This window comes from Archangium sp., assembly GCF_045802675.1.
In the GTDB taxonomy this organism is placed as follows: Bacteria; Myxococcota; Myxococcia; order Myxococcales; family Myxococcaceae; genus Archangium.
On record NZ_JBJMQO010000148.1, the window covers coordinates 109714 to 163670 of the forward strand.

The 53957-nt window shown below is 70.6% G+C and carries 54 protein-coding genes (1 of these 54 running past the window's edge); 27 read left to right on the forward strand and 27 right to left on the reverse strand.

Features of this window, described 5'->3' with window-relative positions:
* Positions 1 to 19: 19 nt before the first annotated feature.
* The gene (locus ACJ8AN_RS40880; protein ID WP_407761056.1) at positions 20 to 823 is read right to left on the reverse strand and encodes a ribonuclease E inhibitor RraB; all 804 of its coding nucleotides are present in this window, start codon (positions 821 to 823) and stop codon (positions 20 to 22) included.
* A gap of 102 nt (positions 824 to 925) precedes the next feature.
* Positions 926 to 1480, reverse strand: a complete 555-nt coding sequence (locus ACJ8AN_RS40885) for a hypothetical protein (RefSeq protein ID WP_407761057.1) — start codon at positions 1478 to 1480, stop codon at positions 926 to 928.
* On the opposite strand from ACJ8AN_RS40885, the gene ACJ8AN_RS40890 reads away from it, so the two are divergent.
* Together ACJ8AN_RS40890 and ACJ8AN_RS40895 are read left to right on the forward strand one after the other, a co-directional pair.
* The gene (locus ACJ8AN_RS40890; protein ID WP_407761058.1) at positions 1479 to 1622 is read left to right on the forward strand and encodes a hypothetical protein; all 144 of its coding nucleotides are present in this window, start codon (positions 1479 to 1481) and stop codon (positions 1620 to 1622) included. The genes ACJ8AN_RS40885 and ACJ8AN_RS40890 overlap by 2 nt on opposite strands.
* 51 nt (positions 1623 to 1673) lie before the next feature.
* Entirely contained in the window at positions 1674 to 3287 is a 1614-nt protein-coding gene (locus tag ACJ8AN_RS40895) for an FAD-binding oxidoreductase (RefSeq protein ID WP_407761059.1), read from the forward strand.
* Between the two features lie 26 nt (positions 3288 to 3313).
* On the opposite strand, the gene ACJ8AN_RS40900 is transcribed toward ACJ8AN_RS40895, so the two are convergent.
* Positions 3314 to 3691: a DUF4288 domain-containing protein gene (locus ACJ8AN_RS40900; RefSeq protein ID WP_407761060.1), complete on the reverse strand. Its 378-nt coding sequence runs from the start codon at positions 3689 to 3691 to the stop codon at positions 3314 to 3316.
* 20 nt (positions 3692 to 3711) lie between these two features.
* Positions 3712 to 4248, reverse strand: a complete 537-nt coding sequence (locus ACJ8AN_RS40905; RefSeq protein ID WP_407761061.1) for a hypothetical protein — start codon at positions 4246 to 4248, stop codon at positions 3712 to 3714.
* A 326-nt stretch (positions 4249 to 4574) separates the two neighbouring features.
* Here ACJ8AN_RS40905 and ACJ8AN_RS40910 point away from each other — a divergent pair, with 326 nt between their 5' ends.
* A complete protein-coding gene (locus ACJ8AN_RS40910) occupies positions 4575 to 6497 on the forward strand; it encodes a protein kinase domain-containing protein (protein ID WP_407761062.1) in 1923 nt (640 codons plus the stop codon).
* A 74-nt stretch (positions 6498 to 6571) separates the two neighbouring features.
* Positions 6572 to 7282 carry a hypothetical protein gene (locus tag ACJ8AN_RS40915; protein WP_407761063.1) on the forward strand — a complete coding sequence of 237 codons (711 nt, stop codon included), beginning with the start codon at positions 6572 to 6574 and terminating at the stop codon, positions 7280 to 7282.
* A 96-nt stretch (positions 7283 to 7378) separates the two neighbouring features.
* Here ACJ8AN_RS40915 and ACJ8AN_RS40920 read toward each other — a convergent pair whose 3' ends face one another.
* Together ACJ8AN_RS40920 and ACJ8AN_RS40925 are read right to left on the reverse strand one after the other, a co-directional pair.
* A complete protein-coding gene (locus ACJ8AN_RS40920; protein WP_407761064.1) occupies positions 7379 to 8689 on the reverse strand; it encodes a hypothetical protein in 1311 nt (436 codons plus the stop codon).
* Between the two features lie 112 nt (positions 8690 to 8801).
* Positions 8802 to 9329, reverse strand: a complete 528-nt coding sequence (locus ACJ8AN_RS40925) for a hypothetical protein (protein WP_407761065.1) — start codon at positions 9327 to 9329, stop codon at positions 8802 to 8804.
* Positions 9330 to 9498: 169 nt separating this feature from the next.
* Here ACJ8AN_RS40925 and ACJ8AN_RS40930 point away from each other — a divergent pair, with 169 nt between their 5' ends.
* The 3 genes from ACJ8AN_RS40930 to ACJ8AN_RS40940 all read left to right on the forward strand — a co-directional run bounded on the left by ACJ8AN_RS40930 (position 9499) and on the right by ACJ8AN_RS40940 (position 13110).
* Entirely contained in the window at positions 9499 to 10422 is a 924-nt protein-coding gene (locus ACJ8AN_RS40930) for a peptidoglycan-binding protein (RefSeq protein ID WP_407761066.1), read from the forward strand.
* Positions 10423 to 10830: 408 nt separating this feature from the next.
* Complete coding sequence (locus ACJ8AN_RS40935; RefSeq protein ID WP_407761067.1) at positions 10831 to 11937, forward strand: esterase/lipase family protein; 1107 nt, start codon at positions 10831 to 10833, stop codon at positions 11935 to 11937.
* Between the two features lie 111 nt (positions 11938 to 12048).
* Positions 12049 to 13110: a hypothetical protein gene (locus ACJ8AN_RS40940; RefSeq protein ID WP_407761068.1), complete on the forward strand. Its 1062-nt coding sequence runs from the start codon at positions 12049 to 12051 to the stop codon at positions 13108 to 13110.
* A 2-nt stretch (positions 13111 to 13112) separates the two neighbouring features.
* Here ACJ8AN_RS40940 and ACJ8AN_RS40945 read toward each other — a convergent pair whose 3' ends face one another.
* The 3 genes from ACJ8AN_RS40945 to ACJ8AN_RS40955 all read right to left on the reverse strand — a co-directional run bounded on the left by ACJ8AN_RS40945 (position 13113) and on the right by ACJ8AN_RS40955 (position 15349).
* Positions 13113 to 13895, reverse strand: a complete 783-nt coding sequence (locus tag ACJ8AN_RS40945) for an SDR family NAD(P)-dependent oxidoreductase (RefSeq protein ID WP_407761069.1) — start codon at positions 13893 to 13895, stop codon at positions 13113 to 13115.
* A gap of 104 nt (positions 13896 to 13999) precedes the next feature.
* A complete protein-coding gene (locus tag ACJ8AN_RS40950; protein ID WP_407761070.1) occupies positions 14000 to 14491 on the reverse strand; it encodes a hypothetical protein in 492 nt (163 codons plus the stop codon).
* Between the two features lie 204 nt (positions 14492 to 14695).
* Positions 14696 to 15349 carry a molybdenum cofactor guanylyltransferase gene (locus ACJ8AN_RS40955; RefSeq protein WP_407761071.1) on the reverse strand — a complete coding sequence of 218 codons (654 nt, stop codon included), beginning with the start codon at positions 15347 to 15349 and terminating at the stop codon, positions 14696 to 14698.
* Between the two features lie 118 nt (positions 15350 to 15467).
* On the opposite strand from ACJ8AN_RS40955, the gene glp reads away from it, so the two are divergent.
* From glp to ACJ8AN_RS40975, 4 genes are all read left to right on the forward strand, one after another.
* Complete coding sequence (gene glp, locus ACJ8AN_RS40960) at positions 15468 to 16709, forward strand: gephyrin-like molybdotransferase Glp (protein WP_407761072.1); 1242 nt, start codon at positions 15468 to 15470, stop codon at positions 16707 to 16709.
* Complete coding sequence (gene mobB, locus ACJ8AN_RS40965) at positions 16709 to 17209, forward strand: molybdopterin-guanine dinucleotide biosynthesis protein B (protein ID WP_407761073.1); 501 nt, start codon at positions 16709 to 16711, stop codon at positions 17207 to 17209. The genes glp and mobB overlap by 1 nt, the downstream gene beginning before the upstream one ends.
* Positions 17206 to 18084, forward strand: coding sequence for a formate dehydrogenase accessory sulfurtransferase FdhD (fdhD, locus tag ACJ8AN_RS40970; RefSeq protein WP_407761074.1), 879 nt, complete (start codon positions 17206 to 17208; stop codon positions 18082 to 18084). Before mobB ends, fdhD begins: the two co-directional genes overlap by 4 nt.
* 121 nt (positions 18085 to 18205) lie before the next feature.
* A complete protein-coding gene (locus ACJ8AN_RS40975; protein WP_407761075.1) occupies positions 18206 to 18631 on the forward strand; it encodes a VOC family protein in 426 nt (141 codons plus the stop codon).
* Positions 18632 to 18654: 23 nt separating this feature from the next.
* Here ACJ8AN_RS40975 and ACJ8AN_RS40980 read toward each other — a convergent pair whose 3' ends face one another.
* Complete coding sequence (locus ACJ8AN_RS40980) at positions 18655 to 19575, reverse strand: ribonuclease Z (RefSeq protein WP_407761076.1); 921 nt, start codon at positions 19573 to 19575, stop codon at positions 18655 to 18657.
* A 107-nt stretch (positions 19576 to 19682) separates the two neighbouring features.
* Here ACJ8AN_RS40980 and ACJ8AN_RS40985 point away from each other — a divergent pair, with 107 nt between their 5' ends.
* Together ACJ8AN_RS40985 and ACJ8AN_RS40990 are read left to right on the forward strand one after the other, a co-directional pair.
* Complete coding sequence (locus tag ACJ8AN_RS40985; RefSeq protein ID WP_407761077.1) at positions 19683 to 20645, forward strand: UbiA family prenyltransferase; 963 nt, start codon at positions 19683 to 19685, stop codon at positions 20643 to 20645.
* Positions 20646 to 20673: 28 nt separating this feature from the next.
* Positions 20674 to 21318: an HAD family hydrolase gene (locus ACJ8AN_RS40990; protein WP_407761078.1), complete on the forward strand. Its 645-nt coding sequence runs from the start codon at positions 20674 to 20676 to the stop codon at positions 21316 to 21318.
* A gap of 4 nt (positions 21319 to 21322) precedes the next feature.
* Here ACJ8AN_RS40990 and ACJ8AN_RS40995 read toward each other — a convergent pair whose 3' ends face one another.
* The 4 genes from ACJ8AN_RS40995 to ACJ8AN_RS41010 all read right to left on the reverse strand — a co-directional run bounded on the left by ACJ8AN_RS40995 (position 21323) and on the right by ACJ8AN_RS41010 (position 26081).
* The gene (locus tag ACJ8AN_RS40995) at positions 21323 to 22645 is read right to left on the reverse strand and encodes a cytochrome P450 (RefSeq protein WP_407761079.1); all 1323 of its coding nucleotides are present in this window, start codon (positions 22643 to 22645) and stop codon (positions 21323 to 21325) included.
* Positions 22646 to 22991: 346 nt separating this feature from the next.
* Positions 22992 to 23444, reverse strand: coding sequence for a GNAT family N-acetyltransferase (locus ACJ8AN_RS41000; RefSeq protein ID WP_407761080.1), 453 nt, complete (start codon positions 23442 to 23444; stop codon positions 22992 to 22994).
* Positions 23441 to 25078, reverse strand: a complete 1638-nt coding sequence (pgm, locus tag ACJ8AN_RS41005) for a phosphoglucomutase (alpha-D-glucose-1,6-bisphosphate-dependent) (protein WP_407761081.1) — start codon at positions 25076 to 25078, stop codon at positions 23441 to 23443. Before pgm ends, ACJ8AN_RS41000 begins: the two co-directional genes overlap by 4 nt.
* Before the next feature lie 109 nt (positions 25079 to 25187).
* Positions 25188 to 26081, reverse strand: a complete 894-nt coding sequence (locus ACJ8AN_RS41010) for a hypothetical protein (RefSeq protein ID WP_407761082.1) — start codon at positions 26079 to 26081, stop codon at positions 25188 to 25190.
* A 250-nt stretch (positions 26082 to 26331) separates the two neighbouring features.
* Here ACJ8AN_RS41010 and glgC point away from each other — a divergent pair, with 250 nt between their 5' ends.
* Positions 26332 to 27585: a glucose-1-phosphate adenylyltransferase gene (gene glgC / locus ACJ8AN_RS41015; RefSeq protein WP_407761083.1), complete on the forward strand. Its 1254-nt coding sequence runs from the start codon at positions 26332 to 26334 to the stop codon at positions 27583 to 27585.
* Positions 27586 to 27703: 118 nt separating this feature from the next.
* Complete coding sequence (locus tag ACJ8AN_RS41020) at positions 27704 to 29434, forward strand: hypothetical protein (protein WP_407761084.1); 1731 nt, start codon at positions 27704 to 27706, stop codon at positions 29432 to 29434.
* Between the two features lie 22 nt (positions 29435 to 29456).
* Here the strand turns inward: ACJ8AN_RS41020 and ACJ8AN_RS41025 are convergent, their stop codons facing one another.
* From ACJ8AN_RS41025 to ACJ8AN_RS41040, 4 genes are all read right to left on the reverse strand, one after another.
* Positions 29457 to 29987, reverse strand: coding sequence for a hypothetical protein (locus tag ACJ8AN_RS41025; RefSeq protein ID WP_407761085.1), 531 nt, complete (start codon positions 29985 to 29987; stop codon positions 29457 to 29459).
* A gap of 81 nt (positions 29988 to 30068) precedes the next feature.
* The gene (locus tag ACJ8AN_RS41030; RefSeq protein ID WP_407761086.1) at positions 30069 to 30743 is read right to left on the reverse strand and encodes a hemolysin III family protein; all 675 of its coding nucleotides are present in this window, start codon (positions 30741 to 30743) and stop codon (positions 30069 to 30071) included.
* Between the two features lie 117 nt (positions 30744 to 30860).
* Positions 30861 to 31265 (reverse strand): VOC family protein, encoded by a 405-nt coding sequence (locus ACJ8AN_RS41035; RefSeq protein ID WP_407761087.1) that lies wholly within the window; start codon positions 31263 to 31265, stop codon positions 30861 to 30863.
* An 11-nt stretch (positions 31266 to 31276) separates the two neighbouring features.
* The gene (locus ACJ8AN_RS41040) at positions 31277 to 31918 is read right to left on the reverse strand and encodes a glutathione S-transferase domain-containing protein (RefSeq protein WP_407761088.1); all 642 of its coding nucleotides are present in this window, start codon (positions 31916 to 31918) and stop codon (positions 31277 to 31279) included.
* Between the two features lie 83 nt (positions 31919 to 32001).
* Here ACJ8AN_RS41040 and ACJ8AN_RS41045 point away from each other — a divergent pair, with 83 nt between their 5' ends.
* The 3 genes from ACJ8AN_RS41045 (at position 32002) to ACJ8AN_RS41055 (ending at position 36478) form a co-directional block, all read left to right on the forward strand.
* The gene (locus tag ACJ8AN_RS41045) at positions 32002 to 32556 is read left to right on the forward strand and encodes a mannan-binding protein (protein ID WP_407761089.1); all 555 of its coding nucleotides are present in this window, start codon (positions 32002 to 32004) and stop codon (positions 32554 to 32556) included.
* Positions 32557 to 32777: 221 nt separating this feature from the next.
* Positions 32778 to 33905 (forward strand): SDR family oxidoreductase, encoded by a 1128-nt coding sequence (locus tag ACJ8AN_RS41050; protein WP_407761090.1) that lies wholly within the window; start codon positions 32778 to 32780, stop codon positions 33903 to 33905.
* A 269-nt stretch (positions 33906 to 34174) separates the two neighbouring features.
* Positions 34175 to 36478 carry a vanadium-dependent haloperoxidase gene (locus ACJ8AN_RS41055; protein WP_407761091.1) on the forward strand — a complete coding sequence of 768 codons (2304 nt, stop codon included), beginning with the start codon at positions 34175 to 34177 and terminating at the stop codon, positions 36476 to 36478.
* A 101-nt stretch (positions 36479 to 36579) separates the two neighbouring features.
* Here ACJ8AN_RS41055 and ACJ8AN_RS41060 read toward each other — a convergent pair whose 3' ends face one another.
* The 4 genes from ACJ8AN_RS41060 to ACJ8AN_RS41075 form a co-directional block, all read right to left on the reverse strand.
* On the reverse strand, positions 36580 to 37716 hold the full coding sequence (locus ACJ8AN_RS41060) for an aminotransferase class V-fold PLP-dependent enzyme (protein WP_407761092.1): 1137 nt from the start codon (positions 37714 to 37716) through the stop codon (positions 36580 to 36582).
* Positions 37713 to 40307 (reverse strand): ATP-binding protein, encoded by a 2595-nt coding sequence (locus ACJ8AN_RS41065; RefSeq protein WP_407761093.1) that lies wholly within the window; start codon positions 40305 to 40307, stop codon positions 37713 to 37715. Before ACJ8AN_RS41065 ends, ACJ8AN_RS41060 begins: the two co-directional genes overlap by 4 nt.
* A gap of 193 nt (positions 40308 to 40500) precedes the next feature.
* Entirely contained in the window at positions 40501 to 41217 is a 717-nt protein-coding gene (locus ACJ8AN_RS41070; protein ID WP_407761094.1) for a CHAP domain-containing protein, read from the reverse strand.
* Positions 41218 to 41292: 75 nt separating this feature from the next.
* The gene (locus ACJ8AN_RS41075; protein ID WP_407761095.1) at positions 41293 to 41475 is read right to left on the reverse strand and encodes a hypothetical protein; all 183 of its coding nucleotides are present in this window, start codon (positions 41473 to 41475) and stop codon (positions 41293 to 41295) included.
* A 74-nt stretch (positions 41476 to 41549) separates the two neighbouring features.
* Between ACJ8AN_RS41075 and ACJ8AN_RS41080 the strand changes: the two genes are divergently transcribed.
* Entirely contained in the window at positions 41550 to 41675 is a 126-nt protein-coding gene (locus ACJ8AN_RS41080; protein WP_407761096.1) for a hypothetical protein, read from the forward strand.
* Between the two features lie 79 nt (positions 41676 to 41754).
* Here ACJ8AN_RS41080 and ACJ8AN_RS41085 read toward each other — a convergent pair whose 3' ends face one another.
* Complete coding sequence (locus ACJ8AN_RS41085; RefSeq protein ID WP_407761097.1) at positions 41755 to 42183, reverse strand: hypothetical protein; 429 nt, start codon at positions 42181 to 42183, stop codon at positions 41755 to 41757.
* A gap of 10 nt (positions 42184 to 42193) precedes the next feature.
* Positions 42194 to 43345 (reverse strand): zinc-dependent alcohol dehydrogenase, encoded by a 1152-nt coding sequence (locus tag ACJ8AN_RS41090; protein ID WP_407761098.1) that lies wholly within the window; start codon positions 43343 to 43345, stop codon positions 42194 to 42196.
* Positions 43346 to 43718: 373 nt separating this feature from the next.
* On the opposite strand from ACJ8AN_RS41090, the gene ACJ8AN_RS41095 reads away from it, so the two are divergent.
* Positions 43719 to 44672 carry a heme-dependent oxidative N-demethylase family protein gene (locus ACJ8AN_RS41095; RefSeq protein WP_407761099.1) on the forward strand — a complete coding sequence of 318 codons (954 nt, stop codon included), beginning with the start codon at positions 43719 to 43721 and terminating at the stop codon, positions 44670 to 44672.
* A 1-nt stretch (position 44673) separates the two neighbouring features.
* Positions 44674 to 45282, forward strand: a complete 609-nt coding sequence (locus ACJ8AN_RS41100) for a macro domain-containing protein (protein WP_407761100.1) — start codon at positions 44674 to 44676, stop codon at positions 45280 to 45282.
* A 54-nt stretch (positions 45283 to 45336) separates the two neighbouring features.
* Here ACJ8AN_RS41100 and ACJ8AN_RS41105 read toward each other — a convergent pair whose 3' ends face one another.
* Both ACJ8AN_RS41105 and ACJ8AN_RS41110 read right to left on the reverse strand, forming a co-directional pair.
* Positions 45337 to 46728, reverse strand: a complete 1392-nt coding sequence (locus ACJ8AN_RS41105; RefSeq protein ID WP_407761101.1) for a hypothetical protein — start codon at positions 46726 to 46728, stop codon at positions 45337 to 45339.
* A gap of 181 nt (positions 46729 to 46909) precedes the next feature.
* The gene (locus ACJ8AN_RS41110; protein WP_407761102.1) at positions 46910 to 47485 is read right to left on the reverse strand and encodes a Uma2 family endonuclease; all 576 of its coding nucleotides are present in this window, start codon (positions 47483 to 47485) and stop codon (positions 46910 to 46912) included.
* A 263-nt stretch (positions 47486 to 47748) separates the two neighbouring features.
* On the opposite strand from ACJ8AN_RS41110, the gene ACJ8AN_RS41115 reads away from it, so the two are divergent.
* Both ACJ8AN_RS41115 and ACJ8AN_RS41120 read left to right on the forward strand, forming a co-directional pair.
* Entirely contained in the window at positions 47749 to 48909 is a 1161-nt protein-coding gene (locus ACJ8AN_RS41115) for a hypothetical protein (protein ID WP_407761103.1), read from the forward strand.
* The gene (locus ACJ8AN_RS41120; protein WP_407761104.1) at positions 48906 to 49475 is read left to right on the forward strand and encodes a hypothetical protein; all 570 of its coding nucleotides are present in this window, start codon (positions 48906 to 48908) and stop codon (positions 49473 to 49475) included. The genes ACJ8AN_RS41115 and ACJ8AN_RS41120 overlap by 4 nt, the downstream gene beginning before the upstream one ends.
* 55 nt (positions 49476 to 49530) lie before the next feature.
* On the opposite strand, the gene ACJ8AN_RS41125 is transcribed toward ACJ8AN_RS41120, so the two are convergent.
* Positions 49531 to 50928: a PLP-dependent aminotransferase family protein gene (locus ACJ8AN_RS41125; RefSeq protein ID WP_407761105.1), complete on the reverse strand. Its 1398-nt coding sequence runs from the start codon at positions 50926 to 50928 to the stop codon at positions 49531 to 49533.
* Positions 50929 to 51104: 176 nt separating this feature from the next.
* On the opposite strand from ACJ8AN_RS41125, the gene ACJ8AN_RS41130 reads away from it, so the two are divergent.
* The 4 genes from ACJ8AN_RS41130 to ACJ8AN_RS41145 all read left to right on the forward strand — a co-directional run.
* The gene (locus tag ACJ8AN_RS41130; protein ID WP_407761106.1) at positions 51105 to 52172 is read left to right on the forward strand and encodes a branched-chain amino acid aminotransferase; all 1068 of its coding nucleotides are present in this window, start codon (positions 51105 to 51107) and stop codon (positions 52170 to 52172) included.
* Positions 52173 to 52270: 98 nt separating this feature from the next.
* Positions 52271 to 52654, forward strand: coding sequence for a RidA family protein (locus ACJ8AN_RS41135; protein WP_407761107.1), 384 nt, complete (start codon positions 52271 to 52273; stop codon positions 52652 to 52654).
* A gap of 24 nt (positions 52655 to 52678) precedes the next feature.
* Positions 52679 to 53113: a PaaI family thioesterase gene (locus ACJ8AN_RS41140; RefSeq protein ID WP_407761108.1), complete on the forward strand. Its 435-nt coding sequence runs from the start codon at positions 52679 to 52681 to the stop codon at positions 53111 to 53113.
* 127 nt (positions 53114 to 53240) lie between these two features.
* A protein-coding gene (locus ACJ8AN_RS41145; protein WP_407761109.1) for an enoyl-CoA hydratase/isomerase family protein crosses the window boundary here: on the forward strand, positions 53241 to 53957 show its 5' portion. The gene runs 366 nt beyond the window's last position; only the first 717 of its 1083 coding nucleotides appear in the window; it begins with the start codon at positions 53241 to 53243; its stop codon lies off the right edge, out of view.

Consider the following 53957-nt stretch of genomic DNA (forward strand, 5'->3'; position numbering starts at 1 on the left):
GCTGCGGTGGTAGAGCCCTTCACCCGGGGCTGGGGGAGACTTCGAGCTCGTATCCGTCGTACTGCCCGGAGTGCTCCCGCGCCAGACGCTCCAGGGACTCACGCGCGGAGTCGAGCTCCTTCCCTTCGGGGCTCACATGGTGCTCGGCCAGCACCAGCCAATTCTTCCCATCGGCGCTCTTGCGGCTCGTGATTTCGTAGCCTTGCGTGGCCAGTTGTGCCGCCACGGTTTTTCCCACCTTGGCCGTGGCGAAGTAGAGGTAGTGCCGGACATGGCGGGGCTTGTCCGTGGACTCCTCCTGTACCTTCGGCTCTTCCGGCGGGGCAACCGTGGCTGGCCGCTCTGGAGGAATCCCGATGTCCTGCTCCGGCCTCCACTCCTGCGTGAGGTAGTAGATCAGGGCCTCGTGATTCCAGATGGAAGCGATGGACAGAAGACGCTGCTCCTCGCTGAGTTCGCGGACGAGCGTCTCCTTCGTCCCTTCACAGATCATCCAAGCCAACACCCGGCCTTGGCGATTGCTCGCTCCCGCTCGCCGGTACACGGCGGGAAACACCTGGCCTTGCGGTACCGGCTGCCCAGCGACGATTTCCACGAGCCCCTGAGAGACCGCCGCACTCGCCGGGTAGAAGGTGAAGTACGCCTCTGGACGGCTGACGAGCGCCATGAAGTCCGCTGGCCGTATGGCGAAGAAGCCGGGCAGGACGCGAATGGCATCTCCGTACTCCGAGTGCTTGCCCGTGTACTGGACATACGCCCGCCCCCGAGGCGTTTGGACCTCGAGGATGTCTCCGGGCCGCGCCCGCTTGCGCCTGGTGGTCATCTCACGGCTCCGTGTAGCCGATGGATTCGAGGAGTTCCAGCCCCCGGCGCAGCATGGTGGCGTACTTCGGATTGGAGCGGGCGATGGCGTTGATGCGGTTCATCAGCGTCCCTCCATTCTTGCCCAGCCCATGAATTTCAATGAGCGCCTGCTTGACGGCGCGTGCATCCTCTCGTGAGAGATTGCCCATGAGCTTGTCGATTCGAATGCCGCGGTCAAAGAAGCAGCAAGACCCTTACTGACCGGCTCGGGCAATAGCCAGAGCGTCATGTACATGGCCATGGCGGATACGAGGGTGGCTCGCACCGCCTCGGGATTGGCCATGTCCTTGAAGGCCTCCCGCGTCTCGTTCCACACCGAGCCGAGGGCCAGCTCCATCGCCAGGGCATACCGGCCCTCCGCGCCGAGCAGGGGCCCGTTCTTCAGCAGCGAGAGGCAGTCCCGGAAGCGCCCCTGGTGCTCGCACCAGCGCCCATAGGCGTGCGTCAGCTCGAGACACTCCTGGTCGGCCCGCTGCGCCGCTTCAGCCCCGGAATCCAGTTCCAGGCGCCGCCCCGTCCACTTCAGGTACACCTCCTCGTGCCACACGGAGCCGAACATCAGTTGCTGGGCGTGTTGCAGGGGATTGGAGGAATGGGCAGCACTGGGGGCGGGCATGCTCGGGCTGCCGCTCGCGGGTTACACGGCGGTGCTCATCGCGAACACGGCCCTGCCCGTGCTGCGCGAGGCACCAGCGCCGCCGCAAAGACAGACACCCGCCGTGAATCTTCAGCAACCGGAGCCCGCCCCCATGTCCTGAGTCCGGCTGGGGGATTCCCGCCCCCGAGCCGAGCCGCTACGCTCACGCGCCATGAGCACGCGCGCGACGAGCATCTGGGGCTGGGGTTACGCGGACAAGTTCCCGGACGCCAGGGCACGGCGGGCCGTCGCCGGGCAGGTGTCTCCGCTCCTCGGTGGGCCCGCGCTGGAGCCCCGCGAGCCCGCCTCGGGCGACGCCCTGCGCCTGCCGCGTCCCCGGGTCGCTCCACCGCAATCCCTGGCGGAGCTGTGCTCGGCCGAGGACGCGGACCGCGCCGCGCACACCTATGGCAAGGGCTATGGGGACCTGGTGCGTGGCTTCCACGGGGACTTCTCCCCCGCTCCCGACTTCGTCGCCCGCCCCCGCTCCGAGGACGACGTGCGGGCCGTGATGGACTGGTGCGCAAGCCATCGCGTGGCCCTCATCCCCTTCGGCGGAGGCACCAGCGTGGTGCGCGGAGTCGAGGCCGCCATCGGCAACGGCTTCCAGGGGGCCGTGTCGCTCGACATGCGCCGCATGGACCGCGTCGTCGAGGTGGACCCCGTCTCGCGCGCCGCCCGCATCCAGGCTGGCGCCACCGGGCCCGTGCTCGAGTCGCAGCTCGCCCCGCATGGCCTCACGCTGCGCCACTTCCCCCAGTCCTTCGAGTTCTCCACGCTCGGCGGGTGGATCGCCACGCGCGCCGGGGGCCACTTCGCCACGCTCTACACGCACATCGACGACCTGGTGCAGTCCACCCGCATGCTCACCCCGCGCGGCCCCTACGAGACGCGCCGCCTGCCCGCCTCGGGCGCGGGCCCCGCTCCGGACCGGCTCGTGCTCGGCTCCGAGGGCACGCTCGGCGTCATCACCGAGGCCTGGGTGCGCCTCCAGGCCCGTCCCCTCTTCCGCGCCAGCGCCAGCGTGCACTTCCCCGGCTTCGACTCCGGCGTGCGCGCCGTCCGCGAGCTCTCGCAATCCGGCCTGCATCCCTCCAACTGCCGCCTCCTCGACGCGCAGGAGTCCTTCGTCCATGGCGTCGCCGGAGATGGCTCCAGCGTGCTGGTGCTCGCCTTCGAGTCCGCCGACCATCCGCTGCAGCCGTGGATGGAGCGCGCGCTCGCCCTCACCGCCTCGCACGGCGGCACGTGCCCCGAGGGAGTCCGCTACCGCTCGGACGAGCCGGAGGCCCAGGCGCGTGCCGGTGGCGCGGCGGAGAGCTGGCGCTCGGCCTTCATCGAGGCCCCGTATCTGCAGAACGTGATGGTGAGCCTCGGCGTCATCGCGGACACCTTCGAGACGGCGTGCACGTGGGACCGGTTCGACGCGCTCCACGGGGCCATCCTCGAGTCCGTACGCGAGGCACTGGAGCGCATCTGCGGCGCGGGCATGGTGAGCTGCCGTTTCACGCACGTCTACCCGGACGGGCCGGCGCCCTATTACACGTTCATCGGTCCGGCCCGGCGAGGCGCTGAGTGGGAACAGTGGATGGAGCTCAAGCGCGCCGCCAGCGAGGCGGTGAGCGCGCACGGGGGCACCATCACGCACCACCACGCGGTGGGACGGCTGCACCGCCCCTGGTACGACCGCGAGCGCCCCGAGCCCTTCGCCCTCGCCCTGAAGGCGGTGAAGGGGGCGTTGGACCCCGAGGGGATTCTCAACCCGGGCGTCCTCGTGGGGCCGTGACGGAGGCGCCCGCGGCCCGCGGTGGCTCACTCCTCATAGAGGACCTCGACCGGCTCGCCGCGGATGAAGGACTCGAGTTTCTCCCTGCTGGAGACCAGGAAGGCATTGAAGGTCGCCTCCACGCCGTCTTCGATTTTGTCGTTGTCGGCGGTGGTGCCCCCGATAGCTGGGGCACAGGTGAGGAGCTTTCGGATGCCTCCGTATACATGTCTCGCTGGCTTACCGTTCCAGGTCAAGGAGTCGTCATCCCCCTCCTCCAGCCTGCCGAAGTACTCCGCCTTGCGACGCGCCTCGGCCCCATTGGGAGCCTCGATCAGGTAGACGTTCTCCCAGATGGGGTACTCGTCTTGCGGCTCGTTCTTGAGTTCGAAATACATGACGACACTGGCTGCGTACCATCCCATGAAACTCCACTCCCTTCTGGTCAGAAATCATTCGCATTGGGGCGACATCCCAGCACTTTCTGCGCCAGCTTGATTTTCTGCTCCTCTACTGTGTCGCCACGTGCGGAGGCCTCCTGTTTTAAATCCCGAAGCCAATTACAGGGATCCGTTCCCTTGGGCAGATCCTTGGCTCGACGCACGTATTCATTGTCGTAGTTCTGCTTGCCCCCCTTGGCGCAGAGGACTTCGTACTTCGTGCAGAAGTCCTCCAGCGTCATGCCCTCGTAGAGAGCGATGGCCTCGATGGCCCCCGCCAGGCCTCCCGCGAGGGTGACGAGCCCGGCCCCACATGCGTAGGTGTCTCCCACGACAGCGCACCCGGGGTAGCAACTCATGGTCTCCACCGGGCACGCGTGCAGTCCGCCCGGCCGTGGCTCGCTGCTCGGATGCAGGCCGTCCCCGCCACTCCCGGCAGGAGGCGCGAGTATCAGCGGCGAGGGTGCCGACGTGGCCATTCCCACGCAGCCCTGGAGCCAGGGCAGACACAGCCAGAGCACCAGCAGGGTTCGCAGCGCCATCGGTCACCCCCGAACCCATGGAGGATAGACCCTCCCCCGGGACCGCTCCCCACTTGCCGGTCCCCGTGGCTCCGTCCCCGGCGGCCACCTTGCCGATCCGTCCCGCGATGAACACTCTCCCTCCCGTGAAAACAAGTGGGCCCCCCAGCCCCGCTCCCGCCCCTCCCTCCCCTGGACTGTCCGCTAACGGGCACAATCCTTCCTCTTTGATGAATCATGACAGTCCACCTCCCTGCGCCTACATGGCGGGGTGATGGACAATGCAACCCCCTACGTCCCCGACTCCCGGGGGGATGTCCCGGGGGGGACATTCCGTGGGACCCTCCATGTCCGCATCCATCGCCGCCCGTCCCATGTCCAGCGAAGCAGGCCACGACACGCCCGCGGATCTGCGCGAGACCCTCGAACCCTCGGCCCCGCGCCGCCAGGGAGAGACGGACGCGTTGCTGGGCCAGTGCATCGGCAGCTTCCGGCTCACCCGCCGGCTGGGCCAGGGCGGCATGGGCGCGGTGTACCTCGGCGAGCACGTGGACATCGGCAGCCGCGTGGCCATCAAGCTGCTCCACGGAAGGCTGGCCAGCTCGCCCCAGGTGCTGCGCCGCTTCCACATGGAGGCGCGCGCGGTCAACCTCATCGGCCACGAGAACATCGTCAACATCATCGACATCAACCCCGCGCCGCCCCGGCCCTACCTCATCATGGAGTACCTCGAGGGCGAGCCCCTCTCCGCGCTGCTCGCCCGCGGGCCGGTGCGCGCCGAGGTGGCCGTGGCGCTGCTCGCCCAGGTGTGCGAGGCGCTCGAGGCCACGCACGCGCGCGGCATCGTCCACCGCGACCTCAAGCCGGAGAACCTCTTCCTCCTGCAACGCGGCCACGGCCCGGCCTTCGTGAAGGTGCTCGACTTCGGCATCGCCAAGCTGCTGGACACCGAGGAGCGCACCAGCGACACCGGCGAGGGCACCATCATCGGCTCGGCGGACTACATGGCGCCGGAGCAGTCGCGAGGAGATCCGCTGGACGGGCGCGCGGACCTCTACGCCCTGGGCGTCATCGCCTACCAGCTCGTCACCGGGCGGCTGCCCTTCGTGGAGAAGTCGCTCACCTCGCTGCTGCTCGCCCACCAGTCCAAGGCGCCCCTCGCCCCCACCGAGCTGTGCCCCGACGTGCCGCCCGCGCTCTCCAGCGTCATCCTCCGCGCGCTCGCCAAGGACCCCGAGGCCCGCTACCAGAGCGCCTCCACCCTGCGCGGCGCGCTCCAGGTGGCGCTCGACATGGTGCGCTCGCCGGCCGGCCCCACCCGGACGCCGCCGCCCCTCGGCCCCTTCGCGCCGCGCCCCGCGCTCGCCCTCCCCGTGCTGGTGACGACGGGCGTGGGCGCCGCCACCGAGCAGCTCACCTGCACGGACGTCACGCGCGGGGGCATGTTCCTGTGCACCGAGCAGTCCCTGCCCGCGCTGCTCTCCCGGGTGACGCTCGCGCTGGAGCACCCGGACGGCGAGCTCATGTGCGAGGGCGAGGTGGTGCGCCACGTGAAGCACGAGGAGGCGCGCACCTGGGGCATGGCTCCCGGTTTCGGCGTGCAATTCGTCGAGCCCTCCATCTCCTTCAAGGCCGCGGTGGCGCACCTCATGCTGGGGCAGCCGCTGCACACGCTGCGCCCGCCCACGGACCCCGCCGCCGAGGCCGAGGTGGAGCTGGTGCTCGCCCCCTACCGGGACCGGGGCACCGAGGACTTGTATGCCTTCCTCGCGCTGCCGCCGGAGACGGGGTGCGAGGAATTGAGGCTGCGCGCGCGCCGGGCCTGCTCCGCGCTGGAGCGGCTGCGCGCACGCCCCATCTCCCCGCCCCTGCGCGCCAAGGTGGAGACGGTGCTCGAGCGCATGCGCAAGGCCTCCGAGACGCTCGGCCACCCGCTGCGCCGGGCCACCTACGACGCCGAGCGCGGCAACTTCCACGGCGTGGCGCGCTGTCTGGCCGCGGGGCTCACCCCCACCCAGCTGGAGGAGCTGCGGCGCGACTTCCTCGCCCGCCGCCCGCACACGCAGGGGCCGCTGCGCGTGCACCTGGCCACCGCCCAGGCCCACCAGCAGGCCGGGCTGCTCGGCCATGCCCGCGAGGCCTACGAGCGCGCCCTCATCCTGGACCCGCTGTCGCTGGAGCTGCACCGGCAGTACCTCACCGTGTGCCGCGCCCTGGCCAGCGGCGGACGTCCCGGGCCCGGCTCCGGGGGCAAGACGCCCGCCACGTAACGGTGCCGCCCCTTCGGAGGGCAGGCGGGCCTCACGGCGCGGGGCCCGTCCGTGCTAACTCCCCGCGACACGCCATGTCCTCCACGTCCTCCCCGTCCGCCGTGCCCCCCTCGGTGCAACGCGTGGCGCTCTACGCCGTGGCCTCCGGCCTCACCCCGCTCATCCCCGTGCCCTTCCTCGACGAGTACGCGCTGCGCCGCGTGCGCGAGGGCATGGTGCGCACCATCCTCCGCGAGCGCTCCTTCTCGCCGCCGGACCGCACGGTGACGGTGCTCGCCGGCCTCCACCCGCGCGAGGGCAGCCGCCTGCAGCAGCTCGTCAGCAAGGCCGCGCTCTTCTCCTTCCGGCTCGCCTGGCGCAAGGCCTACAAGCGCCTCGCCACCGCGCTGTGGCTCAAGGACTGCGTGGACATGGCCTCCGTCTCCCTCCACCACGGCTACCTCCTGCAGCACGCGCTGGAGCGGGGAGACCTCGACGCACGCTCGCTCGCCACCGACGACGCCCCGCGCCGCGTGCACACCGCCATCGACGCCGCCTGCAAGGAGTTGGACGCGCGCCCCGTCAACCAGGCCCTGCGCCGTCTCTTCACCGGCAGCCGCCTGCTCGTCGACGAGCTCGCCAAGGCCCTCGAGAACTGGAACGGCGCGCCCCGCACGCCCCAGCAGGGCGAGGAGCAGGAAGTGGCCTCGCTCGCCGAACGGCTCGCCGCCGCCATGTGGGAGGAGCGCGGCTACTTCCAGTCGCTCGAGGCCCTCTACGCCAGGCACCTCGGGGGAACCCCGTAGCCCCCGCGTCCGCATCGTGACGCTCCCGGGACGCACGGGTCACATGGGTTCTTCAGTGGCCGTGGAACCCGGGCGGCGGCCACAACCGAGCCCGCGCTACTGCGTCATGTAGAAGATGCCGAGGCACATCTCATCGCCCGTGCCCTCGCCCCAGTTGACGTCGGCGGCGCCCGGCGCGCTGTTGTCCCAGTGGCACTCCAGGCGGATGCTGTCCCCGGGGTTCACCACACGCGTCTGCGTGAGCATGTAGCCCCCCTGCCAGTGGAAGTCCCACTCGGGGATGTCGAGCAGGCATTCGCGGGCGCCGGAGCGGCGCTGGATTTCCAGCCGCGTGCTCGTGCCGAGCGTGTGCATGTGCAGCCCCACCGAGTGCACGGTGAGGGGCTCGTTCTTCTTGTAGAGGCCGCCGGAGAGCGAGTCGGCGACGCTGGTGGGATCGAACGCCCAGGCGTGGACGACGTCCGCCTCGCCGGCGGGAATGTTCATGGACCCCTTGAGCCACTGGGGGTTGGTCCACGGCTGCACGAAGGCGACCTTCTCCACGGAGGTGTCCACCTTGAAGGACACCGAGGTGCGGTCCGGGCTCACGGCCAGGGGGTGGTCGTGGTCCGCCGCGTGGCCGGTGTTGTAGTGCACCTGGAGGACGAGCTTGGAGCCCGCCGCGACGCGCAGGCCCGTCGCCGCGGGGTAGTCGTCGCCCGCGCTGCCGGGAGCCCACGAGCCGAGCCACGCGACGCGTCCGCCATCGAGGCCCGGGCCGCCGAAGCAGGTGTAGCCCGGCCCGGGCTCCGCGTCGTCGAGCGCCTGGGCGGCGGCCACCTGCGAGGGGGCGGCGAGGTACGCGATGACGTGGTGGACGATGGCCTGGTTGCCCGGGTTGGCGCGGAAGCCCGTCACGTAGCGCGTGTCCGCGTAGGGCCAGTCGATGAGGAAGCAGCGGTAGTCGTCCGGGCTCTGCTGGGGCGTGTAGTCCACGGGCATCGTCAGCGTCGCGTCCACGCGCGAGAGGCCCCCCGCGGGCGCCGGGGGAGCCGGGGGCGCGTCGGCCGGGTTGCCCTCGGGGGCGCCCGCGTCCACCCAGCCGGTGAGCAGCGCCACCTGCTCGGCCGTGAGGGAGCGATCATCCTGGTACTGCGCGCAGTCCTCCGCCGGCGGCCAGGGCGGCATGTGATGCGACTCCACCGACGCCTTGATTTCGTCGCTGTGCGCGGCGGCGTCCGCGTACGACTGGAGCGCGAAGGGGGCGATGCCGCCCTCCACGTGGCACCCGCCGCACTTCTGCTGCACGAGCGGCCCCACGTCCTTGTGCCAGGACGCGGCGGGCGCGGGCGCGGGTTTGGGCTCCTCGCTGCACGAGACGAGGAAGACGGTGGCCAGGAGCGCGGAGGCTCCGAGCATTCGATGCATGGTGGGACTCCTTTGGACAGGGGGCGCGGATCTACCGCAGCCGCCACCGTTTCGGAGTCACCCTCGCATGGCCAGCCACCACAAGTGGACAGGCTTCAGCGCGGAAGGCGCGTCAGTGCAACAGTCCGCCAGCGCCGGTGTCGTCCGGGCTCGCGTGGCCCTGGATGCGCACCACCGCTTCCTTGAAGCTCGACATGTACCGGCGCAGCCGCGCGTCCAGCTCCACCGACGGGCTGTCGTAGCGCGCCAGGTACAGCATCACCGCGCGCCCGCGCAGGCTGTCGTCCCCCGGCACCAGCGTCGTCTCGCGCGCTTCGCCGAACACCAGCCAGTCCAGCTTCCACAGCGCTTCCAGCAGCCGCGCGAAGTGCTCCTCCATCTCCTCGCGCAACCCCTCCGGCAGCCCGTGCACGTCGCTGTACTCGGCGCAGTCGCGCAGGAAGCGCTCCACCACCTCGCCCTCCTCGGGACGCTCCGGCGCCTCGTGCGAGAACGAGCACGCCATGGCGCCCTCCAGCAGCCGCGCCAGCTCCTCGCCGCGCGTCACCAGCGCCAGCCGAGCCCCGTCCTCCTCCACGCCGCCCTCCATGCGCAGGAACGCCTCCCCCGCCATCGTGTCGAGCCTCATCCTCATCGCCACGTTCCCCTCCCGCAACCGCGAGCCCCTCACGGTACCGCTCCCCGGGCCCGCGTGGCAGTGCATTCCTCAGTCCCTCTTCACCGCGCCCCTTTGCGCGATGTGAGGAAACTCCTTCCTGGCACGTACGAGAATAGGAGCAAGTTTTCTCCTCCAAGCTCCCGAGCCCCCCATGGTCGCCATCTCCCGCGCCGCCCCCACCGCCCTGCGCACCACCGCCTCCGCCGCGCCCCCCACGCTGCGCGCGGGCTCGAAGGGGGCCGCCGTCGTCACCCTCCAGAAGAAGCTGAAGGCCGCGGGCTTCGACCCGGGCGCCGCCGATGGGGACTTCGGCCCCAAGACGACCGCCGCCGTGAAGGCCTTCCAGGGCAAGCACGGCCTCGCCGCCGACGGCGTGGTGGGCCCCAAGACGTGGAGCGCCCTCAACAAGGCCTCCGCCCCCAAGCCCCCGCCCCCCGCCTCCTCCGGTGGCTCCGGCCCCACCCTGCGCCAGGGCGCCCGCGGCGAGCCCGTCCGCGCCCTGCAGAACCGCCTCAACCAGCTCGGCTACAAGGTCGGCACCGCCGACGGGGACTTCGGCCCCAAGACGGCCTCCGCCGTGAAGGCCTTCCAGAAGGCCCACGGCCTCACCGCCGATGGCGTGGTGGGCCCCAAGACGTGGGACAAGCTCGGCATCAAGGTGCAGGCGCCCTCCACCCCCTCCGGCGGCGGCCGTGCCATCACCGGCTACGTGAACGGCGTGCCCCGTCAAATCACCGTCTCCCCCATCCCCGGGGGCAAGGAGCTGCGCTCGGACGCCGCCGCCGCCTTCAACCGCATGTACGCGGCCGCCCGCTCCGCCGGCCTCCCCCTCACCGTCAACAGCGCCTTCCGCTCCATGGAGCAGCAGCGCGCCCTCTACCAGGCCTACCTCAACGGCACCGGCAACCTCGCCGCCAGGCCCGGCTACTCCAACCACCAGGGCGGCATCGCCCTGGACATCAACGTGGGCAGCACCAGCTCCTCCACCTACCGGTGGCTGGCCGCCCACGCCAAGAGCTTCGGCTTCGTGCGCACCGTCCCCTCCGAGGCCTGGCACTGGGAGTTCCGGCCCTGAGCCGGCGCCCCCCTCCCGCGCCCGCCCCCGCCCCTCCCCCGAGGCGCGGGGGTTTCTTTTTGTCCGCCCCCGCCGCCCTCCCGCACCGTCCAGGAATCAGTCAATCCCCGTCCTCTTTCAGGACAGTCCGGGGGGAAGCGCTCCAACCCCTCGGTATCCCTGCATTCTTGGGCCCCGAGAGGGCTCCGGGGCCCCCGGGGCGCGTGGTTGACTGGAGCATCAATGCTCCACTTTCCCTACGTGACGCATCGCGTCGTCCTGGGAACGATGACGCACCGGGTCTGGCTCGGGGATTGCTGAGTGTGCGATGCGGTCGGAGAGAGCGCGGAATCCCCGGGCTCCCCCCGTCCCCCCTTACCCCACCGCCCTGACCGGAGCCCTCCGGCAGGGACACCCCAAGGAGTCCCCATGAAGAAGCTCCACCCCCTGCTGCTGGCGCTGTGCGCGCTCGTCCTGGCCTCGCAGGCCCAGGCCGGCGCCGCCAAGACGACCTACCCCGTGGTGTTCGCCCACGGCATGGCCGGCTTCGACAACCTGCTCGGCTATGACTACTGGGGCGACGACTACGGCGTGTTCGTGGGCGACACCTGCCAGTTGCTCGAGATCGGCTGCAACGAGGACCTCAACAGCAGCCAGCAGTCCTTCGTCGCCCAGGTGCAGGCCTTCCAGAACTCCGAGGTGCGCGGCCTGGACCTGGCCAACGACACCGAGGGCTACATGGCCAGCGTGGGCGCCACGCGCGTCAACCTCATCGGCCACTCGCAGGGCGGCCTGGACGCGCGCAAGGCGGCCAAGGTGCTCTACACCCGCAAGGGCTACACCGTGGTGGCCGTGCTGGTGAGCATCTCCTCGCCCCACCGCGGCTCGCCCGTGGCCAAGTACATCCTCGACCTCAAGCCGGGCGTCACCAGCGTCGTCGCCGCCCTGGCCAAGTACTACGGCGACATCATCTACCAGTCGGGCAATGACGCCTACGCGGGCGCCAAGCAACTCGTCTACAACGACTACAGCGCCACCGACGGCATCACCACCGGCGCCAAGGCCTTCAACGTCGCCAACCCCATCGACGCGCGCTACGCCAGCCGCTACGTGTCGCTGCTCACCGCCCAGCGCGGCCTCAGCGTCAACCCGGCCCTCTACCTGCTCAAGGAGGCCTTCTATGACATCGACGGCAACGGCTACTGCGTGGATGACTGCGACAACGACGGCGCCGGCGGCAAGGGCAACGGCTACAAGGACGAGGACGATGACGACGGCCTGGTCGGCATCAACTCGCAGCAGATGGGCTACCGCCTGAAGTACACCGAGTACGCCCTGGGCTTCGACTACGTCGGCACCGACACCACCGTCCCGTACATGGCCGACATCAACACGCCCAGCGTCTCCACCCAGGAGACCTCCACCGTGGACGTCATCAACCAGGACCACCTGGACGTCGTCGGCGTGGGCCCGGACACCTTCGACGAGCCCGAGTTCTACGCCGCCATCTTCGACTACATCGCCGCCTACGACTGAGCAGGCAGGCGTAGCACCCCGTGACTCCGGAGGGCCCCCCGTGCGTGCGCGGGCCCTCCGGGGGTAGCCTCCGCCCCGCGCTCGCGCCCCCTCCCGGAGATGAAGTCCCCCATGAACCGTCGGAAGGCTCCCCTTCTCGCCGCCCTCGCCCTGCTGCTCGCCGGCTCGGCGTTGCTCATCTCCAAGCACCACCCCGCCCCCGAAGCGGCCCCCACCTCGAGTGCCCCGAAGGCGGATGCCCGCACCGCCGCCGCGCCCCAGGCCGGCCCCGGCGCCCCCGCCGCCGACCCGGACTCCCCCATGGCGGAGCTGGGACGCGGTCCCCTGCGCCAGCCCAAGGACCTGGCCTCCTACCTGCGCGAGCGCTACGGCGCCCGCATCCGCGACCCCCACACGCAGATGCGCATGCTGGAAGACCTCATGCGCTACTTCCAGAAGCTCAACCCCACGGGCTGGGAGGCGGACCTGCTCGCGCTGCTCAAGCAGGCCTTCCCCGAGCTGTATGACGAGCTCGTCCAGCGGCTGCACCAGCGCCTGGACTACGAGAAGTGGGTGAAGGAGCACCAGGCCGAGCTCACGCAGAAGCCCGCCGCCGAGCGCCGCGCCGCCCTCTGGGACGAGCGCAACCGCCTCTTCGGCAAGGACGTGGCGGAAAAAATCTGGGCCGGCGAGCTGCGCAACCAGGCCGTGGCCGACTCGCTCGCCTCCATCGACGCGCTGCCCAACGCCACCGTGGGCGACCGCATGGCGAAGTACAAGGAGAGCCTCGCCAAGACGTACGGCGCCGACACGCCCGCGTACCTCCAGGCCCACCAGCAGGATTTGATGAACCGCTTCCTGGACCTGGGCTCCGTGCAGAAGGAGCTCGGGGCCATGGCGCCGCGGCAGCGCTCGGAGAGCCTGCGCTCCATCCGCGAGGAGATGGGCCTGGACGACGCGGCCCTCCAGCGCTGGGACGAGCTCGACAAGGTGCGCGATACCCGCTGGGAGGTGGGCTCGCAGTACATGTCCGAGCGCGAGGCCCTGGCCCAGCAGTACTCGGGCCCCGAGCTGGAAGCGCGCCTCACCGAGCTGCGCGCGCGCTACTTCGCCGACGAGGCACAGACGATCGCCGAGGAGGAGCAGAGCGGCTTCTTCCGCTTCACCCGCCCCCGGCAGTGGGGCCGCAACTAAGCTCAGCGCGCGGTGTAGCCGCCGTCCACGACGAGCTCGGCGCCCGTCACGTAGCGCGAGGCGTCCGAGGCCAGGTAGAGGATGGCCTCGGCGATGTCGTCGGGCTCGCCCATGCGGCCCAGCGGCGCGGCGGCCTCGAGCTTCCGCCAGGCCTCGTCCTCGCTGCCCACCTGCTCGACGAAGCCGCTCCACCAGTCCGCGTTGCGCCAGATGGGCGTGCGCACGCCGCCGGGGAACACCGAGTTGACGCGGATGCCGTCCGGGGCGCACTCCACCGCCACCGCCTTGCTGAGCATCCGCACCCCGCCCTTGCTCGCCGAGTACGCCGCCGTGCCGGGACTGCCCACCAGCCCCGACACCGAGGCCACGTTGATGATGGAGCCCCCGCGCTTGCCCGGCCGCATGGTGCGCACCGCGTACTTGGTGCCCAGGAAGACGGCGTCCAGGTTCACCGCCATCTGCTCGCGCCATTCGGCCATGGACATCTCCGCCACCGAGCGCGCGATGGCGATGCCCGCGTTGTTCACCAGCACGTCCAGCCGGCCATACACATCCAGCGTGCGCGCCATCACCCGCTGCCACGTCACCTCGTCCGTGACGTCGTGCACCCCGAAGAAGGACAGTCCCCCGGCCGCGCGAATCTCCGCCGCCACCTCTTCCCCCGTGGACGAGATGTCCGTCACCACCACCCGCGCCCCCTCACGGCCGAACAGCAACGCCGTGGCCCGGCCAATTCCCGAGGCCGCGCCCGTCACCAGGGCCACCTTGTCCTTCAATCGACTCATAGGGTCACTCCCCACGTTACCCGACTCGTGGGAAAGTGCGAGGAATACGCTCGGAGCCCGTACCTGAAGTGAAAGCTTCCGGGCAGGGAGTACGGGCGCGCCCGTTACCTACCTCGGGAGTGGGTTCCGCGGCTCGTGCCCCGCCGCTCCGGGCTCTGTCTGGCGCCGCCCCGCTGCGTGCTCCGCCCCCCCGCGCGGGACGGGGACGCGGAGGCGTGCTTCGCGGGGCGCTTGGGGGGGGTCTCGCCCCGCGCCTCGGCCAGCTTGCGGCGATGGCGCGAGGGCCCCCGCTTCTCGCCCGTCTCCAGGTCCACCGTCTCGCGCGCGATGAGCTTGTTGAAGTTGCTCCGGTGCCCGTGCGCATGCGCCGAGTACACGAGCGCCAGCTTGCTCTCCTCGAACTTCTCGAAGAACTCCTCCCAGCTGATGGGCTCCAGCGTCCCCCTCCCCGAGTAGCCCGGGAAGTCGATCCGCAGGATGCCCGCATGCTTCCCCTCCCCCGTCCCCGTCACCATCGACGGCCGGCCACAGCGCTGCTCCGCCCACTGGCGGATCTCCTCGTGGTTGATGGTCACGTGGGAACTCTTCGTCGTCATGGCGCACCCCCTGTGCAAGGACCGCCTCGCCCGTCAGCGGCCCCTACTTCCGAGGGTGCTGCTCGCCCCCGCCGATAACCACCTCCGTCCCTCGCGGGGAGTTGCCTTTTCCTCCACGTTTCGCCAGGTGCCTCGGAGCCCGGGCGGACAGTGGAGGCCCTGGCCCGGAGGGGCGCGAGGGGGGCACGGCGGGGCCGCCTCCCCTCACCCCGGCCCTCTCCCGGTGGGCGAGGGAGTGGGCGGCAGCGTGGCTCCATGGCGCACGGCATCCCCGGGGGTATTCACGCTGATGACGGCTCGCAGCTCCGCGTCCACCGCTCGCAGCGCTGCCTCGGGGAGGAGCTTCGTCCGGCTGCCGGAGAGCAGTTGGCGCAGCGAGGGCTCCCGCGTCCTCAGGGTCTCGCCCCACGGCCCGGCGAGGGTCTTCCGGTAGAGCGCCAGCAGCGGCTCCACCCGGCCCGCCACCCTGAAGCCCACCGCGTCCACCTCGGGGGTCCTCGCGTCCAGGAGCACGCGCACGGCGGCCTCGGACACGAAGGGCATGTCGCACGCCACCGCCAACACCCACTCCGTCTCCGCCCCCACCAGCGCCGCGTGCACCCCGCCCGGCGCCCCCCGCCCTCGCACCACGTCCGCCACCGTCCGCACGCCGAAGCGCACGTACGGCGCCGCGTCGTTCGCCACCAGCAGCACGTCCCCGAACAGCCTCCCCAGCCCGAGCACCCGCTCCACCACCGTCCGCCCCTCCACCTCCAGCAGGCCCTTGGCCACTCCGCCCAGCCGCTCGCCCCGGCCCCCCGCGATGATGGCCAGCGTCACCTCCGGGTACTCCCGCCCCTTTCGTTCCCTATCGCTCATGCCGTGTCTCCTCGCGCCCCGCCTCCCCCCGTGCTCCGTCCGCTGGTGGAGGCTACCTTCTCCCCGCCCACCGCCCGGCCCGCCCTTGCGCTAAAGCCCGGTGGACGACGCCCGCACCATGTCCCTCACCCCGCTCCCCACCGCCCGCAAGGCCGCCCTCGACGCGCTCCACCCCGCGCCGCCCTCGCGCGTGCCCCTCCTGGACGCGCTCGGCCGCTTCCTCGCCGGGGATGTCGTCGCCTCCCGCTCCCTCCCCGGCTGCCCCGTGTCCGCCATGGATGGGTATGCCGTCCGCGCCGAGGACTCCTCCGGCGCCACGCGCGACCGCCCCGCCCGCCTGCGCGTCGTCGACGCCATCTACGCCGGCCACCTGCCCTCGCGCTCCCTCCAGCCCGGCGAGGCCTCGCGCATCTTCACCGGCGCTCCCCTCCCCGAGGGCGCCAACGCCATCGTCCGCCAGGAGGCCACCGCCGTCCCCGGCGAGGGGCTCGTGGACGTGTGTGTCGGCGTTGCCCCCGGCAAGGACCTCCGCCCCACCGGAGAGGACCTCCTCGCCGGCACGCTCCTGCTGCGCGCCGGACAGCGCCTCGAGGCCTCCGTGCTCGGCGTGCTCGCCTCCATGGGCGACACCCACGTCCTCGTGCGCCCGCCGCCGCGCCTCGCCGTGCTCGCCACCGGGGATGAGCTCGTCTCCCCCGGCTCGCCCGCCCTCCCCCACCAGGTGTACGAAAGCAACCTCGTCCTCGTCGCCGCGCTGGCCCGCGAGGCCGGGGCCCACGTCGTCTCCCTCGAGCGCGCCCGCGATGACGACGCCGAGCTGCGCTCCGCCCTGCAACGGCTGGCGGGCCAGGCCGAGGTGCTCGTCACCACCGGCGGCGCCTCCGTGGGAGACCGCGACCGAGTGAAGCGCGTCCTCGCCGAGCTGGGGGCCTCGTTCCTCGTGGATGGCGTGGCCCTCAAGCCCGGCAAGCCCGTGGCCGTGGCGAGGCTCGGTGACACCGCCGTCGTCGTGCTCCCCGGCACCCCCGGCGCCGCCACCGTCGCCTTCGACCAGTTCGCCCGCCCGCTCCTGCTGCGCTTCCAGGGTGTCTCCGAGGAGCGCCAGCGCGTGCGCGTCCGCCTCGACGACGGGCGCCACAAGCAGGCCGGCCTCACCTACCTCGTCAGCGGCACGCTGGAGACGCGCCCGGATGGACGGTTGTGGGCCCGCATCCGCTCGCAGGACTTCGGGCAGCACCTGCAGAACATCGGCGCCGAGGGCTATGCCGTCCTCCCTCCAGGCCGCGCCGACTTCGCCCCCGGCGACGAGGTGGACTTCGAGCGCTTCGACCGGCCCCGCTTCCTCCCCGTGGAGCCGTGATGCGTCCGCCCGCGCTCGCCGTCGTGGGTTGGTCCGGCTCGGGGAAGACGACGCTCCTCACGCGGCTCGTGCCCGAGTTGCGCCAGCGCGGCCTGCGCGTGGGCGTGGTGAAGCACTCGTCCGATGCGCACCCGCTGCACCGCGAGGGCAGTGACACCGCTCGCTATGCGGAGTCCGGTGCCGCCTTCGTCGCCTTCGCCACCCCGGCCGGCGTGCAGCTGTCCTTCCCCGAGCCCGCTTCGCACGTCCTGTCCCTGCTCGAGCGCTTCGCCGACACCGTGGACCTGGTGCTCGTCGAGGGATGGAAGCAGGGGCCGCTGCCGAAGCTCGAGGTCTGGCGCGAGGGGCTCGGGCCGCTGCTCGCGCCGGGGCGCCAGGACGTGCTCGCCGTGGTGGGCGAGTGCGCCGTGCCCGAGGGAGTGAGAGGATTCAAGCCCGATGACGTGCAAGGCATTGCGGCCTTCGTGCTGCAATGCCTCCGGGACGGAGTGCTGCGATGAGTGAAGACAGACATCCACTCCCTCCGGGCGTCACCCGGCGGCCCGTGCGGCGCTACACCGCGGACGGCCAGCTCGCACCCGCCGAGCCGGACTCCGTGGCCCTCGAGGAGCCGCTCGATATCCGCCTCAGCGGGGACACCGTCGCCATCACCATGCGCACCCCCGGCGCGGACCGCTTCCTCGTCACCGGCTTCCTCTTCGCCGAGGGCCTCATCCACTCGGCCGAGGACCTCGGAGGGCTCGCGCACTGCGGCCATCCCGGCGACGAGGGCTACGGCAACATCGTCGAGGTGACGCCCGCTCCCGGACTCGTCATCGACCTGGAGCGCGTGGGCGCCACGAAGCGCGGCACGCTCACCACCGCCGCCTGTGGCGTGTGCGGCCGGCGCAGCGTGGATGACTTGATGGCCACGTGCAGCCCCGTGCCCCCGGGCCCGGAGATTCCCGCCTCGGTGCTCGCCCGCGCCACCGAGCACCTGCGCACCGTGCAGCCCAACTTCGCCCGTACCGGCGGAGTCCATGCCGCCGCCGCGCTCGATGAACACGGCGCGGTGCTCGCCGCCTTCGAGGACGTGGGCCGTCACAACGCCGTGGACAAGGTGATGGGCGCGCTGGTGCTCGAGCACGGGCTGCGCTCCTCACGCGCCTCGAGGCCCTCCGCCATGCGCCCCACCGTGCTCGTGGTGAGCGGGCGCGTGAGCTTTGAAATCATCCAGAAGGCCGCCGTGGCCCGCTGCCCCCTCGTGGCCAGTGTGTCCGCCGGCAGCTCGCTCGCCATCGACCTCGCCGAGCGCGCTGGTATTACCCTCGCCACCTTCGTGCGCAACGGGCGCTTCAACGTGTACACCCACCCCGAGCGCCTCCGCGAGGGCTGAGGCCCCCGCTCAGAAGCAAGAAACGAGGCCCCCTCCGGTCGACTTCCGTCCCGACTGGTACGACCATCGGACCAGTTGCGGGAAAACTCGCCCGGAGCCTCCCCCTGATAGAAGGCGGCCCATGGACAACCCCGAGACCTGGCCCGAGGGGCTTCCCGTCACGCAGGTGCGCATCGCCCGCCCCACCGACAAGCTGGAGGAGGTCGTGCGCTTCTACGTCGAGGGGCTCGGCTTGAGGCACCTCGGCGGCTTCGAGGGCCACGCGGGTTACGACGGCGTGTTCATCGGGCTCCCCGGGTATGGCGTGCACCTGGAATTCACCCGGCACGCGTCGGGCAGCCCCTGTCCGGCCCCCACGCGCGACAACCTGCTCGTCCTCTACGTGCCGGATGCGGCCGCACGCGATGCGCTCGTCGCACGGCTCTCGGCCATGGGCCATCCGCCCGTCGAGCCCGAGAATCCCTACTGGGCCCGGCAGGGCGTCACCGTGGAGGACCCCGATGGCTGGCGCGTGGTGCTGCAGAACACGCGCGGCCTCGGGCCATGAGCGTGCGCCTCCAGAGCGCCTGATTACGCCGGCCGGGCCCGCTTGGGCACTTCGACATGGTCCAGGTCGCGCACGGCCACCACGTCCGCCACGCACGCCTGGGCCTCCTGGACGAACGGGGCGTTGTCCTCGTAGCGCTGCGAGAAGTGCGTGAGCGCGAGCCGCCGCGCCTTCGCCTCCCGCGCCAGCTCCGCCGCCTGCCGCGCCGTCATGTGGAAGTGGTCGTGTGCTTCCTGGCGCTCGCTGTCGAGGTACGTGGACTCGCACACCAGCAGGTCCACGCCCTCCGCGAGCCGCACCGCGTTCGCGCACGGCCGCGTGTCCATGATGAACGCGAAGGCCTGTCCCTCGCGCCGCTCGCCCACGTCCTCCAGGCGCACGGTGCGGCCGTCCACCTCGAGCACCCCGCGCCGCTGCAGCTCGCCCACGCGCGGGCCCGAAATCCCCAGCGCCGCCAGACGGCCCGCGTCGAGCCGCATGCGCGCGGGCTCCTCGAGCCGGTAGCCGAAGGTGTCGATGGAGTGCTCCAGCCGCGCCGCGGAAAGCTTGAAGCCCTTCGTCTCGGCCACCACACCATCCTTCGCGATGGGCCTCGGGACGATGGTCGCCTTGTCCATGAAGGGCGTCGCGTTCCGGAGCCGCTCGTAGAAGACCTGCCCCGATGCCGGGTAATACACCTCGACGGGATGCGGCGCCGAGTCCAATGACAGACGCTGGATGATGCCCGGCAGCCCGAGCGCATGGTCCCCATGGAAGTGGGTGATGCAGACGCGCGTCACCTGACTCGCCGACAGCCCGGCGAACAGCATCTGCCGCTGCGTGCCCTCTCCCGGGTCGAACAGGATTCCCTCGTCATCCCACCGCAGGAAGTAGGCGTTGTGGTTGCGGTGGCGCGTCGGCACCTGGCTCGCGGACCCGAGGACGATGAGCTCTCGATTGGACATGGGCTTGCTCCCGCGCCTGGGCGCGATGGGTACGACGGTGGGACCTCGACGGCGCCTCGCGCCCCCGCCTGACGTCCTGGCCCCGGCGGTTTGTTAGCCTCGCTCCCATGCCCTTCACCTCTTCTCCCGTCCCCGAGAACCTCGTGGAGGGCCGGGCGGCTCGCGCGTCGAGGCTCCACAGCGGGCTGGCGAGCGTGCGCGCCCTCCTGGTCCTCCTGGCGCGCGGCAACCTGATGATGGCGCTCAGCATGGCCGCGTCCACCTGGCTGGTCCAGGTGTTCGCCGGGCTCCCCTCCGAGCCCCTCGCGCCGCTCCTCGCCTTCCTCGTCATCTACGCCATCTACAGCCTCGACCGGGTGACGGAGCTCGACGCCGACGGCCTCACCCACCCCGAGCGCGCCCGCTTCTCCCAGCGGTACGCGCGGTGGATTCGACACTCGGCCCTGGCCGCACAGGCCCTCGCGCTCGGGCTCGCGGCGACGCGCGGGGCCTGGAGCGTGGCCGTCACGTTGATGCCGCTCGCCGCCCTGCTCGTCTACAGCTTCCCCGTCCTGCCCCGCTTCCTGGCGCGGCGCGTGGGCGTCTCGCGACTCAAGGAGGTATTCCTCCTCAAGAACCTGTGGGTCGCCGGCACGCTGACCGCCACGTCCACGCTGCTCCCCGTGGTGCTTCACGGCGGCGTGCCCCACGGGCCCTCCCTGCTCGCCCTCGCGGCCTTCCTGCTCGGGCGCTGGGCCCTCAATGTCATCCTCTTCGACGTCCGGGATGAGACCGGAGACGGCGCCAACGGGCTGCGCACCGTGCCCGTCGTCCTGGGGCGCGCGAAAACCCTCCGGCGGCTCCACGTCCTCAACGGCCTGCTCGTCCTGCTCACCGTGGCGGTGCCCCTGCTCGGCTGGGCCCGGCCCGCCTTCGTGCTCCTCGGGGTGAGCTGCGTGTATGCCGCGGCCTACCTGCGCCGCGCCGAGTCCTCCGAAGACATCCACTTCCTCTGTGACGTCGTCTCCGATGGGGAGCAGCTCGTGCTGGCCGGCGTGGTGCTGCTCGGCACCGCGCTCGCAGGTGCCTGACTCCGGACTCGCGAGTAGAGTCTTCTCCATGAAGGCCCTGCTCGCTCAGTTGGATGTGCTGCCTCCCGGAGACGCCGTCTTCGATCTCGACAACACCTTGCTCGTCGGAGACATCGGCGAGTCCGCCCTGCGCCGGCTCCTGCACCGGCTGCCTCCCCGGGCCGCCTCGCTGCTCGGCACCACCGACCCCTGGGGCGCCTACGAGGCCCTCGCCGCCCGCGACTGGTGCGCCGCCGGAGACGTCGCCGCCCAGGCGCTCGCGGGCCTCTCCCCCTCCGAACTCGAGGCCCTCGGCACCGACGTGCTCGACTCGGGCGAGGTCCGCCTCAACCCGCACACCGTCGAGCTCGCCCAGGCCCTCTCCCGCCGCCACCGCGTGTGGATTCTCACCGGCTCGGCCGAGCTGCTCGGGCGCGTGGCCGCCCGGCGCATGGGCATCCAACACGTGGTCGGCATGCGTCTGCGCGAGGAGCACGGCCGCCTCACCGAGGAGCTCGTGCCCCCGTGCACCTGCGGCGAGGGCAAGGTGAAGGCCACCCGCCAGCTCATCTCCGAGCGCCCCGTGTTCGCCATCGGCGACTCGCCCACGGACCTGCCCGTGCTGCGGCTGGCGGCGGTGGCTCGCACGCTCGGGAAGGTGTCCGGCCGCGAGTTCCCCGCCCTGGAGACGTGAGCGCTCAGGCCGCCTGGGCCAGCGGCACCCGCCGGCCCGTCGGCTTCACGAGCACCTTCACCCCGTACTTCGGGCCCGTCATCGCCCCCGCGTTCGCCACCTCCAGGCGCTGCCCGGGCACCAGCTCGAAGCGGAACGCGCGCAGCAGGTACGAGAGCACCACCTTCGCCTCGAACATCGCCAGCTCCTTGCCGATGCACGTGCGGTAGCCGCCCCCGAACTCCACCATCGCGTACGGCTGCTTGTGCTCCTCGCGCGGCGGCGCGAACCGGTCCGGGTCGAAGCGCTCCGGCTCCTGGAACACGTCCGGCAGGTGGTGCGACACGCGCGGCAGGTACATCACCTTCCACCCCTTCGGGATGGTGTAGCCGCCCAGCTCGAACTCCTCCATCACCCCGCGCCGCAGCAGTGACGCCGGGGGATAGAGCCGGTGGGACTCGCGGATGGCCCGCTCCAGCACCGGCAGCTTCTTGAGCGACTCGGCCGAGATGGGGCCCTCGCCGAGTACCTCGTCCTGCTCGGCCAGCAGCCGCGCGAGGTACTCTGGGTGCTGCAAGAGCAACATCAGCGTCCACGTGAGCGACAGCTTCGTGGTGTCGTGCCCCGCGAACATCAGCACCAGCACCTGCGCCATCACATCCTTGTCATCCAGCCCCGCCTCCAGCAGCCGGCTGATGATGTCCTCGCGCGGGTGGGCCCGCCTATCCGAAATCCACTTCGCCGACACCTGGTGGAGCTGATCGCGGTAGCGCTGCATGTACGGCAGCCCCGCCGCCTGCATCGCCAGCCCCACCGGACGGAACATCTTCTTGTAGATGTCGCGGAAGCGCGGGTAGTCCTCGCCAATCTCCACCCCGAGCAGGAAGCCGCACGCCACGCGGAACGTCAGCTCGCTCATCTCGTTCACGAGCTCGAGCACCTGGCCCTCGCGCCAGCCCGCCGTCTGGGCCCGCGCGAGCTCGACGATGGTGTCGCCGAAGGCCGCGATGTTCTGGTGGCGGAAGGCGGACATCATCGGCGTGCGCCGGCGCCGCAGCTCCTCGCCATCCAGCAGGGGCATGGCCGTGGGGCCCATCACCCGAGAGCCCTCGGCGCCATAGGCCGCGCCCCAGGACAGGTGCGGCGACTCGCGCTCGAGGATGAAGCGGTGGGCGTCGGGCCCGAGCAGCACGGCGAACGAGTCCTTCATGTCCCGCACGGCGAAGACGCGGCCGTGCTGGCGGTAGCCCTCCATGAAGAAGGCGAACGAGTCCACGCCGAGACCGTGGATATAGGGGAAGTGGCGGAGGACGGGCAGCCCTCGGCCCATGAGAGGAGGAAGCGGCATGGTGCTCCGAGGCTACGAAGCACCGGGCCTCCGGGTCCAGCCGCCCCCCACATGTAATGGCTGACGGAAACCCACGACGCACGAGGCCGGCCCGGAAGAGCTCCCGGACCGGCCCCGTCACTTCAACGTCCGCTCAGCTCATGGAGTGTAGAGCGCCGCCGCAGTGGTGACTCCCGCGGAACCACCCGCCACCAACACCTCGCCCGAGGGCAACAGCGCCCACCGCGCATGACACGGGCACGCACTCCAACCGGGCACGGCGCGCCGTCATGGCCAGCCTCCCTCATGATTTCCGCATGGAGCCGACGCGAAGTGAGGGCCTGGCGCACGGCAGGTGAAGCGGCGGCTACCGGGGCAGGTACTTCTTGAAGGCCCGGCTCACCGAGCCGTCGTACCCGAGCCGCTCGAAGAAGCCATGCGCCTCGGTACGCTGCACGCCGCTCAGGAGCATGATTTTGGTGCACTGGTGCTCGCGGCACACGCGCTCGGCGTGCTCGAGCAGCGCGCGGCCCACGCCTCCGCCGCGAGCCCCCGGGTCCACCACGAGGTTCTCCAGCAGCGCGTAGGGCCGCTCCTCGAACATCACATCCGGGCACACGTGGAGGAGCACCGTGCCCACCACCTCGCCATCCCGCTCGGCCACGAAGCAGAAGTGGGAGGCGTCCCGCCGCAGACGCTCGAGGCGCTCGGGCAGGACGCGGATGCGAGGGTTCTGGGGGACCAGCAGCTCATACAACCGCTGAAGGGCCCCCGCGTCCTCCGCCCGGGCCTCGCGAACCCTGTCGGTCCCGAGGCTCACCCGCGCGAGAAGGCGTCACCGACAATCTTGCGCGCCTCGTCCACGATGGCCTCCAGGTGCTTCGCGTCGCGGAAGCTCTCCGCGTAGATTTTATAGACGTCCTCGGTGCCCGAGGGCCGCGCGGCGAACCAGCCGTTCTCCGTCACCACCTTGAGGCCGCCGAGGTCCGCGTTGTTGCCCGGCGCGCGCGTGAGGCGCTGGGTGATGGGCTCGCCCGCGAGTTCGGTGGCGCGCACGGCCTCGGGAGACAGCTTCTTGAGCGCCGACTTCTGCGCGGGGGTGGCCGGTTGATCAATCCGCGTGTAGAGCGGCGCGCCGAACTTCTTCGTCAGCTCCTGGTAGTGCACGCCGGGGTCCTTGCCCGTGCGCGCGAGAATCTCGGTGGCGAGCAGGTCGAGGATGATGCCGTCCTTGTCTGTGGACCAGACGGTGCCATCGCGGCGCAGGAACGAGGCGCCAGCGCTCTCCTCGCCGCCGAAGCCGAGCGAGCCCTCCAGCAGCCCGTCCACGAACCACTTGAAGCCCACGGGCACCTCGACGACGCGGCGGCCGAGGTCCTTGGCCACGCGGTCGATCATGCTGCTGCTCACCAGCGTCTTGCCCACACCGGTGCCGGGCTTCCAGCCGGGACGGTTCCGGAACAGGTAGCTGATGGCCACGGACAGGTAGTGATTGGGATTCATCAGCCCGGCCGAGCGGGTGACGATGCCGTGCCGGTCCGAGTCCGTGTCGTTGCCGAAGGCGATGTCGTAGCGGTCCTTGAGCTCGACGAGGCCGGCCATCGCGTAAGGCGACGAGCAGTCCATGCGGATCTTCCCGTCATGGTCCACGCGCATGAAGCGGAAGGTGGGATCCACGGTCTTGTTGACGACCTGGATGGACAGGCCGTAGCGCGCGGCGATGGGCTCCCAGTAGTCGAGGTTGGAGCCGCCGAGGGGGTCGGCGCCGATGGACAGCTTCGCCCCGCGCACCACCTCGAGGTCCACCACGTTGCCGAGGTCCTCGACGTACGGGGTGATGAAGTCATACGTCTTCACGGTGGGGGAGGAGCGGGCGCGCTCGTAGGGAATGCGCTGCACGCCCGTGTTGCCCGCGCCGAGCAATTCATTGGCGCGCTTCTCCACCTGGCCCGTAATCCCCGTGTCCGCGGGGCCGCCGTTGGGCGGGTTGTATTTGATGCCCCCGTCCTCGGGCGGGTTGTGCGAGGGCGTGATGACGAGGCCATCGGCGAGCCCCTGCTGGCGCCCGTGGTTGTAGGTGAGGATGGCGTGCGAGATGACGGGAGTGGGCGTCGCCCGGTCGCTGAAGCGCACCTGCACGCCGTGGGCGGCGAGCACCTCGAGCGCGGTGCGCTGGGCGGGCTCGGACAGCGCATGCGTGTCCATGCCGAGGAAGAGGGGGCCGTCGATGCCTTCCTTCTGGCGGTACTCGCAGACGGCCTGCGTCACCGCGAGGATGTGCGCCTCGTTGAAGCTGCGGCGCGCGGCCGAGCCGCGATGACCGGAGGTGCCGAAGGCCACGCGCTGCTCGGCTTCGCGCACGTCCGGACGCTCCGAGTAGTACTGGGAGCGCAGCGTCTCGGGGTTGATGAGAAGGGAGTCGGGAGGGAGCTTGCCAGCAAGAGGATGGGCCACGCGGCCAATGTAGCGCCGCGTGGCCCATCGCGAGTCCCAGGTTTTTCGCCGGGTATCGCGAATCTGTCGCCTCGTTCACGCGCCCCGGATGACGCGGCGCGCGGCGGGGCTAGTGCTGCTCATCGGGGACGCGATCGCCGTCCTTGTTGTCGCTCGGGAAGCTGTCACCGCCGAACTGCTGGTTGCCCTCGTAGCCGGAGCCCCCGGTGCCGCTGGTGTCCTGGGACTTGCTCTTGTCCTTGGACTTGCTCTTGGACTTGCTCTTGTCCGGGGTCTTCGTGGTGGTGCCCGTCGCGGTGCCGGTGTCCGAGGTGCCACCCGCTCCCATGGAGCCCGTGTCCGTCCCGCTGCTGGTGGTGTCCGTGCCCGTCCCCAGGCCCGAGGTACCCGGACCCGCGCCCGCGCCCTTGGCGCCCGTGCCCGTGTCCGTGCTGTTCGTCCCCGAGGTGCCCGTGCCGGTGCCCGAGCCCTTCGTGCCGGTGTTCGGCGTGGTGCCCTGGGTCTGGGGAGTGCCCGAGGTGCCGGAGCCGCCGATGTCGCCGCCCTGGTTCACGTCACCCGAGCCGCCCGTGCCGCCGAGGTTCCCCTGGTCCAGGTCCCCGGTGCCGCCCGTGCCCTGGTTCTCGGGGTTCATCATGCCCGAGCCGCCCGTGCCGCCCGTGCCGTCGCGGTTGCCCGGGTCGAGCTCACCGGGGCCTCCGGGTCCTTCCGGGTTCATGACGCCGGAGCCACCGGTATCCGGCGCGGTCTCGGGTCCCCGGTCGATGTCCGTGCCCTCCTGGGTGTCGTTGGGGCTGAGACCCTGGTCCACGTCACTGCCCGCGCCACCGGTGCCGCCCGGGGTGGTCGTGGTGCCGCCCTGGTTCGCGGGAGGCGTCTGCGGGTTCGTCTGGGTCTGCTCGGGGGTGTCCCCGCGCTCGGCGGCCTTGTCCGACTTACACGCGGTACCAGCGGCCAGGGCGCCCGCGATGAGGCCGGCCAGGATGAGCTTGTTGCGAATCATGGTTCGTTCCCCTTTGGAATGACTGCCACTTGCTGGCCGGGAACGTGGTCAGCGGCATGCGTCTCGGCAGGCAGCGCCCTCCTGGCCGCTCGCTCATCGGGGTGGCCTCGTGGAGCCGTTGCCGCGAGCCGAGTGTCGCTTCTCCGTCACCCGGCCGCCCGCGCGTCTGACGCGCCGTGTCTTCGGCAAGAGAAATCCGGATTCGCGGGAGTCCCCCTATACTGCCCGGATCAAGGGGGTTCACCACCGCATGAGCAGCAAGCAGCGCATCCTCGGGATGATTCTCGCGGGCGGCCAGGGCACGCGCCTGGCACCTCTGACGTCCAGGCGCTCCAAGCCGGCCGTCCCCTTCGGGTCCAAGTTCCGCATCATCGACTTCGCCCTCAGCAACTTCCTCAACTCGGGCGTCTACTCCGTCTACGTGCTGACGCAGTTCAAGGCCCAGTCGCTCACCGAGCACATCCAGCGCGGCTGGCGCTTCGGCTCGGGGCTGCTCGCCGACTACTTCATCACCCTGGCGCCCGCGCAGATGTACCTCTACGAGGAGCTGGGCAACGTCTGGTACCGGGGCACCGCCGACGCCATCTACCAGAACCTCCACCTGGTGGAGAACTACCGCGCCGACGACGTGGCCATCTTCTCGGGCGACCACATCTACAAGATGAACGTGGCGCACATGCTCGAGCAGCACGAGGCCCAGCGCGCGGACATCACCATCGCGGCCTACCCCACGCCGCTGGCGGAGGCCTCGCGCTTCGGCGTGATGCAGGTGGACGAGCGCGGCCGCATCACCGAGTTCCAGGAGAAGCCCAAGGACCCCAAGGCGATGCCGGGCAAGCCGGGCATGGCGCTGTGCAGCATGGGCAACTACATCTTCAAGCGCCGGGTGCTCTCGGAGCTGCTGGAGGTGGACGCGCGCACCGAGGGCTCGCAGCACGACTTCGGCAAGGACGTGCTGCCGCGCGCGCTGCGCGATGGCTATCACATCCAGGCGTATGACTTTCACTCCAACCCGATTCCCGGGCAGACGCGGGCCAACACGTACTGGCGGGACGTGGGGACGATTGACGCGTACCACGAGGCCAGCATGGACCTGGTGTCGGTGAACCCCGAGTTCGACGTCTTCAACCCGGAGTGGCCGCTGCGCACGGCGGTGGAGTACAGCCCGCCGGCCAAGTTCGTCCACGAGTCGGGCGAGCGCATGGGCAAAGCGCTCAACTCGATGGTGGCCGGTGGCTGCATCATCTCGGGAGGGACGGTGCGCGAGAGCATCCTCTTCCGGCGCGTGCGGGTGAATTCCTACTCGCTGGTGGAGCGCTCGGTCATCTTCGACGAGGTGGACATCGGCCGGCACGCGAAAATCAAGAACACCATCATCGACAAGGACGTGCGCGTGCCGCCCAACGCGAAGATTGGCTACGACCTGGTGGCCGACAAGGCCCGGGGCTTCACCGTCACCGACAACGGCATCGTCGTGGTGCCCAAGGGCTACAAGTTCGAGTAGGGCCCCCGCCCGCTCGATGTCCTGGCCCGCTCCCACCCCGCTCCCGGGGCTCCCCGCAACCGGCGGGCCCCGGGTTGGGGTATCCTCCCGGATCCCCCCAGCAAGGACCCGGTGAGCCATGCCCAGAGTCGCGGTGGTGAAGCTGATCGCGGATGAAGTCAGGCGCACGAAGTTCTCCGAGCAGCCGGCTCGCAATCAGAAAATCCAGGAGCTGCTGTCCCAGCTGCTGCTCGGGGTGCCGCTGCGCTACAGCTGCCCCCTCCCCCTGTGGCTGCCCGAGGACGAGGAGGAGTGGTCGGTCTCCGAGAAGCGGATCGTCGCGGAGCTGACGCAGGGCTACCTCGCGGACTGCAAGCAGCGGGTGCAGCGCGCCGATGTCCTCACCGCCCCTGCGCAGGCGCTGTTCGAGGACCTCTTCATCCTCAATGACCGGTTCCCCAAGCTCATCCTGTACCCGAGCTATGCCTCGGGAGACATGTACGGCATCGGCGCGTCGATGGTGCTGGAGCCCTCCATCCGGTTGATGAGCCTCGCGGACACGGAGAAGACGGGCCGCATCGACCGGGCCAAGGCCCTGAAAGTCTTCCTCTCCGAGCTCGTGGACCCGAAGCGCCTCACGGAGAAGAAGGCCGAGCCCATGGCCTATGCCTTCATCCCCCCGTTCGACACCCAGCACCCCAAGCAGAAGAAATACCTGGAGTGGCTCAACGACGAGCTCTGGAGCTACTTCGCCGAGCGGGGGCAGGTCTACCTCGCGGTCGATCTCTTCTTCGGGACCAACTACATCGCCCGCCGCTTCTCGGACGACCGCCTCCAGGCGCGCTCCACGGTCCGCAGCGGGTGGGCCGTCGAGGCCAATCACCTCAACCACCAGGTGAAGACGAAGATCGAAGGCTTCCTGATGGGGCGCGGCTTCGTCGACCAGACCACCGGCAAGCTGCCGGGCAAGAAGAACGTGGTGGTGCTCTGGGTGCGCTTCACGGGAAAGACGGGAGGCGCGCATGTCGAGTACGACACGAGCTTCGAGGGACTCCGCCAGTTGCTGAAGGTGGCGGCCGATCAAGGCAACCACTGGGCCATCCTGGTGGGCGACAAGCCCAAGGTGAGCAGGGCCTTCTCCCAGGAGAAGACGGCCCGCCGGGAGTCGAAAATCATCGACATCGCCGCCAGCGCGCCGCTGCCCACGCTGGATCTCACGGAGTTCTGGACGGAGGACGAGTGGGGGGAGTGCTTTGACGGGAAGGCCAGGCGCACCGACCAGTTCAAGCTGTTCGAGGTCTTGAACAAGAGCAACCGGGTCAAACACCTGGGCGCACGCAGCGGCAACCTGGAGTCACTGGCCCTGCTCGGCTACGAGGTCCGCTACTTCGAGGACACGTACCAGGAAGGGGACGAGGCGCTCGACAAGAAGCGCATGGAGTCCTGGCACGACCCCGTGGGCTATCGCCGGATCCAGCTCAGCACGGTGCCCACCCGCTCGGGCAAGTACCTGCTGCAGAATGAAGATCCCTACCCGGCCTGGACCTATGATCGGCGCAAGGCGGCGCCCCAGGTCAGCAAGAAGAACCAGAAGTATGTGAAGCCCTCCCTGGCGCCGCAGCACTTCGTCATCCTGCCGCCCACCCTCCTGCCGCCCACCCTCCTGCCGCCCACCCTCCTGCCGCCCGATGATCTGCCCCCGCTGATCGACGAGGACGAGGCCCCGGTGCTCCTGTTCGACATCAACCCGAGGCCCCAGCCGACCCCGCCCCCCCCGATGACCTTCATCACCAAGGTCTATGACAAGGGCTTCCAGCCGGGCGATCTGCTCAAGCTCGCCACCTACCTGAAGCCCAGCATGTTCGGCTAGAGACGGGCTGAGCGCGCGGGCGCTACCGGCGATGCTTCTCCTGCACGCCGGCCCCCGCGTAGTGATTCAGGCTGCTGTCCGAGGGACGGAAGCCCTCGGCATCTCCCCCGTCGAGCGGCGCCTCGGAGGGCCGAACCAGCACCTTGCCGTCCGGCGCGCTGCGGACGCGGCCCCGTGGCGCCTTGATTTCGGGGACCGCGTACCCCTCGGCCGCGAGCACCTCGGCGAAGCGGGCGGCGAAGCTCGCATCGCCCCCGGTGCCCGAGTCGTCGGCGATGAGGTGGAGCTGCTTGAGCCGCACGCCGCGAGCCAGCCCCAACGCCCCGAGGCGCTGGACGAGCTGCTCCGGAGAGCAACCCGCCACGGTGGCGCCGTCTCCCGGCGCCACGACGTGCAGCTTGTCGCCGTCGCGCAGGGCCGCGAGCGGCGTGCCCTCCTCACGGGCGACGAGCGGCCCGCGCACCTCGGCCACCCCGCCCTTGCCGGGCTTGCCGAGGAGTTGTTCGACCTTCAGGGAGGAATCGAGCGCGGAGGAATCGAGGACGAGCAGCATGGGGGAACGTCATAGGGCAGCGCCAGAGCGGGGGCAATCGTGCCCGCGCGCATGAGCCAGAGGGGTTGAGCCTCGTCCGCCTCACCGGCCCCACAGCACGTCGAGGATGACGGTGTAGTGCACGGCCGCCGCGGCGATGACCATGAGGTGGAAGATCTCGTGGTAGCCAAAGACGGTGGGGTGGGGATCCGGCCATCTGCGCGCGTAGACCCCGGCGCCCAGGGCATAGAGGACGCCCCCGAAGACGAGCCACCCGACCCGCGCCGGGCCAATGACGCCTGGCAGCCGCAGCATCACCGGGAGCGACACCGTCCCCAGCACGACGTAGAGCACGGAGCGGAGCCCTCGCGGCCCGGAGTGGCCCAGCAGCGCGAGCCCGGCGCCCGTGAGCGCCGCGGCCCACATCACCCACAGCAGCCGCGGGCCCCAGCTTCCCACCGCGTCCAGTGCGGCCATGGGCGTGAAGGTCCCCGCGATGAGGCCATAGATGGCCGCATGGTCGAAGCGCTGGAGGCGCTGGGAGGTAGCGGGGCTCCAGTTGGGACAGTGGTACGTCGCGCTGATGCCAAACATCAGCACCAGGCTGACGCCGAACACCAGGCCGGTCAGGTACCGCACGCCCTCGGCCGGCGCCTGGGCCAGGACGAGGCACCCGGCGAGCGCCGCCACGAACGCGAACGCGTGTGACACGCCGCGCAACCGGGGCTTCACTTCCTCTTCCAGCCGGAGGGTCTCGACGCGCGCTTGGGACGCCATGACCTACTGGTAAGTCCGGCAGGTCACCGTCGCGTCAGCGAGGGGCAGGCTCCTGTCCAGGCGCGGACTTCCCGCTCCGGGCCTGCCGCCCCGTTCACACTCGCGGCGTCCGCTGGCTCAAGCTGCCGTCAGCGAGAGCTGCCACGACACCCCGTACCGGTCGGCGAGCCAGACGAACTTCCGGGCGAAGGGGTACTCCCCCAACGGCATCATCACCTGTCCCCCTTCGGACAGCCTGGCGTTCAGCGCGTCGATCTCGGCCTCCGAGGCACAGTGGACGAAAATCGACATGGCGGGCGTGAAGGTGAACGCGTGCTTCATGCTGCTGTCGATGCACATGAAGTTCTGGCCGTTGAGGGTGAACGCCGCCTGCATCACCGAGCCCTCCGTGCCGCCTTCGCCCGGACCGTAGCGCTGGATGCGGGTGACGCTCGCGTCCTTGAACAGGGACACGTAGAAGTTCATCGCCTCTTCGGCCTTCTTGCCTTCGAACATCAGGAACGTCGAGATTTTCGAGCTCATGTCACGCAACCTCAGGTGTCGAAACGGAAGGGGGTTTCACTGACGGAGGCACGCGCCGCGAACCGCTGACAGAAGTCCTTCAGCTTCGCATACGGCTCCATCGGCAGGACGCTCCGGAACTCCAGGTGCTTCACGAGACAGTAGAGAGAGACCTCCAGGAAGCTCAGGTCCCGCTGCGGCGGGAGCGCGGCGAGCACGGCGCCCACGTTCTCCTCCAGCCACGCCATCATGTTGAGCAGCGACTGGCGCATCTTCCCCTGGTGGGCACTGTCCTCGCCGCCGCCCAGCTTGCCCATGACCAGCGACACCTCCGTCGCCATGGCCTGGAGGACGAACTCCTGCGCATTGGCGAGCACCGGCGTGTCGAGCTCCTCCGGCCACACCACGAGGGGCCTGGGATTCGACTGCCGCCAGAGCTCACGGCAGACATTGAGCGCACCGAACCAGACACCTCGGGACGTCCGCAGGACGGGGATGCGGAGCGCGGGGTTGCCGCCGTAGTCCGCTGGCTCCGAGGACATGAGATCGCGCACCACCTGGAAGGAGTAGTCGATGCGCAGCTCCGCGGCGAAGATGCGCGTGATGCGCGTGAAGTGTGAGCTCGAGCGGCCGGTGAGGACGGGCCTGGTGAGCTCTTCGGACGCGGCTGGCATGGGTGTTCCTCCCAGCCGGGAGGTACGCGAGGCCGCCGACGGTGTCAAACCCGACGTACGATACGGGGATGGGGAGACGGAACATGCGGATGCTCAGGGGTGTGAGGGCTCTCACGGTGGTGGCGCTCGTCGTCGGTCAGCACGCCCAGGAGGCGCGGGCGGCCAACGCGTGCAACGTGGAGGTGAAGGCGGGTCCCCTCTGGAACAGCGCGGACGCCAACACCCGGTGCCCCACGACGTGTGGTGGCCAGAGCTTCGCCGCCTGGGATGGCGCGTGGTGGACCAGCCTCCCGGGGCAGAAATCCGTCTGTCAGTGCAGGGACAAGGTGACGGTGCTGGAGGCGGGCCCCATCTGGGGCGACACGGACGCCAAGACCAAATGCCCCGCGACGTGCCAGCAGGAGGGCTTCGCCGCCTGGACGGGAGGGTGGTGGACCACCGTCTGGGGAGAGATGTCCGTCTGCCAGTGCAAGAACAAGGTGACGGTGGTGGAGGCGGGCCCCGTCTGGAGCGACAAGGACGCCGCCATCAAGTGCCCCACGACGTGCTCGGCCAACAATGGCTTCTGGACGGGAGCGTGGTGGACCACCGTCCCCGACAAGATGTCCGTCTGCCAGTGCGGCAGCCTCTGCACGTAGCCACCCGGAGAGCGGAGCGCGTCATGCGCCCATGCTGGCCCCCTCGCCCTGGAGAGGAAACAGGGCCAGAACGAAGGCCGGAGGGAAGTGACCAGGGGAGGACTCAGGCCATCCCCTCGCCCGCTGGGAGAGGGGCGAGCCAGACTCCTCCGTTGTCGTTTCCCCGCCCGTGTCCAACGTCAGAGGGCAACGCGGACCCCCTCTGCCTGGACACGCCCTGTATGCCGCTTTCCCTCAAACCCCTGTCCGAACAAGTCATCGTCATCACCGGAGCCTCCAGCGGCATCGGCCTCGTGACGGCGAGGATGGCCGCACGGCGTGGCGCGAAAGTCGTGGCCGTGGCGCGCAACGAGGACGCGCTCCGGCAGCTCGTCGCGGAGCTCCGCCGCGCGGGAGGCCAGGCCATCGCCGTGCGCGCGGACGTGGGCCGCGAGCGGGACATGCAGCGCGTGGCCGGGGCCGCCATCGAGGCCTTCGGTGGCTTCGACACCTGGGTCAACAACGCGGGCGTCTCCATCTTCGGCAGGTGCGAGGACGTCACCATCCCCGACATGCGCCGCATGTTCGACACCAACTTCTGGGGCACCGTGTACGGCTCGCGGCTGGCCGTCGCGCACTTCAAACAGCGCGGGCGGCCGGGCGCCCTCATCAACGTGGGGAGCATCTTCGGGGACCGGGCCAACCCGGTTCAGTCGACCTACTCGGCCTCCAAGCACGCGCAGCACGGGTGGACGGAGTCGCTCCGCATGGAGTTGGAGAAGGAGAAGGCCGCCGTGTCGGTGACGCTCATCCATCCGGGGCGCATCGACACGCCGTACAACGAGCACGCCCGGAGCTACATCCCCCAGCAGCCCGCGCACCGGGGGATGATCTACCCGCCCGAGGCCGTGGCCGAGGCCATCCTGTTCGCCGCCGAGCATCCCAAGCGGGACATGTTCGTGGGCTCGCAGGCGAAGTTCGGGGCGGTGATGGGAGCACTCGCGCCCCGGCTGATGGACAAGCTCATGGAGCTGATGATGTTCCACTCGCAGCGCTCGAAGAGCCGCCCGTCCCGCTCCCGCGAGGACAACGCGCTCTACCGGGCCGGCTACGGGCTGCACGAGCGAGGCACCCACGAAGGCTGGATTCGCTCCCGCAGCTACTACGTCAAGGCGAGCAAGTACCCCACCCTGACGATCGCGGCCCTCCTCGGGCTGGGCGGGGCCCTGCGGGCACTGGGAGCGAAGGCACCCACGAAGGCCACCACGCGGAGGCACGAGCCCCAGGCGCGCTCCGCCCCGGTGTCCACGCGTCCCCCCCGGGTCCCGTCCTCCCAGGCCATGGAAGGAAGCACTCACGCCCCGGTCTGAACAAAGGCCTGGCACGCGGGTAGGAGCCTCGCACGTGGCCACGCGCGCGAACGCCCGCGCGCTCCACGAGTTCCGTGCGCGGGTCGCGCGCTTCCTCGGTGCGCACGCGCCCGCGTCCACGGCCTCGTGAAGTTCGCGCGGCCTTCCGTGCAATAAAATACATCTCATTGGCCCGTCAATCATTGTCAGACGGCTCCCGTATACCCGGATGCGCGGCCAGGACGACCCCTGGCCGCGAGGCGACCTTCATCCGGCACGGGGAGCACACCATGGCGAAAGCGCATACGCTGACGGACAACTTCAGTGACACCACCACGGATACCAGCAAGTGGTCCGCTTTCGGGACGTACCAGGAGGTCAACCAGCGCCTGGAGCTCCGCCTCGAGGAGGGCAGCAAGACCGCCTCGGGTTACAACTCCGCCGTCGCCTACGACCTGACGGGCTCCAGCTTCAAGCTCGAGGTCATCCAGACGCTGCGGGCCTACCTCGGGGCGCGCACCTACCTCCGGGCCTTCATCACCGAGGACTTCACCGAGGTGGGCATCGTCGTCGAGAACGGAACCCTGTCCTGCGGTCAGACCGTCGGGGGGACTCGCACCGTGCTCGCGAGCGTGCCCTACGATCCCGTGCTCCACCGCTGGTGGCGGCTGAGTGAGTCCTCGGGGACGACGTACTGGGAGACCTCGGAGGATGGCAGGAATTGGCGGACCCTGGTAGGCAAGGTGAACCCAATCTCTCTCACCCAGGTGAAGCTGGGCTTCGGTGCCGCGCGGGATATGCAGTTCCCCCAGTTGGGAATGGCCATCTTCGATTCGGTGAATGGTGCGGGCGGGGGCCTCCCGCGGCGCGTGGAGGAGCGGCGCCTGTCGGCCTGGCGCGTGCGCGAGCAGGCCTCGCAGCTCGCGGCCTCGCGTCCGCACTCGGCGCACTTCAACAACAACGACGAGGTCAACTACCCGGGCTACTCCTTCGTCGGCAACTTCTCCAAGGGCCTGAAGCACGACACGGTGGGTGACCCGGAACCCGTCTCCTACGGCTCGCTGCTGCGCGCCCTGGAGAGCCGCGACCCCGGTGACTTCGAGGAGATCCTCCTGGGCGGCGCCAAGAAGCTGACCAATCCGCAGGCGGGGCTCGCCTTCGACCTGGAGGGCCCGGACGCTCAGGCCGTCACCCTGCCCCCCGCGCCCCGCTTCGACAGCCAGCAGGCCGCCCATGAGATGGGGGAGCTGTACTGGATGGCCCTGGCCCGGGACGTCCCCTTCATCGACTACGCCACCGAGGCCACCACCACCGGCACCCTCCTCCAGCGCGCCATCGCCTCGCTCAACGGCGAGTTCCGCGACTTCGGCGGCTTCGACACCGTCACCGCGCAGAACGTCTTCCGCGGCATCTACCCCGGCGAGCAGGTGGGCCCGTACGTCTCGCAATTCCTCCTCAAGGGCAACGTCGACCCGCGCAAGCCGGCCGGCCAGGGGCGCGACGCCGCCGATGGCTTCATCACCTACGGCTCGCAGGTGATTGACCAGCGGCAGTGGACGGTGAAGGGCTTCCCGGAGCTGGGGGCCACCGCCGACTACCTGACGAACTTCACCGACTGGCTGGCGGTGCAGAACGGCCGGGATGACCGGGGCGTGGACCAGTTCGACATGACGCGCCGCCGCTTCATCCGCAACCTGCGCGACGGAGCCAACTACGTCCACTTCGACCAGGTGGTGAACGCCTTCTACAACGCGGCCTTCTACCTGATGGCCGAGCCCACCGGAGACCAGAGCCTGGGCAACCCGGCCAGCACCGGCCGGCCGCAGGTGGACATGGAGTTCCCCTACAACCCGGGCAACCCGTATGACCCCTCGGGCACGGTGAGCGACTCGCGCACCCAGGTGGGCTTCGCCACCTTCGGCCCCGTGCACCTGCTGCAGACGCTCCTCGAGGTGGCCGGACGCGCCGGGCGCGCCGTGTGGTGGCAGAAGTGGGGCGTGCACCGCCGCCTGCGCCCCGAGGAGTTCGGCGGGCGCCTGGACAACCATCTCAAGGACCGGCGCGGCTACCCGTTCAACGCCAGCATCCGCAACTCGCTCGCCGCCGGAGGGCTCTCCGCGTACTTCCCCCTGCGCTACAACACCCCGGGCTCGTACCTGCTGCCCCAGGCCTACCCCGAGGGCGCGCCCACCCACCCGGCCTACGGCGCGGGCCATGCCACCATCGCCGGCGCGTGCGCCACCCTGCTCAAGGCCTTCTTCGACGAGAAGGCCCCCATCGAGAATCCCCTCCTCTCCAACGCGGATGGCACCGCGCTCGTGGCCTATACGGGCGCGGACGCCTCGCAGCTCACGGTGGGCGGCGAGCTCAACAAGCTGGCCGGCAACCTCGCCCTCTTCCGCAACGCCGCCGGCGTGCACTGGCGCAGCGACTACAGCGAGTCGCTCCCCCTCGGCGAGAAGGTCGCCCTCGGCCTGCTCCAGGAGCTGAGCCTCACCTTCAACGAGGACAATGCCTTCTTCCAGCTCACGAAGTTCGACGGCACCACCGTCCGCATCTTCGACGGCTGCGTGACGCCCGTCCCCGCCCCATGAGGTGACACCCTGGACGTACGGGCCTCGGGAAACGTGCGAATCCGACCACGAGGTGAAGGCGGCGAAGAAGGCCCCCGCCGTCCCAGGTAGGGGCCGGGCCCTCACACGAGCGCGTCCAGCTCCTCGAGCAGCCGGTCCATGTCGGCCTGCGTGTTGTACAGGTGCGGCGACACGCGGATGCTGTCGCCCCGCACGCTCACGTACACCTTGCGCGCCGCCAGCTTCGCCGCCATGTCCGCCCCGTAGCCGCCCCGCCGCTTGAGGCCCACCATGTGCCCCACGCGCTGCTCCTCGGGCGGCACCTCCAGCGTGAGCGACCTCGCCCCCTTCGCCACCCGCTCCGTCAGCGCCCGCAGCGTCTCCTGAATATCCGCCACGCCCCATGCCAGCAATTGGCGCAGCGCCTCCATCGCCATGGGCACCAGCACGAAGTTGGCGCGCTCGCCCACGTCGAAGCGCCTCGCCCCCGGCTGGAAGTCGTCCCGGTAGTCCACCAGCCGCGAGAAGTCCTCACTGCCCTCGCGCATCAGCCAGTTGTGCTCGATGGGACGGCCCTCGCGGAAGCGCGGCCCCACGTACAGGAAGCTCTGGCTGTAGGGCCCCATCAACCACTTGTACCCCGCCGCCGCCAGGAAGTCCGGCCGCACCTCGGCCACGTTCAACGGCATCGCGCCGAGCGACTGCGTCGCGTCCACCACCAGCGCCGCCCCCACCTCGCGCGCCCGCGCCCCCACCCGCACCAGGTCCACCCGCCCACCGTCCGTCCAGTGGCAGTGCGGCACCGCCACCAGCGCGCAGCGCTCGTCCACCTCCGCCAGCAGCGCCCGCGTCCAGTCCCCGTCCTCGGGCCGGCGCACGTACACCACCTGCCCTCCCGAGCGCTCCGCCAGCTCGCGCCACGGGTACACGTTGGAGGGAAACTCCTCGGCCAGCACCAGCAGCCGCTGCCCCACCTTCACCGGCACGTTCGCCGCCGCCACCGCCAGCCCGTAGCTCGCCGAGGGCACCAGCGCCACCCCCTCCACGTCCGCGCCCACCAGCTTCGCGAAGAGCCCGCGCAGCGCCTCCGACTCGGTGAAGAAGTCCTCGGCCCGTATCCGCCACGGGCTCGACTTGCGCATCACCGCCTCCTTGCCCGCCTCGCTCACCGTGTGCAGCTGGGGAGACATGTACGCGCAGTTGATCCACGTGACGTCGTCGGGCAGGTCGAAGAGGTGACGCTGGGAGGGCAGAATCATGGGTGCGCGAGCATACCGTGCGCACCGGGCGGCAACTCCACGGTGAATGTCGAGCCCCGCCCCGGCTCGCTCTCCAGCAGGATGCCGCCCCCGAGCGCCTGGACTATCTGCTGCGTGATGTGCAGCCCCAGGCCGAGCCCCCCGTAGTGGCGCTCGGACACGGCGCGCTCGAACTTGCCGAAGATGCGGGCGCGGTGCTCGGGCGCGATGCCAATGCCCTCGTCGCGCACCGCCAGCCTCGCCACGCCCGCCTCCGCCCACACGCGCACGTGCACGGGCCGCCCCGCCCCGTACTTGAGCGCGTTGGTCAGCAGGTTCGTCACCACCTGCTCCAGCCGCAGCCGGTCCCACGCGCCCACCACCGGAGGCCCCGCCAGCAGCTCCACCGCGCAGCCCGCGCGCGCCGCCTCTTCGGCGAATTGCGCGAGCACCTCCCGCGTGAGCGCCACCAGGTCCAACGCCTCCAGGTGCAGCGACAGCCGCCCCCGCGCGAGCTGCGACACGTCGAGCAAGTCATCCACCAGCCCCGCCAGCTTGCGCACCTGCGCCGCGCAGCCCCGCGCCACCCGCAGCACGCGCTCGGAGTCCACGCCCCCGCCGTCGCGCACGCGGGCCAGCCGCTCGAGGCTCTGCAGCTGCAGCCGCAAGGGCGTGAGGGGCGTCTTCAGCTCGTGCGAGGCCACCGCGAGGAATTCGTCGCGCAGGCGCACCGCCCGCCGCGCGTCCTCGAAGAGCCGGGCGCTCTCCAGCGCGGCCGCCACGCGGTGCGCCAGCTCCTGCCCCAGCGCGAGGTCCTCCGGGCCATAGGGCCGCCGCGGCGCGGACGAGCCCAGGGTGACGAGCCCCAGCGCCCGCTCGTGCGAGCGCAGCGGCACCACCAGCACCGAGTCCGCCTCCCGCCCCGCGCCGTCCCCGCCGGGCCCGGCCCCCGCGGCCAGGTGGCGCCACGTCTCCGCGCCGAAGTCCTGGAAGAGCAGCGGCACCCCCGAGTGCATCGCGTCCAGCAGCGGCCCCCCCGAGTCCTTCAACGCCGGCAGCGGCCACGTGCGCCGCAACCGCTCCTCGTGCTCCCCGTCCCGGTGCGCCACCGCCGCGCGGCGCAGCGCTCCCTCGGGCGTCACGAGATCAATGACGCACCAGGTGGCCACCGAGACGCTGGCCAGACACGCCACGTGCTGGAGCGTGGCGTCCGGCACCTCCAGCAACTGGCCGAGAATCCGGCTCGCCGTGGCCAGGAAGCGCAGCGCCCCCTCCGCCCGCTTGAGGTCCGACAGGTCCAACACGAAGGAGAGGATGCGCTCCTGCTCCTCCACCCGCGCCGCGCCCGTCAGCACCGGCACGCGGCCGCCATCCCCGCGCACCAGCTCCAGCTCGAAGGCGTTGGCGATGCCGCGCGTCCACAGCTCGCGCAGGGCGCGGTCCACCACCGCCTCGCCCTCGGAAGGCACCAGCTGCTGCCAGCGCAACCGCCCCTCGCGCACCTCGTCCCGGCCGTGGCCCACGAGGCCCAGGAAGGCGTCGTTGGCCTCGTGGATGAGGCCCTCCGTGTCGGCGAAGGCCAGCCCCATCAGGTCCGACTCCATGATGCGGCGGAACACGGACTCGCCCTCGCGCAGCGCCCGCTCCAGGCGCTGCCGCTCCGTAATGTCCTCGAGCACCGCCACCGCCGCCGTCACCCGCCCCTCGGCGTCACGCACCGGCCCGGCGCTCACCTCGAGCGAGAGGCGGCTCCCATCCCCGCGCAGCACGTCCATCACCTCGCCATGCACCTGCTCGCCGGTGGTGAGCGCGCGCGCCAGGGGCCACTCGTGCGGCAGGTACGGCCGCCCATCCGCGTGGAAGCCGCGCTCCTCGGTGTACTGCTCCATCGGCCAGTCCGCCGGCACCGGCCCCCGGCGGATGCGCGCCGCCTGGTCATTGGCCATCACCAGCCGGCCCCCGGGCACCTCGGCGAGGATGACGCCCTGGGGCAACTGCTGGAGCACGGCCCGCAGACGGCGGTGCTCCTCTTCCACGCGCTGGCGCTGCCGCTCGGCCTCCGCCCGCGCCCGCTCCGCCTCCTCGCGCAGCTCGCGCTCGCGCTGGTAGAGGCCGGCGCGCTCCAGCGCCTGCGCGCACTGCTTGGAGACAAGACAGGCGAAGTCCTGGTCCTCCGCCGCGAAGCCCTGCTCCCGCTCGAAGCCCAGCGTCAGCACCCCGAGCACCCGCCCCTGCACCTCCAGCGGCAGGCAGGCCCAGGCGCGCTGGTGGCTCAACGCCACGCCGTCGAGGGCGGGGTAGTGCGTGCGGAGCACCTCCAGGGACTCGAGCCACACGGGCTCGCCGAGGCGGGCCGCCTCCGCGAGGGGCACCGGCATCTCCACCGGAATGGTGCGCCACGGCTCGAAGTCCACCTGGGGCATGCCCACCACGTGGACGAACCGCAGCACCCCGGGGGACTCCAGCAGGTAGATGACGCACTCGGCGGCGCCCATGGCGGGCCCGGCCTGCCGGACGATGACGCTGGCCACCTCCTCGGAGGTGAGGGCTTGCGACAGCCTGCTCGTCACCTTCTGCAGGCGCAGCAGCCGCTCCACGGATTGGTGTGCCATCTGCTGCCGCGTCTCACTCACCCGGGCCCCGCAGGCAGGAGTCCTCTCACGGGTTGAACAGCCCCCGCGGCGAGGCTTCCTCCTGCCCCCCGGGACGGGGCGAGGGACGGGGCGGCGGCAGGCCCGGGCGCCCGGGCACACCGGGCGTCAACCGGGACGCACGCACGGGCGGCTCACCCCGGGTGGGGCGGGCTCACAGGCGCGAGGCCGAGGCGTAGCCGCTGAAGAGCTCGCTGGTGAGACGCGCGCGCTCGCCGCCCTCGGCGCGGCGGAGGTAGTCGTTGAGGACGTGGCCCTTCTGGCCGTGCTGCGCGGGCTGGCGCAGGTTCATCCGCGAGCGCTTCACCCCCGAGCCCCCGCGGTGCACGAAGACGACGGTGCCATCGGCCTCGACGGACTCGATGACGCCCACGTGGGTGAGGCCGTCGTTGTGCACGCCGTCGCGGTTGCGGTCGTACGTCTCGTGGAAGAAGACGATGTCGCCGGGCCTGGGGGTGTGCTTGTGCAGCGCGCCCGAGCGCTGGGCGCGGCGGTAGATGGCGCTCACCGCGTTCTCGCCGGGGAGGGTTCCGTGGGAGAGCAGCTCGACGCCGATGGCCTGGTAGGAGGCGCGCACGAGGCCGGAGCAGTCATCGGGGACGCGGTAGGAGGCGAGCGAGGCGCCCACGAGGGCGGCGGCGCGGCTGGCCACGCGGCGGCCACGGGTGGGTTTGACGGGGGGCCGCTTCTTCTTGGAGGCGGTGGCCTTGGCGAGGGCGGTGGAGCCTCGGGAGCGGGAGGTTTGGGTGGAGCGGGCCGGGGCCTTCTTCGCCTTGGCCACGGGCTTCACCGACTGACGCGGAGCGGCGAAGGCGGGAGCCGAGCCGAGCACCGCGAGCACCACGGAGAGCAGGAGCGTGCGAAGTGTCATGCGAGGAGTACGAGCGTACCGCCGCACGCATTCACCGGGGACGGGTGGGACTTCGCCCACACACCGCCTGCCTGTTCAGCGGACTACTGCGGGGGCGCGAGAAAACGCGGCTTTCAAAGACTTCCAGAGTGCGGCGAGGAAACCTTGGACACCCTGCGGATTTTTACCCTGTGGGCGAAGCATCTCGGCCAGGTTGTTCATCGCCGAGAGCGTCTCCGCGTGCTCCTCGCCCAGGCGCCTCCTCGTCTCCTCCAGCACCTGCTCCTCCCTCGCTCTCGTTCCATCCGCGGACCTGGTCGGCTCCCCCGGACTCCATCGAGGAGTTCGCGGTCGTGGAGACCCCCGTGCTCATCAACGCTCGCGGTGTCATCGAAAACGGCCGGGAGTTGGAGCGGGCCGTGAGACAGTGGCTGGAGGCCCTGGCGCGCAATGAGGTGACGGCGGTCGGTTTCCGATAGGACTCGCCCTCGTCGAGCGGCCACCCTGGCCCGGGCGCCCTGACCGGACCCCTCCCGGCCCGGGCGCCTCGGACCCGCCTCACCCGCGCAGGCGTCCCACCAGCCAGCCTCCGCCCACCACGCTCAGCACCGAGCCCAGCGTCCGCAGCGGTTGGCGGCGCAGCCTCGACTCCACCACGTCCACCCGGTCCGCCAGCAGCAGCAGCGCCACGTGCCTCACCTTGTGCTCCGGCACCCCGTACGCCATCCGCCTCAGCATTCCACTCACGCCCCTCGGCGGCGCCGCCGTGCCGAACGCTGGCGTCAGCTCGTCCAGCTCCATCCGCTTGAGCACCGGGAAGTCCGGCGTGGGCTGGCGCTCGGGCCGCTCCCAGTGCGCCCCTTCCCTCGGCTCGGGCTTGAGCAGCATCGGCACCCCGGGCCGGTTGCTCGGGTCCCCATCCACTCCCCAGCCCGGTATCTCCCGGCGGCGCTGCTCGCGTGTCTCGTTCTCGTGTGGCTCGGCCATGTCCCTCTCCTCACGCATGCCCGTGCGGCAGCAGCACGCACTTGATGCACCCGTCCTTCTTCTGCTCGAAGAGCTCGTACGCCCGCGCCACCTCTCCCAGCGGGAAGCGGTGCGTGATGATGCCCTTCGCGTCGATGCGCCCCGCCCGGATGTGCTCCAGCAGGTGCGGCATGTAGCGCTTCACGTTGCACTGGTTCATCCGCAACGTCAGTCCCTTGTTCATCGCCGTGCCAATGGCAACCATGTTCCACGGCGGCCCGTACACGCCGATGATGGACACCGTCCCGCCCTTGCGCGCCGCCTGGATGCTCCAGTTGATGGCCGTGGGCGAGCCCGCCTCCACCTTCAGCTTCACCCCCAAGAGCGTGTGCAGACTGTCGCCCTCGGCCTCCAGGCCCACCGCGTCCACGCAGCAATCCGGCCCGCGCCCCTCCGTCAGGTCCTTCAACTTCAGGATGATGTCCTCCTCCTCCTTGAAGTTGAGCGTCTCCACCTGCGCGTACCGGCGCGCGAAGTCCAGCCGGTACTCCAGGCTGTCCACCGCAATCACCCGCCCCGCGCCCAGCAGCCACGCGGACTTCATCGCGAAGAGGCCCACCGGCCCCGCGCCGAACACCACCACCGTGTCCCCCGGCTGGATGTTGGCCATCTCCGCCCCCTGGTAGCCCGTGGGGAGAATATCGCTGAGGAAGAGCACCTCCTCGTCCTCCATGTCGTCGGGAATCTTCATCGGCCCCACGTCCGCGAAGGGCACGCGCACGTACTGCGCCTGGCCTCCCTCGTAGCCGCCCGTGGTGTGCGAATACCCATACACCCCCGAGGCCATTTCACTGTTGGGGTTGGTGCACTCGCAATTGGCCGTCAATCCGCGCTTGCAATAGAAGCAGGTGCCGCACGAGATGTTGAAGGGCACCACCACCCGGTCCCCCGGCTTGAGCGTGCGCACCGAGGGGCCCACCTCCTCCACCACCCCGGCGAACTCGTGGCCGAACGTGCAGCCCACGCGCGTGTCGGTGATGAAGCCGTGCAGCAGGTGGAGATCCGAGCCGCAGATGGCCGAGCGCGTCACCCGGATGATGGCGTCATTCGGGTGCTCGATGACCGGGTCCGGCTTGCTGCCCACCCGCACGCGGTACGGACCGTCGAAGACCATGGCTTGCATTGCCTGCTGCCCCCTTCCGCGCCGGCTCCGCGGCGCTCGCGTGAACTCCCGGCTCCCCCACCGGGTGACGGGCCAGGGCCCGGCGGGCATCCCCCACCCGGGCCCCGGCTCCCGCCGAAAGCTAGGCACCCCCCGGGGACGGAGGACCCAGCGGCGGAGACTCGCCCGGCCGCCCGTCGTGGCCTGTGAGCTGACACCAGAGGGCTCCCCTGCCCGGCCGCTGCCTCCGCGCCCCTGGCGTCCGCCGCGTGCCCGGGGGCCCCGGGCCAGGTCCCCGCCCCGGCGCGGGTTGAACAGGCACCACTCCGGGAGGGCGGCCCTGTCCGAGAGAGGGAACGGGCCGTTACACTCGGGCGGGAGAGGAGCCGAAGCCGTGTTGCCCTACTTCCCCTTCGAGCAGGACAGCTATGCGATGACGCTCGGCGTGCGCGCGCTGAGGCCCGACGAGTTCCTCATCGAGGTGGACGCGCCGCACTACCGGGACGAGCTCGCGCTCAAGGAGGCCCTGCTGGCCGCCAACCCGCGGGCCCGCTTCCAGGCCGCGCCCGGCACCGAGCCCCACCAATGGGAGACGCTCACGGAGCTGCTGCCCCTGCTGGCGCGCCAGTGGCCCCACTGCTTCGCCCTGGACGTGGAAGGCACGGGCGGGGGCGAGCGCTGGCACTGGCGCAACCTCCTGCTCGGCACCGGGACGCGCTTCACCCCGGGCCGCGAGGACAGCCTGCCGCTGGCGCCGCTGGACTGGCTCGGCCGGCAGGTGCAGGAGGACCTGCTCCTCATGGACGGCACGCGCGAGGGCCTGCCCCTGGTGGCCGGCAGCCTGTGCTTTCCGTCCGGGTGGTGCCTCGACGAGAAGCTGGGGCGGCCGGTGCTCGACATCCACACGCCGGTGCCGGGCTTCGGCGCGAAGCTGGGCGCCTCCACCGTGCGCCTCATGCGGGGCCTCAAGCCGGGGCGCCCCGTCACCCGCGTCAACTGGGCCTTCTCCGTCACGGACCGGTTGGACCTCGAGCCCGCGAGCTTCCCCGAGTGGCGCCACCTCTTCGAGGGCATTACCGCGCGGAACGCCGGGGAGCGCTGCTTCCTGCGGCTGGAGCGGCAGACGCTCTCGCTCCTGCCGCGCACGGGCGCCATCCTCTTCACCATCCACACCTACCGCGCCCCCGTGGCCAGCGAGGTGCAGGAGCCCGCGCGCCGCCGCCGCCTCGCCGCCGTGCTGCGCACCGTGCCCGCGGACACGCTCACCTACAAGCGCATCACCCCGTACCTCGAGCCGCTCCTGGCCTGGCTCGACGCCGGCACGCTGCCCCGGGCGGCCAACTCCTGACATGGTGCGCGTGGCCACCTTCGTGGGCTCCCTCGTCGACCCCCGGGTGGGGGCCCATGCCGTCGTCAACGCGGGCAACCCGGAGCTGGGGCTCGGCAGCGGGGTGAGCGGGGCCCTTCGCGAGGCCTGCGGCGGCGCCTCGTTCCAACGCGAGGTGCGCGAGCGGCTCGAGGAGGACTTCGGCGAGCCCCTCCAGCCCGGAGACTGCCTGGTGACGGGGCCCGGCACCGCGGCCGCCTTCCGCTGGGTGCTGCACGTGCCGTCCGTGGACTACCGGCGAGCGGATGCGCAGACAGGAGGGCCCACGGGCCCCTCGCGCGTGAGGGCGTGCTTGCGCGCCGCGCTCACCGAGTCCGTGACGCTGGCCCGGACCCACGCCTTGAGCAGCCACTTCGTGCTCGCCACCCCGCTGCTGGGCGCCGGACATGGAGGCCTGGGCTCCCTCGTCGCGCTGGACGTCCTGATGGGAGCGCTCGGCGAGCACCTGCGCGAGTCCCCGCCCGAGGAGCGCGAGGTGCTCGCGCGCGTCGTCTTCACGGTGCTCTCGCCCCAGGACGCGCGGCTGGTGGCGCTCGCGGCGGAGAAGCACGGGCTGCGCTTCGCCCCGTGAGCCCCGGCGGCTACCCCGAGGACTGGCAGGCCGGGGCTCACGAACACCCCACGCTCAACGGCAGACGCTGATTTGAACGTAGTGGCACATGCCATCGGTTCCACAGGTGTCGGTGGTGCAGCTCTTCCCGTCATCGCACCGGCTGCTGTCGACGGCGTCGTTGGGACACGTGGGACTCGAGCCCGTGCACTTCTCCGCGACGTCGCACTCGCCCCGCGCCGCGCGGCAGACGTAGCCCGAGGGGTGATAGCTGTTCGCCGGGCACGCCGGGTTGACGCCGTCACAGGTCTCGGCCGGGTCACACGCGCCCGCCGAGCCATTGCACACCGTCCCCGCCGCCACCTTGCCGTCCGCGGGGCACGCGGTGCCCTGGCCATCGCAGCGCTCCTCGACATCGCAGGCGCCGCGCGAGGGCCGGCAGACGACTTCATTGCCAATGCGCTTGTCCGCGGGGCAGACGCCCCCGGTGCACACCTCCTCCTGGTCGCACACGCCGGCCGCCGCCCGGCAGCTCTTCGCGTTGCAGTCCGGGTCCGCGCAGTCCACGAGCCCATCACAGTCATCATCCTTGCCATCCCCGCATGCCAGCTCGGTGGCGCCACCCGGGCAGGTGCAGGAGGTGCCGCCGCAGACCTTGCCCGTGGCGCTGCACGCGCGCGTGTTGCAGTCCGGGTCCGCGCAATCCACGAGCCCATCACAGTCATTGTCCTTGCCATCCCCGCATGCCAGCTCGGTGGAGCCTCCCGGGCAGACACAGCTGGAGCCGCCGCACACCCGGCCATTCGCGCCGCAGGACCTGGCACCACAGTCCGGGTCGGCGCAGTCCACGAGCCCATCACAATCATTGTCCTTCCCGTCGGAGCACTGGCCCTCCACCTGCTCCGACTTCGAGCAGACGCAGGTACCGGTCAGCGCGTCGCACCGGGGCGTCGGGCCGCCGCACTGTGAGTCATCGACGCAGCCCGCGCACACCTTCCGCGAGGCATCACACACGCCCGAGCAGCTCGCACACGCCGCGCCGCCCCTGCCACAGGCCGCATCCGCCGTACCGGGCACGCACGTATTGCCCTGACAGCACCCGTCCCGGCAGGAGCTCGGGTCACAGACGCACTGGCCGCCCGCGCAGCGCTGGCCCTGCTCGCACGTCTGACACGCGCCCCACGTCCCCTCGGCCCCGCACGTCTGCACTCCCGCGCAGCCCTCCTCGCACGGGCGCTTCGCCCCCGCGACACACTTCTCCCCGGCCTCCGCCTCCTCGACGCACAGGCCCTCGACACAGGCCTGCCCGCTGGCACAGTCCTGGCCGAGCTCGGGCGCGCACGGGCTCCCCGCCGGCGCCACGGGCCCGCAGCCCAAAGCCAGACACAGCATCCCCACGCAGCCCAGCACCCACGGCCCCGGACGCGCGCTCGCACTCCCCACCACTTCCCACAGACCTCGACGCATGACGCTGACTCCCTCGCACCTGGCCCCTGGCCAGAGATGTTTCGAGAGCCCTGAAGCAACCGGCCTGCCAGCCTCGCCCGGCCTGCGTCTCCGAGGGAAAACGCACCCGCCTCGCGCTCCGTCACCGTCCCGCCCGAGGGATGTCCCATCCAGGTCTCGCTCGGGGGAGCGCCGGCGAAGCTCACCGGCCCGCGCGAGCCAGCCAGAGCGCGCCCAGCCCGAGCGGCACCGCGTCGAACGGCTCGGCGCGTACCAACTCCTCGCCCACGTGCGTCGCGGTGAGCAGCCAGCCCGAGGGCTCTCGCCGGAAGACCTCCAGGGTGCACGCGAGCGGATCAATGAGCCACGCGTGCGCCACGCCCTCGCGGTGGTAGATGGGCAGCTTGCGCGTGCGGTCCACGGCGACCGTGGAGGGCGAGAGCACCTCGCACACCCAGTCCGGCGCGAGCGTCATGAAGGGCTCCTCGGGAGAGGGGGGCTTGGGCATGCGCTCGCGGCGCCATCCCGCCAGGTCCGGCACGAGGATGTCCCGGCCGAGGTGCAGCTCCGGCGCGTAGAAGATCCACCACCCGCCGGGCCCTCCATCCCCCAGCGAGAAGGGATTGAGCAGCCGGGCGCCCAGCACGGAGCAGACATGGGAATGTCCCATGGCAGGCCTCGGCGAGGCCACCAGCTCGTCCTCCAGAATCTCCCCCACCCACCCGACCGGCAGCGCCTCGATGTCCTCGTAGCTCGCTGGCTTCTTCCCGTGTCCCATCGCCTCGCCTCCTGTTCGCACGGCCGGAGCGGGCCGGTGCCCCACCGTGACCTCCGCAGTCTACCCACCCGTCTGACATCCGAGGTAGGCACGAACGGAAGCAGGCGCCACGGCTCACGCCAGAAGTATCAAGGAATTCGTATGCGCCGGAGGGAGCGGTTCAAGGGGCCCACGACACCGTTCAAATCGTCTGACCATGGCACATGCGGCGGCCGCACCTTGTGCTGTATTCTCTCTGTCCAAGCAGTTGAGGGGGGGAGTTCATGAGCCGTCCAGCAGCCGTCATGAAGAAGTCGTATTGCGCGCACGGATTTCCGCCGCTCCTGTGCAATGCCTGTGCGGCCCAGGCGCCATGCATGCACGGCATGGTGGGAGAGTGCTTGTTGTGCGGCCTTCAGAAGTCCAACAGTTGGTTCAGCAATTTGACGGTGGGAGGAACGGCCAAGAGCAAGAGCACCCCCACCCCTCCATCCGCCGCATCTCTCAAGCTCGGCATCAACGAGAAGTACCGCGCCTCCATCCTCCTGGCAGCACAACGGACTGGCCTGGATCCAGCGGGTATCGCCGCCGTCATCAACGCGGAGGCAGGTAGGATCTCGGACAAGAAGAAGCGAGAGAAGCTGACCGATGAGATCTTCCACCTCAACCACCCCGACCGTGACTGGGACAAGAAGCCTCTGAATGCGAAGGATCCCGCCGATGCGCCGCTCATCAAGGAGTGGAAGGAACTCTTCGCCAGCAGTCCCTGGGACGAGCGCTCCTTGAACGACGAGACCGGTGCCGCGGGTTTGACGCAGTTCCTGGCCAGCACCTGGAAATCCGAGGCCACCCGCAGCGGGACGTACCTCAACGAACTCGCGAAGAAGATGGGGTACCTCGGCAGTGACAGCAAGCCGGTTCCCTCCAAGTTGAACGACCTGCTCGAGTTGCGATACGACCCCACGGCCTCGATCGTGGCCGCCGCCGAGTACGACAAGTCCGTCTTCGACCGGATCAACAAGCAAACGCTTGTCGACACCCAGGAGGTGGACCAGACGTTCTTCGCCCGGCACCCCGAGCGCGACTTCGCCAAGCAGCCCCTGAGCACCAAGAAGGACGCGGCTCTCATCAACGAATGGACGCAGATTCGCAACACGCAGCCCGGCAAGCCCCTGATTCCCAAGGACCTCACCGAGGACCAGAAGGCGCGCTACCTGTACCTGTGCCACCACGAGGGAGAGACGGGCGCCATCCGGTTCCTGAGCGGCACACTCACCGATGGGCAAGCGAAGCCGCTGCTCGAGGCCAATGTGCCCGAGGAGAACAGAAGGAGCGCACTGGTGAAGGAGCACGGAAGCGTGAGCAAGGCGTACATCCAATGGCTTTGGAGCTACATCGACCAACACATCCAGCCCAGTGGCTTCCGCAGGAGCACCGGCGCATGAGCAAGGACATACATCCCATGACCCTGGAACGACATCGAAGCCGATACGGTGCACTGGTTCATGCCGTCGCCGCGATATGGCTCGTGGCGCTCGCGGCTCCGGCCCAGGCGCAAGGTACGCGCGCCGTGCGGGAGAAACGGTCGCAGGCGGAGGTCGCCACCGTCCGCGGCACGCTCGAAGTCTACCGGCTGGACTTCGAGGACGGTGGGCACACCAACCAGCTCAGCCTCGCGGGAAAGGTGCTTTTCGAGGAACCGGCGTATGAATCGCTCTCCATCACCGCCAGCTATCCCGAGCCGGGACCGGCCCGTGTGGTGCTGCTGGAGTTGAGTTCCGGAGGCACGGGCTGTCCGTCGTTCTACAAGGTGATCGAGCTCAAGGACGACGGCAGCGCCGTTCGCAGCAAGAAGTTCGGCAACTGCAGCCCGCTGGCACAGCCGAGCTTCACGGACGGAGCGCTCCTCATCAACATTCCCAAAATCGGGGGCGCGGCCGCGCAATCCTGGCGCTACCAGAATGGGAAGCTCTCGAAGGCCGCTCCGCCCCCGCGCCCTCGTGGCAAGTGAGGAGCGCACACCCGCGCCTCACACCGCAGGGCATTGAACGGCTCGGGGCCGCGCTTCACACGATGGCGGCCAGGGGCTCGGGTCCTGCCTCGAGCACTTCGCACAGCCGCCTCAAGCCGCGCTCCAACTGCGCGCGCGTGCGCGGCGCTCCGATGCACACCCGCACCGCCGCGGGCACCGGCCCCGGCCCCGTGGTGAACAGCTCCGCCGACGTCACCGACACTCCGGCGCGCCGCGCCTGCGCCACGAATTCCTCGCTGCGCCGGCCCTCGGGCAGCCCCAGCCACAGGTGGTAGAGCGGCACCGGCACCCCGCGCTGCACCCCCCGCCCGAGCAGCGTCCGCGCCAGCTCCAGCCGCTCCCCCACCTCCCGCCGCTGCGCCACCACCAGCTCGTCCGCCGTGCCGTCCTCCACCCAGCGCGCCAGCACCTCGGCCATCAGCGGCGTCGTCATCAGCGAGGCCAGCCCCACCTCCTCCGCCAGCCGCTCGCCCCTCGCCCGCGCCGGCGCCACCAGGTACCCGATCCGCAGCCCCGGCGTGAGCAGCTTGGACACCCCGGCGATGAAGTAGCTCGCCTCGGGCAGGAAGGCCGACACCGGCGGCGGCCTCTTCTCCGGCAGCAGCCCGTACGCGTCGTCCTCCAGCACCAGCACCCCGTGGCGCCGCGCCACCTCGGCCAGCTTGCGCCGCCGCTCCTCCGGCATCACCGCGCCCGTGGGGTTGTGACACGTGGGCTGCGTATAGAGGAGGCGCACCGGGCCCGCGCGGCACGCCGCCTCGAGCGACTCGGGCACCAGCCCCTGCGCGTCCATGGCCAGTCCCTGCAACCGCAGCTGGAAGCGCCGCGCGAGGACTTTAATCCCCGGATAGGTGAGCGCCTCGGTGGCCAGCGTGTCCCCTGGCTTCGTCACCGCCGCGAGCGTCACCTCCATGGCGTGCTGCCCGCCCGCGCACACCACCACCTGCTCCGGCCGCGCCTGCAGCCCGAAGCGCGAGGCCCAGGCCGCTCCCGCGACGCGGTGCGCCGTGGTGCCCGCGGCCGGTTGGTACGCCAGCAGCTCCGCCAGCCGCGGCGTCCGGCCGAGCTCCTCCAGCGAGCGGCGCAGCGCCTGGCTCGCCGGGTCTCCCTCGGGCGTGGCCGGGGCGTTGATGCCCAGCTCCACCGGCGCGTCGTCGTGGGCCACGTCCATGGGCGTGGGCATGTGCGCGGCGGAGGCCTCCCGGTCCCTCACGTACGTGCCCCGGCCCACTTCGCCGCTCACCAGGCCCCGCTTCTCCGCCTCGGCGTAGGCGCGCGTCACCGTGCCCACCGTCACCCCCACCCGCTCGGCCAGTTCCCGGTGGGTGGGCAGCCGGGTGCCGGGAGTGAGACGCCCCGCGTCAATGTCCTCGGCGAGCGCGTCCGCGATGGCCCGGTACAGCGGCCCGTTGCGCTCCCGAAGGTCCGGCATCCAACTTGTCATGGTGACAATCGATACACTTGACGGAATACGCCTGCCAACGTAACTGATTGTCTCGATTCTATCCGGAATTGTCACGAAAGATTCCGGGGGAAGCGCGAGCCACTGGGGCCCTCCCGAGCCCTGGGCGGAAGGCATCCCGTCCCCTCCGCAAGAGGAGCCGAAGCATGTTGCCCATCGAGGTCCAGCGCGTCGCCACCCCCAAGCCCAAGCCCTCGTCCGAGGGGCTCGGCTTCGGCAAGTACTTCACCGACCACATGTTCCGGATGGACTACGCGCCGGAGCGGGGCTGGCACCAGGCGCGCATCCTGCCGTATGGGCCGCTGGGCCTGGACCCGGGCGCGGCGGTGCTGCACTACGCGCAGGCGGTGTTCGACGGCTCGAAGGTGTTCCGCGGCCAGGACGGGCAGCTGCGCGCCTTCCGGATTGAAGACCACTGCAAGCGCCTGCACGCGAGCGCCGAGCGGCTCGCCATGGCCCCGGTGCCGCCGGAGCTGGCGCGCGAGGCGATTGAAGCGCTGGTGAAGGCGGATGCCGACTGGGTGCCGAGTGCCCCGGGCACGGCGCTGTACGTGCGGCCGACGGTGATTGCCTCGGAGGCGTTCCTCGGGGTGCGGCCGGCGGACAAGTACATCTTCTTCGTCATCCTCAGTCCGGTGGGCAGCTACTTCGCGGGCGGCGCCGAGCCGGTGCGCATCTGGGTGGAGCAGCAGCACACGCGCGCGGCCAAGGGCGGCCTGGGCGGGGCGAAGGCGGCGGCCAACTACGCCGCGGGCCTGCAGGCGTCCATGGAGGCCAAGAAGCGCGGCTACGCGCAGGTGCTGTGGCTGGACGCGCGGGAGCACCGCTACATCGAAGAGGTGGGCACGATGAACCTCTTCGTGCGCATCGGGGATGAAGTCATCACCCCGCCGCTGGACGGCACCTTCCTGCCCGGCATTACCCGCGAGAGCGCGCTGACGCTGCTGCGCGACTGGGGCATGAAGGTGAGCGAGCGCAAGCTGTCCATCGACGAGCTGCGCGAGGCGCACCAGAAGGGCGAGCTGCGCGAGGTGTTCGGCACGGGCACCGCGGCCGTCATCTCCCCCGTGGGCGCGCTGGGCTTCCAGCAGGGCCAGATGGTGATTGGCGACGGCAAGGTGGGCGAGGTCTCCAAGCGCCTCTATGACACCGTCACCGGCATCCAGTACGGCACGCTGCCGGACCGCCACGGCTGGATGACGCCCATCAAGTAGTCGCGGTACGCAGTCGCACCGGGGCTCGGGGCCGTAGGGCTCCGGGCCCTTCGCTTTTCTGGCCGTCCGTCCCGCGTCACCCCGAGGAGGCTCGTCGTATGCGCGAAGGCATCAACAGTCCCCGTCTGCCCACCCCCATCGGCCCGTTCTCGCACGCGGTGCGGGATGGCGACCGCGTGTACCTCTCCGGCCAGGTGGGGCAGGACCCGAGCACCGGGAAGCTCGTCGCGGCAGACGTGGCGGCGCAGACGGAGCAGGTGTTCAAGAACGTCACCACGGTGCTCGGCGATGTGGGCAGCTCGCTGGACGACGTGGTGAAGGTGAACGTGTACCTCGTGGACATGGCCGACTTCGCGGCGATGAACGCGGTGTACGCGAAGCACTTCGCCCAGCCCTTCCCGGCGCGCACCACGGTGGGCGTGGCGGCGCTGCCCATGGGCGCCCGCGTGGAAATCGAAGTGGTGGCGCGCGTGCGCGCGTAGGCTGAGCCCCGGGAGGCGGCCCCCATGGAAACGAGGAACCCGGACTACGCACGCGCGGTGGAGGAGCTCTTCCGCCAGGCGGCGTTCGTGATGGACGTGGGCTACGAGCTGGTGAGCGTGACGCCCGGGCGGGTGGAGACGCGGCTCGCGGTGAAGCCCCGGCACATGCAGCAGAACGGCGTCATCCACATGGGCGTGCAGGCCACGATGGCCGACCACACCGGAGGCTCGGCGGCGGGCTCGCTGATTGCGGCGGACCAGCTGGTGCTCACCACGGGCTTCACCATGAACCTGCTCCAGGCGGCCGTGGGCGAGCAATTGCGCTGCCGCTCCCAGGTGCTGCGCGCCGGGCGCACGCTGTCCGTGGTGGAGTCCGAGGTGTTCGCCGTGGCCGGAGGCGAGGAGAAGCTCGTCTCGAAGGCGACGGTGACGCTGGCGGTGCTGCCCCGCAAGCGCTGAGCGGGGGACCCTCCCGGCGCGATTTTCCCGCAACTGGTCCGATGGTCGTACCAGTTGGCGAAGAACTCGACCGGAGGGCGGCCGGAGGCGGTGTCATCCCCGGGCGGACCTGTTATGGCGCGCGTCCATGAACACGGACGTGCTGCTGGAGAGGCGCGGGCCCCTGGGCCTGGTGACGCTCAACCGCCCCAAGGCGCTCAACGCGCTCGACCTGGGCATGATTCGCACGCTGCACCCGGCACTCGAGGCCTGGGCGAGGGACTCGCAGGTGAAGGCGGTGGTGATTCGCGGCGCCGGAGGCCGGGCCTTCTGCGCCGGCGGTGACGTGCGCGCCGTGGCCCTGTCCATGGGCTCGCCCGCGCCCGAGGGACAGGAGCCCCTCTCGAGCGCCTTCTTCCGCGAGGAGTACCGGCTCAACCACCTCATCCACCACTACCCCAAGCCGTACGTGGCGCTCGTGGACGGCATCAGCATGGGCGGAGGGCTCGGACTGTCCGTGCACGGCTCGCACCGCGCCATCACCGAGCGGCTGGTGCTCGCCATGCCCGAGACGGCCATCGGCCTGTTCCCCGACGTCGGCGGCGGCTGGTTCCTCCCGCGCTTCCCGGGCGAGGCGGGCACGTACCTGGGGCTCACCGGCTCGCGGTGCAACGCCGCGGATGCGATGTGGCTCGGGTACGGCACACACCACGTGACGCATGACACGCTGGACGCGGTGGTGGACGGGCTCGCGGCGGCGGACTGGAGCGCGGGGGACGCGCGCGCGGTGGCCACGCGGGTGCTGTCTGGCTTTGCCTCGGAGCCCGGGCCCTCTCCGTTGAGCGCGCAGCGCGAGGCCATCGAC

Excerpts from the sequence above, each read along its gene's own strand:
- ACJ8AN_RS40900 (WP_407761060.1), bottom strand. The coding sequence starts at position 3,691 with ATGGGATGGTACGCAGCCAGTGTCGTCATGTATTTCGAACTCAAGAAC.
- ACJ8AN_RS40950 (WP_407761070.1), bottom strand. The coding sequence starts at position 14,491 with ATGACGACGAAGAGTTCCCACGTGACCATCAACCACGAGGAGATCCGC.
- ACJ8AN_RS41065 (WP_407761093.1), bottom strand. The coding sequence starts at position 40,307 with ATGGCACACCAATCCGTGGAGCGGCTGCTGCGCCTGCAGAAGGTGACG.
- ACJ8AN_RS41025 (WP_407761085.1), bottom strand. The coding sequence starts at position 29,987 with ATGCTGCTCGTCCTCGATTCCTCCGCGCTCGATTCCTCCCTGAAGGTC.
- ACJ8AN_RS41060 (WP_407761092.1), bottom strand. The coding sequence starts at position 37,716 with ATGATTCTGCCCTCCCAGCGTCACCTCTTCGACCTGCCCGACGACGTC.
- ACJ8AN_RS41030 (WP_407761086.1), bottom strand. The coding sequence starts at position 30,743 with ATGGCGTCCCAAGCGCGCGTCGAGACCCTCCGGCTGGAAGAGGAAGTG.
- ACJ8AN_RS41105 (WP_407761101.1), bottom strand. The coding sequence starts at position 46,728 with ATGCGTCGAGGTCTGTGGGAAGTGGTGGGGAGTGCGAGCGCGCGTCCG.
- ACJ8AN_RS40880 (WP_407761056.1), bottom strand. The coding sequence starts at position 823 with ATGACCACCAGGCGCAAGCGGGCGCGGCCCGGAGACATCCTCGAGGTC.
- ACJ8AN_RS40990 (WP_407761078.1), top strand. The coding sequence starts at position 20,674 with ATGAAGGCCCTGCTCGCTCAGTTGGATGTGCTGCCTCCCGGAGACGCC.
- ACJ8AN_RS41085 (WP_407761097.1), bottom strand. The coding sequence starts at position 42,183 with ATGGCCGAGCCACACGAGAACGAGACACGCGAGCAGCGCCGCCGGGAG.
- ACJ8AN_RS40935 (WP_407761067.1), top strand. The coding sequence starts at position 10,831 with ATGAAGAAGCTCCACCCCCTGCTGCTGGCGCTGTGCGCGCTCGTCCTG.
- ACJ8AN_RS40885 (WP_407761057.1), bottom strand. The coding sequence starts at position 1,480 with ATGCCCGCCCCCAGTGCTGCCCATTCCTCCAATCCCCTGCAACACGCC.
- ACJ8AN_RS40905 (WP_407761061.1), bottom strand. The coding sequence starts at position 4,248 with ATGGCGCTGCGAACCCTGCTGGTGCTCTGGCTGTGTCTGCCCTGGCTC.
- ACJ8AN_RS40985 (WP_407761077.1), top strand. The coding sequence starts at position 19,683 with ATGCCCTTCACCTCTTCTCCCGTCCCCGAGAACCTCGTGGAGGGCCGG.
- glp (WP_407761072.1), top strand. The coding sequence starts at position 15,468 with ATGTCCCTCACCCCGCTCCCCACCGCCCGCAAGGCCGCCCTCGACGCG.
- ACJ8AN_RS41130 (WP_407761106.1), top strand. The coding sequence starts at position 51,105 with ATGTTGCCCATCGAGGTCCAGCGCGTCGCCACCCCCAAGCCCAAGCCC.
- ACJ8AN_RS40915 (WP_407761063.1), top strand. The coding sequence starts at position 6,572 with ATGTCCTCCACGTCCTCCCCGTCCGCCGTGCCCCCCTCGGTGCAACGC.
- ACJ8AN_RS40910 (WP_407761062.1), top strand. The coding sequence starts at position 4,575 with ATGTCCGCATCCATCGCCGCCCGTCCCATGTCCAGCGAAGCAGGCCAC.
- ACJ8AN_RS41110 (WP_407761102.1), bottom strand. The coding sequence starts at position 47,485 with ATGGGACACGGGAAGAAGCCAGCGAGCTACGAGGACATCGAGGCGCTG.
- mobB (WP_407761073.1), top strand. The coding sequence starts at position 16,709 with ATGCGTCCGCCCGCGCTCGCCGTCGTGGGTTGGTCCGGCTCGGGGAAG.
- ACJ8AN_RS41120 (WP_407761104.1), top strand. The coding sequence starts at position 48,906 with ATGAGCAAGGACATACATCCCATGACCCTGGAACGACATCGAAGCCGA.
- fdhD (WP_407761074.1), top strand. The coding sequence starts at position 17,206 with ATGAGTGAAGACAGACATCCACTCCCTCCGGGCGTCACCCGGCGGCCC.
- ACJ8AN_RS40890 (WP_407761058.1), top strand. The coding sequence starts at position 1,479 with ATGCTCGGGCTGCCGCTCGCGGGTTACACGGCGGTGCTCATCGCGAAC.
- ACJ8AN_RS41070 (WP_407761094.1), bottom strand. The coding sequence starts at position 41,217 with ATGACACTTCGCACGCTCCTGCTCTCCGTGGTGCTCGCGGTGCTCGGC.
- ACJ8AN_RS41125 (WP_407761105.1), bottom strand. The coding sequence starts at position 50,928 with ATGCCGGACCTTCGGGAGCGCAACGGGCCGCTGTACCGGGCCATCGCG.
- ACJ8AN_RS41055 (WP_407761091.1), top strand. The coding sequence starts at position 34,175 with ATGGCGAAAGCGCATACGCTGACGGACAACTTCAGTGACACCACCACG.
- ACJ8AN_RS40940 (WP_407761068.1), top strand. The coding sequence starts at position 12,049 with ATGAACCGTCGGAAGGCTCCCCTTCTCGCCGCCCTCGCCCTGCTGCTC.
- ACJ8AN_RS41040 (WP_407761088.1), bottom strand. The coding sequence starts at position 31,918 with ATGCCAGCCGCGTCCGAAGAGCTCACCAGGCCCGTCCTCACCGGCCGC.
- ACJ8AN_RS40930 (WP_407761066.1), top strand. The coding sequence starts at position 9,499 with ATGGTCGCCATCTCCCGCGCCGCCCCCACCGCCCTGCGCACCACCGCC.
- ACJ8AN_RS41020 (WP_407761084.1), top strand. The coding sequence starts at position 27,704 with ATGCCCAGAGTCGCGGTGGTGAAGCTGATCGCGGATGAAGTCAGGCGC.
- ACJ8AN_RS41035 (WP_407761087.1), bottom strand. The coding sequence starts at position 31,265 with ATGAGCTCGAAAATCTCGACGTTCCTGATGTTCGAAGGCAAGAAGGCC.
- glgC (WP_407761083.1), top strand. The coding sequence starts at position 26,332 with ATGAGCAGCAAGCAGCGCATCCTCGGGATGATTCTCGCGGGCGGCCAG.
- ACJ8AN_RS41050 (WP_407761090.1), top strand. The coding sequence starts at position 32,778 with ATGCCGCTTTCCCTCAAACCCCTGTCCGAACAAGTCATCGTCATCACC.
- ACJ8AN_RS41090 (WP_407761098.1), bottom strand. The coding sequence starts at position 43,345 with ATGCAAGCCATGGTCTTCGACGGTCCGTACCGCGTGCGGGTGGGCAGC.
- ACJ8AN_RS40955 (WP_407761071.1), bottom strand. The coding sequence starts at position 15,349 with ATGAGCGATAGGGAACGAAAGGGGCGGGAGTACCCGGAGGTGACGCTG.
- ACJ8AN_RS40945 (WP_407761069.1), bottom strand. The coding sequence starts at position 13,895 with ATGAGTCGATTGAAGGACAAGGTGGCCCTGGTGACGGGCGCGGCCTCG.
- ACJ8AN_RS40895 (WP_407761059.1), top strand. The coding sequence starts at position 1,674 with ATGAGCACGCGCGCGACGAGCATCTGGGGCTGGGGTTACGCGGACAAG.
- ACJ8AN_RS41135 (WP_407761107.1), top strand. The coding sequence starts at position 52,271 with ATGCGCGAAGGCATCAACAGTCCCCGTCTGCCCACCCCCATCGGCCCG.
- ACJ8AN_RS41115 (WP_407761103.1), top strand. The coding sequence starts at position 47,749 with ATGAGCCGTCCAGCAGCCGTCATGAAGAAGTCGTATTGCGCGCACGGA.
- ACJ8AN_RS40980 (WP_407761076.1), bottom strand. The coding sequence starts at position 19,575 with ATGTCCAATCGAGAGCTCATCGTCCTCGGGTCCGCGAGCCAGGTGCCG.
- ACJ8AN_RS40995 (WP_407761079.1), bottom strand. The coding sequence starts at position 22,645 with ATGCCGCTTCCTCCTCTCATGGGCCGAGGGCTGCCCGTCCTCCGCCAC.
- ACJ8AN_RS41010 (WP_407761082.1), bottom strand. The coding sequence starts at position 26,081 with ATGATTCGCAACAAGCTCATCCTGGCCGGCCTCATCGCGGGCGCCCTG.
- ACJ8AN_RS40975 (WP_407761075.1), top strand. The coding sequence starts at position 18,206 with ATGGACAACCCCGAGACCTGGCCCGAGGGGCTTCCCGTCACGCAGGTG.
- ACJ8AN_RS40920 (WP_407761064.1), bottom strand. The coding sequence starts at position 8,689 with ATGCATCGAATGCTCGGAGCCTCCGCGCTCCTGGCCACCGTCTTCCTC.
- ACJ8AN_RS41100 (WP_407761100.1), top strand. The coding sequence starts at position 44,674 with ATGGTGCGCGTGGCCACCTTCGTGGGCTCCCTCGTCGACCCCCGGGTG.
- ACJ8AN_RS41140 (WP_407761108.1), top strand. The coding sequence starts at position 52,679 with ATGGAAACGAGGAACCCGGACTACGCACGCGCGGTGGAGGAGCTCTTC.
- ACJ8AN_RS41045 (WP_407761089.1), top strand. The coding sequence starts at position 32,002 with ATGCGGATGCTCAGGGGTGTGAGGGCTCTCACGGTGGTGGCGCTCGTC.